At 72.1% G+C, this 54513-nt stretch carries 62 protein-coding genes and 1 tRNA gene (2 of these 63 only partly in view); 26 read left to right on the forward strand and 37 right to left on the reverse strand.

Annotated features, from left to right (window positions below):
- Both AC3EN4_RS00515 and AC3EN4_RS00520 read left to right on the forward strand, forming a co-directional pair.
- On the forward strand, nucleotides 1–229 hold the 3' portion of the coding sequence (locus AC3EN4_RS00515) for an acyl-CoA desaturase (protein ID WP_435203998.1). 737 nt of this gene lie to the left of the window's left edge; only the last 229 of its 966 coding nucleotides appear in the window; its start codon lies beyond the left edge, outside the window; it ends in the stop codon at nucleotides 227–229.
- 222 nt (nucleotides 230–451) lie between these two features.
- Nucleotides 452–1138 carry a TetR family transcriptional regulator gene (locus tag AC3EN4_RS00520; protein ID WP_435203999.1) on the forward strand — a complete coding sequence of 229 codons (687 nt, stop codon included), beginning with the start codon at nucleotides 452–454 and terminating at the stop codon, nucleotides 1136–1138.
- Nucleotides 1139–1145: 7 nt separating this feature from the next.
- On the opposite strand, the gene AC3EN4_RS00525 is transcribed toward AC3EN4_RS00520, so the two are convergent.
- From AC3EN4_RS00525 to AC3EN4_RS00555, 7 genes are all read right to left on the reverse strand, one after another.
- Nucleotides 1146–1622 (reverse strand): DUF4383 domain-containing protein, encoded by a 477-nt coding sequence (locus AC3EN4_RS00525; RefSeq protein WP_422738218.1) that lies wholly within the window; start codon nucleotides 1620–1622, stop codon nucleotides 1146–1148.
- 210 nt (nucleotides 1623–1832) lie between these two features.
- Complete coding sequence (locus AC3EN4_RS00530; protein WP_435204000.1) at nucleotides 1833–2288, reverse strand: DUF4383 domain-containing protein; 456 nt, start codon at nucleotides 2286–2288, stop codon at nucleotides 1833–1835.
- Nucleotides 2289–2390: 102 nt separating this feature from the next.
- Entirely contained in the window at nucleotides 2391–4196 is a 1806-nt protein-coding gene (locus AC3EN4_RS00535; protein WP_435204001.1) for an ABC-F family ATP-binding cassette domain-containing protein, read from the reverse strand.
- A gap of 106 nt (nucleotides 4197–4302) precedes the next feature.
- Complete coding sequence (locus tag AC3EN4_RS00540) at nucleotides 4303–5253, reverse strand: 4-(cytidine 5'-diphospho)-2-C-methyl-D-erythritol kinase (RefSeq protein WP_435204002.1); 951 nt, start codon at nucleotides 5251–5253, stop codon at nucleotides 4303–4305.
- A complete protein-coding gene (locus AC3EN4_RS00545; protein ID WP_435204003.1) occupies nucleotides 5250–5837 on the reverse strand; it encodes a Uma2 family endonuclease in 588 nt (195 codons plus the stop codon). The genes AC3EN4_RS00540 and AC3EN4_RS00545 overlap by 4 nt, the downstream gene beginning before the upstream one ends.
- 32 nt (nucleotides 5838–5869) lie before the next feature.
- A complete protein-coding gene (gene rsmA, locus AC3EN4_RS00550) occupies nucleotides 5870–6739 on the reverse strand; it encodes a 16S rRNA (adenine(1518)-N(6)/adenine(1519)-N(6))-dimethyltransferase RsmA (protein ID WP_435204004.1) in 870 nt (289 codons plus the stop codon).
- Nucleotides 6733–7632, reverse strand: a complete 900-nt coding sequence (locus AC3EN4_RS00555; protein ID WP_435204005.1) for a TatD family hydrolase — start codon at nucleotides 7630–7632, stop codon at nucleotides 6733–6735. The genes rsmA and AC3EN4_RS00555 overlap by 7 nt, the downstream gene beginning before the upstream one ends.
- A gap of 126 nt (nucleotides 7633–7758) precedes the next feature.
- Between AC3EN4_RS00555 and AC3EN4_RS00560 the strand changes: the two genes are divergently transcribed.
- Nucleotides 7759–9006 carry a hypothetical protein gene (locus tag AC3EN4_RS00560; RefSeq protein ID WP_435204006.1) on the forward strand — a complete coding sequence of 416 codons (1248 nt, stop codon included), beginning with the start codon at nucleotides 7759–7761 and terminating at the stop codon, nucleotides 9004–9006.
- A gap of 43 nt (nucleotides 9007–9049) precedes the next feature.
- Here the strand turns inward: AC3EN4_RS00560 and metG are convergent, their stop codons facing one another.
- Nucleotides 9050–10852, reverse strand: a complete 1803-nt coding sequence (metG, locus tag AC3EN4_RS00565; RefSeq protein WP_435204007.1) for a methionine--tRNA ligase — start codon at nucleotides 10850–10852, stop codon at nucleotides 9050–9052.
- Between the two features lie 149 nt (nucleotides 10853–11001).
- Here metG and AC3EN4_RS00570 point away from each other — a divergent pair, with 149 nt between their 5' ends.
- Nucleotides 11002–12009 carry a hypothetical protein gene (locus AC3EN4_RS00570; RefSeq protein ID WP_435204008.1) on the forward strand — a complete coding sequence of 336 codons (1008 nt, stop codon included), beginning with the start codon at nucleotides 11002–11004 and terminating at the stop codon, nucleotides 12007–12009.
- 12 nt (nucleotides 12010–12021) lie between these two features.
- Here AC3EN4_RS00570 and rsmI read toward each other — a convergent pair whose 3' ends face one another.
- The gene (rsmI, locus tag AC3EN4_RS00575; RefSeq protein ID WP_435204009.1) at nucleotides 12022–12861 is read right to left on the reverse strand and encodes a 16S rRNA (cytidine(1402)-2'-O)-methyltransferase; all 840 of its coding nucleotides are present in this window, start codon (nucleotides 12859–12861) and stop codon (nucleotides 12022–12024) included.
- 255 nt (nucleotides 12862–13116) lie between these two features.
- Between rsmI and AC3EN4_RS00580 the strand changes: the two genes are divergently transcribed.
- The 3 genes from AC3EN4_RS00580 (at nucleotide 13117) to AC3EN4_RS00590 (ending at nucleotide 17106) form a co-directional block, all read left to right on the forward strand.
- Complete coding sequence (locus AC3EN4_RS00580; RefSeq protein ID WP_435204378.1) at nucleotides 13117–14670, forward strand: dolichyl-phosphate-mannose--protein mannosyltransferase; 1554 nt, start codon at nucleotides 13117–13119, stop codon at nucleotides 14668–14670.
- Between the two features lie 358 nt (nucleotides 14671–15028).
- Nucleotides 15029–16324 (forward strand): VWA domain-containing protein, encoded by a 1296-nt coding sequence (locus AC3EN4_RS00585; RefSeq protein ID WP_435204010.1) that lies wholly within the window; start codon nucleotides 15029–15031, stop codon nucleotides 16322–16324.
- Nucleotides 16324–17106: a peptidase gene (locus AC3EN4_RS00590; RefSeq protein WP_435204011.1), complete on the forward strand. Its 783-nt coding sequence runs from the start codon at nucleotides 16324–16326 to the stop codon at nucleotides 17104–17106. Before AC3EN4_RS00585 ends, AC3EN4_RS00590 begins: the two co-directional genes overlap by 1 nt.
- A 56-nt stretch (nucleotides 17107–17162) precedes the next feature.
- Here the strand turns inward: AC3EN4_RS00590 and AC3EN4_RS00595 are convergent, their stop codons facing one another.
- Nucleotides 17163–17432 (reverse strand): hypothetical protein, encoded by a 270-nt coding sequence (locus AC3EN4_RS00595; protein ID WP_435204012.1) that lies wholly within the window; start codon nucleotides 17430–17432, stop codon nucleotides 17163–17165.
- A gap of 184 nt (nucleotides 17433–17616) precedes the next feature.
- Between AC3EN4_RS00595 and AC3EN4_RS00600 the strand changes: the two genes are divergently transcribed.
- Entirely contained in the window at nucleotides 17617–18273 is a 657-nt protein-coding gene (locus AC3EN4_RS00600; RefSeq protein WP_435204013.1) for a 4'-phosphopantetheinyl transferase family protein, read from the forward strand.
- 167 nt (nucleotides 18274–18440) lie between these two features.
- Here AC3EN4_RS00600 and AC3EN4_RS00605 read toward each other — a convergent pair whose 3' ends face one another.
- Nucleotides 18441–18686, reverse strand: a complete 246-nt coding sequence (locus tag AC3EN4_RS00605; RefSeq protein ID WP_435204014.1) for a hypothetical protein — start codon at nucleotides 18684–18686, stop codon at nucleotides 18441–18443.
- Between AC3EN4_RS00605 and AC3EN4_RS00610 the strand changes: the two genes are divergently transcribed.
- Nucleotides 18667–19257, forward strand: coding sequence for a DUF4352 domain-containing protein (locus AC3EN4_RS00610; RefSeq protein WP_435204015.1), 591 nt, complete (start codon nucleotides 18667–18669; stop codon nucleotides 19255–19257). The two genes, AC3EN4_RS00605 and AC3EN4_RS00610, sit on opposite strands and share 20 nt — an antisense overlap.
- Before the next feature lie 57 nt (nucleotides 19258–19314).
- On the opposite strand, the gene AC3EN4_RS00615 is transcribed toward AC3EN4_RS00610, so the two are convergent.
- The gene (locus AC3EN4_RS00615) at nucleotides 19315–20328 is read right to left on the reverse strand and encodes a hypothetical protein (protein WP_435204016.1); all 1014 of its coding nucleotides are present in this window, start codon (nucleotides 20326–20328) and stop codon (nucleotides 19315–19317) included.
- Between the two features lie 200 nt (nucleotides 20329–20528).
- On the opposite strand from AC3EN4_RS00615, the gene AC3EN4_RS00620 reads away from it, so the two are divergent.
- The 5 genes from AC3EN4_RS00620 (at nucleotide 20529) to AC3EN4_RS00640 (ending at nucleotide 24091) form a co-directional block, all read left to right on the forward strand.
- Nucleotides 20529–21227 (forward strand): hypothetical protein, encoded by a 699-nt coding sequence (locus AC3EN4_RS00620; protein WP_435204017.1) that lies wholly within the window; start codon nucleotides 20529–20531, stop codon nucleotides 21225–21227.
- 341 nt (nucleotides 21228–21568) lie between these two features.
- The gene (locus AC3EN4_RS00625; RefSeq protein WP_435204018.1) at nucleotides 21569–22147 is read left to right on the forward strand and encodes a hypothetical protein; all 579 of its coding nucleotides are present in this window, start codon (nucleotides 21569–21571) and stop codon (nucleotides 22145–22147) included.
- Between the two features lie 148 nt (nucleotides 22148–22295).
- Nucleotides 22296–22979 carry a lytic polysaccharide monooxygenase auxiliary activity family 9 protein gene (locus AC3EN4_RS00630; protein WP_435204019.1) on the forward strand — a complete coding sequence of 228 codons (684 nt, stop codon included), beginning with the start codon at nucleotides 22296–22298 and terminating at the stop codon, nucleotides 22977–22979.
- A gap of 163 nt (nucleotides 22980–23142) precedes the next feature.
- Nucleotides 23143–23502, forward strand: coding sequence for an Imm51 family immunity protein (locus tag AC3EN4_RS00635; RefSeq protein WP_435204020.1), 360 nt, complete (start codon nucleotides 23143–23145; stop codon nucleotides 23500–23502).
- Between the two features lie 181 nt (nucleotides 23503–23683).
- Nucleotides 23684–24091: a hypothetical protein gene (locus tag AC3EN4_RS00640; RefSeq protein ID WP_435204021.1), complete on the forward strand. Its 408-nt coding sequence runs from the start codon at nucleotides 23684–23686 to the stop codon at nucleotides 24089–24091.
- 37 nt (nucleotides 24092–24128) lie between these two features.
- Here AC3EN4_RS00640 and AC3EN4_RS00645 read toward each other — a convergent pair whose 3' ends face one another.
- The 8 genes from AC3EN4_RS00645 to AC3EN4_RS00680 all read right to left on the reverse strand — a co-directional run bounded on the left by AC3EN4_RS00645 (nucleotide 24129) and on the right by AC3EN4_RS00680 (nucleotide 32306).
- Nucleotides 24129–24623: a hypothetical protein gene (locus AC3EN4_RS00645; protein WP_435204022.1), complete on the reverse strand. Its 495-nt coding sequence runs from the start codon at nucleotides 24621–24623 to the stop codon at nucleotides 24129–24131.
- 216 nt (nucleotides 24624–24839) lie between these two features.
- The gene (locus AC3EN4_RS00650) at nucleotides 24840–25436 is read right to left on the reverse strand and encodes a DUF4304 domain-containing protein (protein ID WP_435204023.1); all 597 of its coding nucleotides are present in this window, start codon (nucleotides 25434–25436) and stop codon (nucleotides 24840–24842) included.
- A 107-nt stretch (nucleotides 25437–25543) separates the two neighbouring features.
- Nucleotides 25544–25617 (reverse strand) — tRNA-Ala (locus AC3EN4_RS00655).
- Nucleotides 25618–25983: 366 nt separating this feature from the next.
- The gene (gene sepX, locus AC3EN4_RS00660) at nucleotides 25984–26763 is read right to left on the reverse strand and encodes a divisome protein SepX/GlpR (RefSeq protein ID WP_435204024.1); all 780 of its coding nucleotides are present in this window, start codon (nucleotides 26761–26763) and stop codon (nucleotides 25984–25986) included.
- A 179-nt stretch (nucleotides 26764–26942) separates the two neighbouring features.
- Complete coding sequence (locus AC3EN4_RS00665; protein WP_435204025.1) at nucleotides 26943–27593, reverse strand: GNAT family N-acetyltransferase; 651 nt, start codon at nucleotides 27591–27593, stop codon at nucleotides 26943–26945.
- Nucleotides 27594–27648: 55 nt separating this feature from the next.
- Nucleotides 27649–28962, reverse strand: a complete 1314-nt coding sequence (locus tag AC3EN4_RS00670; protein ID WP_421474421.1) for a molybdopterin molybdotransferase MoeA — start codon at nucleotides 28960–28962, stop codon at nucleotides 27649–27651.
- Entirely contained in the window at nucleotides 28959–29921 is a 963-nt protein-coding gene (locus AC3EN4_RS00675; protein WP_422738196.1) for a UTP--glucose-1-phosphate uridylyltransferase, read from the reverse strand. The genes AC3EN4_RS00670 and AC3EN4_RS00675 overlap by 4 nt, the downstream gene beginning before the upstream one ends.
- Before the next feature lie 9 nt (nucleotides 29922–29930).
- A complete protein-coding gene (locus AC3EN4_RS00680; RefSeq protein WP_435204026.1) occupies nucleotides 29931–32306 on the reverse strand; it encodes a diguanylate cyclase in 2376 nt (791 codons plus the stop codon).
- A gap of 112 nt (nucleotides 32307–32418) precedes the next feature.
- Here AC3EN4_RS00680 and AC3EN4_RS00685 point away from each other — a divergent pair, with 112 nt between their 5' ends.
- Both AC3EN4_RS00685 and AC3EN4_RS00690 read left to right on the forward strand, forming a co-directional pair.
- Nucleotides 32419–33069 (forward strand): 5-formyltetrahydrofolate cyclo-ligase, encoded by a 651-nt coding sequence (locus tag AC3EN4_RS00685; RefSeq protein WP_435204027.1) that lies wholly within the window; start codon nucleotides 32419–32421, stop codon nucleotides 33067–33069.
- 63 nt (nucleotides 33070–33132) lie between these two features.
- A complete protein-coding gene (locus tag AC3EN4_RS00690; protein ID WP_422738194.1) occupies nucleotides 33133–33513 on the forward strand; it encodes an FmdB family zinc ribbon protein in 381 nt (126 codons plus the stop codon).
- Nucleotides 33514–33568: 55 nt separating this feature from the next.
- Here the strand turns inward: AC3EN4_RS00690 and AC3EN4_RS00695 are convergent, their stop codons facing one another.
- Nucleotides 33569–33751, reverse strand: a complete 183-nt coding sequence (locus tag AC3EN4_RS00695) for a hypothetical protein (protein WP_422738193.1) — start codon at nucleotides 33749–33751, stop codon at nucleotides 33569–33571.
- Nucleotides 33752–33857: 106 nt separating this feature from the next.
- Here AC3EN4_RS00695 and AC3EN4_RS00700 point away from each other — a divergent pair, with 106 nt between their 5' ends.
- A complete protein-coding gene (locus tag AC3EN4_RS00700) occupies nucleotides 33858–34184 on the forward strand; it encodes a hypothetical protein (protein WP_435204028.1) in 327 nt (108 codons plus the stop codon).
- A gap of 37 nt (nucleotides 34185–34221) precedes the next feature.
- On the opposite strand, the gene AC3EN4_RS00705 is transcribed toward AC3EN4_RS00700, so the two are convergent.
- Nucleotides 34222–34704, reverse strand: coding sequence for a DUF2231 domain-containing protein (locus AC3EN4_RS00705; RefSeq protein ID WP_435204029.1), 483 nt, complete (start codon nucleotides 34702–34704; stop codon nucleotides 34222–34224).
- A gap of 196 nt (nucleotides 34705–34900) precedes the next feature.
- Here AC3EN4_RS00705 and AC3EN4_RS00710 point away from each other — a divergent pair, with 196 nt between their 5' ends.
- Together AC3EN4_RS00710 and AC3EN4_RS00715 are read left to right on the forward strand one after the other, a co-directional pair.
- Nucleotides 34901–35329, forward strand: coding sequence for a Fur family transcriptional regulator (locus AC3EN4_RS00710; protein WP_435204030.1), 429 nt, complete (start codon nucleotides 34901–34903; stop codon nucleotides 35327–35329).
- A gap of 56 nt (nucleotides 35330–35385) precedes the next feature.
- Entirely contained in the window at nucleotides 35386–36246 is an 861-nt protein-coding gene (locus tag AC3EN4_RS00715) for an oxygenase MpaB family protein (protein ID WP_435204031.1), read from the forward strand.
- Between the two features lie 32 nt (nucleotides 36247–36278).
- On the opposite strand, the gene AC3EN4_RS00720 is transcribed toward AC3EN4_RS00715, so the two are convergent.
- The 11 genes from AC3EN4_RS00720 to AC3EN4_RS00770 form a co-directional block, all read right to left on the reverse strand.
- Complete coding sequence (locus AC3EN4_RS00720) at nucleotides 36279–37199, reverse strand: RecB family exonuclease (RefSeq protein ID WP_435204032.1); 921 nt, start codon at nucleotides 37197–37199, stop codon at nucleotides 36279–36281.
- A 44-nt stretch (nucleotides 37200–37243) separates the two neighbouring features.
- Complete coding sequence (locus AC3EN4_RS00725; protein WP_421474411.1) at nucleotides 37244–37858, reverse strand: MarC family protein; 615 nt, start codon at nucleotides 37856–37858, stop codon at nucleotides 37244–37246.
- Nucleotides 37859–37899: 41 nt separating this feature from the next.
- The gene (locus AC3EN4_RS00730) at nucleotides 37900–38772 is read right to left on the reverse strand and encodes a PHP domain-containing protein (RefSeq protein ID WP_435204033.1); all 873 of its coding nucleotides are present in this window, start codon (nucleotides 38770–38772) and stop codon (nucleotides 37900–37902) included.
- Between the two features lie 79 nt (nucleotides 38773–38851).
- The gene (locus tag AC3EN4_RS00735) at nucleotides 38852–40054 is read right to left on the reverse strand and encodes a hypothetical protein (protein ID WP_435204034.1); all 1203 of its coding nucleotides are present in this window, start codon (nucleotides 40052–40054) and stop codon (nucleotides 38852–38854) included.
- Between the two features lie 56 nt (nucleotides 40055–40110).
- Nucleotides 40111–40923, reverse strand: coding sequence for a SigE family RNA polymerase sigma factor (locus AC3EN4_RS00740; RefSeq protein ID WP_435204035.1), 813 nt, complete (start codon nucleotides 40921–40923; stop codon nucleotides 40111–40113).
- A gap of 103 nt (nucleotides 40924–41026) precedes the next feature.
- Nucleotides 41027–41902, reverse strand: coding sequence for a PH domain-containing protein (locus AC3EN4_RS00745; protein ID WP_422738184.1), 876 nt, complete (start codon nucleotides 41900–41902; stop codon nucleotides 41027–41029).
- Between the two features lie 6 nt (nucleotides 41903–41908).
- The gene (locus AC3EN4_RS00750; protein WP_007455302.1) at nucleotides 41909–42067 is read right to left on the reverse strand and encodes a hypothetical protein; all 159 of its coding nucleotides are present in this window, start codon (nucleotides 42065–42067) and stop codon (nucleotides 41909–41911) included.
- 116 nt (nucleotides 42068–42183) lie between these two features.
- Nucleotides 42184–42894, reverse strand: a complete 711-nt coding sequence (locus AC3EN4_RS00755; protein WP_435204036.1) for a DUF6758 family protein — start codon at nucleotides 42892–42894, stop codon at nucleotides 42184–42186.
- A gap of 47 nt (nucleotides 42895–42941) precedes the next feature.
- Nucleotides 42942–43565: a TrmH family RNA methyltransferase gene (locus AC3EN4_RS00760; RefSeq protein WP_435204037.1), complete on the reverse strand. Its 624-nt coding sequence runs from the start codon at nucleotides 43563–43565 to the stop codon at nucleotides 42942–42944.
- Nucleotides 43566–43604: 39 nt separating this feature from the next.
- Entirely contained in the window at nucleotides 43605–44108 is a 504-nt protein-coding gene (locus tag AC3EN4_RS00765; protein WP_435204038.1) for a hypothetical protein, read from the reverse strand.
- Nucleotides 44109–44277: 169 nt separating this feature from the next.
- Nucleotides 44278–44793 carry a MaoC family dehydratase gene (locus AC3EN4_RS00770; RefSeq protein ID WP_435204039.1) on the reverse strand — a complete coding sequence of 172 codons (516 nt, stop codon included), beginning with the start codon at nucleotides 44791–44793 and terminating at the stop codon, nucleotides 44278–44280.
- A gap of 548 nt (nucleotides 44794–45341) precedes the next feature.
- On the opposite strand from AC3EN4_RS00770, the gene trxA reads away from it, so the two are divergent.
- The 3 genes from trxA (at nucleotide 45342) to AC3EN4_RS00785 (ending at nucleotide 47227) form a co-directional block, all read left to right on the forward strand.
- Nucleotides 45342–45704 (forward strand): thioredoxin, encoded by a 363-nt coding sequence (gene trxA / locus AC3EN4_RS00775; RefSeq protein WP_387127714.1) that lies wholly within the window; start codon nucleotides 45342–45344, stop codon nucleotides 45702–45704.
- Nucleotides 45705–45857: 153 nt separating this feature from the next.
- The gene (locus AC3EN4_RS00780; protein WP_435204040.1) at nucleotides 45858–46298 is read left to right on the forward strand and encodes a hypothetical protein; all 441 of its coding nucleotides are present in this window, start codon (nucleotides 45858–45860) and stop codon (nucleotides 46296–46298) included.
- A complete protein-coding gene (locus AC3EN4_RS00785; protein WP_435204041.1) occupies nucleotides 46295–47227 on the forward strand; it encodes an HTTM domain-containing protein in 933 nt (310 codons plus the stop codon). The genes AC3EN4_RS00780 and AC3EN4_RS00785 overlap by 4 nt, the downstream gene beginning before the upstream one ends.
- Here the strand turns inward: AC3EN4_RS00785 and AC3EN4_RS00790 are convergent.
- Complete coding sequence (locus AC3EN4_RS00790; RefSeq protein ID WP_422738178.1) at nucleotides 47191–47610, reverse strand: thiol-disulfide oxidoreductase DCC family protein; 420 nt, start codon at nucleotides 47608–47610, stop codon at nucleotides 47191–47193. The genes AC3EN4_RS00785 and AC3EN4_RS00790 overlap by 37 nt on opposite strands.
- A gap of 92 nt (nucleotides 47611–47702) precedes the next feature.
- On the opposite strand from AC3EN4_RS00790, the gene AC3EN4_RS00795 reads away from it, so the two are divergent.
- Nucleotides 47703–49769 carry an intein-containing Rv2578c family radical SAM protein gene (locus tag AC3EN4_RS00795; RefSeq protein ID WP_435204042.1) on the forward strand — a complete coding sequence of 689 codons (2067 nt, stop codon included), beginning with the start codon at nucleotides 47703–47705 and terminating at the stop codon, nucleotides 49767–49769.
- Nucleotides 49770–49795: 26 nt separating this feature from the next.
- A complete protein-coding gene (locus AC3EN4_RS00800) occupies nucleotides 49796–50203 on the forward strand; it encodes a CoA-binding protein (protein ID WP_435204043.1) in 408 nt (135 codons plus the stop codon).
- Between the two features lie 106 nt (nucleotides 50204–50309).
- Here the strand turns inward: AC3EN4_RS00800 and AC3EN4_RS00805 are convergent, their stop codons facing one another.
- Complete coding sequence (locus AC3EN4_RS00805) at nucleotides 50310–51506, reverse strand: acyl-CoA dehydrogenase family protein (RefSeq protein WP_422738176.1); 1197 nt, start codon at nucleotides 51504–51506, stop codon at nucleotides 50310–50312.
- A gap of 175 nt (nucleotides 51507–51681) precedes the next feature.
- Here AC3EN4_RS00805 and AC3EN4_RS00810 point away from each other — a divergent pair, with 175 nt between their 5' ends.
- Nucleotides 51682–52218, forward strand: a complete 537-nt coding sequence (locus tag AC3EN4_RS00810; protein ID WP_435204044.1) for a DUF4190 domain-containing protein — start codon at nucleotides 51682–51684, stop codon at nucleotides 52216–52218.
- 12 nt (nucleotides 52219–52230) lie between these two features.
- Here AC3EN4_RS00810 and AC3EN4_RS00815 read toward each other — a convergent pair whose 3' ends face one another.
- Nucleotides 52231–53127, reverse strand: coding sequence for an SDR family NAD(P)-dependent oxidoreductase (locus AC3EN4_RS00815; protein WP_435204045.1), 897 nt, complete (start codon nucleotides 53125–53127; stop codon nucleotides 52231–52233).
- A gap of 117 nt (nucleotides 53128–53244) precedes the next feature.
- Between AC3EN4_RS00815 and AC3EN4_RS00820 the strand changes: the two genes are divergently transcribed.
- Nucleotides 53245–53790 carry a DUF4190 domain-containing protein gene (locus AC3EN4_RS00820; protein ID WP_435204046.1) on the forward strand — a complete coding sequence of 182 codons (546 nt, stop codon included), beginning with the start codon at nucleotides 53245–53247 and terminating at the stop codon, nucleotides 53788–53790.
- Nucleotides 53791–53864: 74 nt separating this feature from the next.
- Here AC3EN4_RS00820 and AC3EN4_RS00825 read toward each other — a convergent pair whose 3' ends face one another.
- On the reverse strand, nucleotides 53865–54513 hold the 3' portion of the coding sequence (locus AC3EN4_RS00825) for an HpcH/HpaI aldolase/citrate lyase family protein (protein WP_435204047.1). It continues 308 nt past the right edge of the window; only the last 649 of its 957 coding nucleotides appear in the window; its start codon lies off the right edge, out of view; its stop codon occupies nucleotides 53865–53867.

Consider the following 54513-nt stretch of genomic DNA (forward strand, 5'->3'; position numbering starts at 1 on the left):
CCGCGCGTCGAACTTCTGGCCGCTGGCCATCCTGTCGTTCGGCGAGAGCTGGCACAACCTGCACCACGCCGACCCGACCAGTGCGCGGCACGGTGTGCTGCGGGGCCAGGTGGACATCTCGGCGCGGGTAATCTGGTTGTTCGAGAAGGTCGGCGCGGCGTCGCAGGTGCGCTGGCCCAAGCCCGAACGCCTCGCCGCCAAGCTCGTGAAGCCGGTCGCACCCCGGTAAACCGGGCGGTGCCACGGGATGTCGCCTGGCAGGATGACCGGATGACCGAGCGACGCGGGGGGACCGGACGGCTCGGCGGACGAGGGCCGGGCCCGATCCGGGTTTGGTCGCACGGCACGGCAGGGCGGTCGGTCCGCCCGCCAGTGAGGCGACGACGTGAACGGGCACAGCGGAGACACCATTCCACGGCAGGGCGTGACGGAGCGCCAGCGAGGCGGCGACATGCCCGAGGTGAGTGACGAGCCGGCCGGCCGGCGGCCCGCGCCGGCCGCGGCGGCAAAACCCAAGTCCACCTCCCGGGTACGCATGTCGGCGGCCCAGCGCCGGGAGCAGTTGATCGCGATCGGTCGGCAACTGTTCGCCGAGCGGGGTTTCGACGCCACCTCCATCGAGGAGGTGGCGGCCCGGGCAAAGGTCTCCAAGCCGGTGGTGTACGAGCACTTCGGCGGCAAGGAAGGGCTCTACGCGGTCGTGGTCGACCGGGAGGTCCGGTCCCTGCTGGACCGGATCACCACGGCGCTGACGGCGGGGCATCCGCGGGAGCTGTTGGAGCAGGCGGCGATGGCCCTGCTGGGCTACATCGAGGAGGAGACGAGCGGGTTCCGGGTGCTCGTCCGCGAGTCGCCGCTGATGTCCGGCACGGCCACCTTCAGCAGCGTGATGAACGACGTCGCCCACCAGGTCGAGCACATCCTGGGCGCCGAGTTCAAGAGCCGGGGGTACGACCCGAAGCTCGCCGAACTCTACTCGCAGGCGCTGGTGGGCATGGTCGCGTTGACCGGCCGCTGGTGGCTGGAGGTGCGCAAGCCGCGCAAGGAGACGGTGGCGGCGCACCTGGTCAACATGGCCTGGAACGGGTTGTCGCATCTGGAGGCGAAGCCCACGCTGATCACCGCCCGCCGGCGCTGACCCCGGTTCAGCTCCGGTGCGCGTCGGCCACCGGATGTTTGCGGCGTTCCAGCTCCGCCTCGGCGTGCTCCGACGGGCCGACCTTGTCGTAGAGGCCGGTGCCCAGCAGCACCAGACCGAACAGCATCGACACGACCACGGTCGACATCGAGAAGTTCAGGAAGTTCGCGTCGGTCTGCAGCACGGACATCATGAGGATGCTGGTCACCAGGAACACCACGCCGGCGGTGAGGTTCATGTAGTGGCCGAGGTTGGTGCGTCGGGACGCCCCGACGATCAGGACGACTCCGAAGACCACGGAGGCGAGCGAGAAGGCCAGGTTCGTCCGGAGGCCGAGGGCCCAGGTGCTGCTGCGGGCGAAGAGCGGGTCACCGATCGTCTCGGCGACACCCCACACCCCGAACACCAGGATGTAGACGCCGATCAGCCCGGACAGAACCCGGTAGAGCGGCCGTGCCGGATGGTTGACCGGAAAGTGCGGCATACCCGAACCCCATCCACCTGAGTCTGACCGTTTCAGGAGGATTGTCACCCAGGGCAGGGCCAACTGTCCGAAGAACCACAAAGCCGGACGGGTCCGCCGGAGGCTGGACCAGGTCAGGTTTTCGCCGGAGCCCGAGCTGCGCAGGGATCAAGCCTGACCGCCCGGAGCAGCTCGGGCTCCGGCGAAAACCCACGGCCGAAACCCAGAAACCTAAAGGACCAGCCGAGCCTTCTGGAACGCCTCCGCCTCCTCGTCCGTGCCGACCTTGCCGTACATGCCGGCCATCAGCAGCACCAGGGAGGCCGACAGCAGCACGATCACCGTGATGACGTTGAAGTTGAAGATGTTGGCGTCGGTACGGATGAACGCGAGACCGCCGAGGCCGATCGCCATCAGCGCGTACGCCAGCCACTGGTTGACCGCCACGTCGATGTTGCGACCGAGCGCCGCGCCGGCCACGACGACGAGCCCGAGCAACACGCTGAGCAGCGAGAAGCCGAGGTTGGTGCCCTGGGCGAGGACCTTCGTGTCGTCCTGCGCGAGGACCTCGTTGCCGGCGCTCGCGATGATGCCGAGCACACCGAAGACCACCAGGTACAGACCGGTCAACGCGGCGATCACCCGGTAGATCGGCCGCGCGGGGTGGTTGATGGGGGTGTGGGCCATGTCTGGGTCTCCAACGCCGTGGGGTGAGGTGTCGCCGATGATTGTCCCGCATGTGCCGGTGTGACGCCGCACACGGCCCCCGGGCCGGCGTGCCCGGTGGGGTCAGCCCTCGGGCAGCTCCTCGGCGAGGGTCATCCAGCTCTCCTCGATCCGTTCCCGTTCGGCACGCAGATCCTTGAGCTGGGTGTCCAGCTCGGCGACGCGGGCGTAGTCGGTGGCGTCGGCGGCGAGTTGGTCGAGCAGGGTCGCCTCGCGCTGGTCGAGCTTGCCGAGCTGCCGTTCGAGGCGGGTCAGCTCCTTGCGGGCCTGGCGCACCTCGGCGGCGGACATGCCGCTCGTGGCCGGACCGGCCGGTGCGGTGGTCGCGGTGCCGCCGGTCCGGGTGGCGCCGGCCCGCTCGGCGGCCCGGGCCAGGTACTCGTCGACGCCACCGGGGAGGTGCACCAGCCGGCCGTCGCCGAACATCCCGTACGCGGTGTCGGTGACGCGTTCGATCAGGTAGCGGTCGTGGCTGGCCACGATGATCGTGCCCGGCCACGAGTCGAGCAGGTCCTCCAGCGCGGCCAGGGTGTCGGTGTCCAGGTCGTTGGTGGGCTCGTCGAAGAGCAGCACGTTGGGCTCGCCGGCGAGCAGCCGCAGCATCTGCAACCGGCGGCGCTCACCGCCGGAGAGGTCGCTGACGGGCGTCCAGAGCCGGCGGTCGTCGAAGCCGAAGACCTCGGCGAGCTGAGCGGCGGAGACCTCCCGGTCGCCGAGCTGGACGCGGCGGGCGACCTCCTCGACGGCTTCCAGCACTCGCAGGTGTCCGGGCAGCTCGGCGAGTTCCTGGGACAGGAACGCCGGCCGGACCGTGGAGCCGGTGGTGAGGCGGCCCCCCTCGGGTCGGGTGATGCCGGCGAGCATCCGCAGCAGGGTGGTCTTGCCGGCGCCGTTGGCGCCGAGGATGGCGATCCGGTCGCCGGGGCCGACCAGCCAGGTGACGTCGCGCAGGATCTCCTTCGGCCCGGCGTGCAGTTCGACGTCCGTGAGCTCGTACACCTGCTTGCCGAGTCGGGAGACGGCCATCCGCTGCAACGACATGGTGTCGCGGGCCGGCGGCACGTCGGCGATCAGCGCGTTGGCGGCGTCGATCCGGAACTGGGGCTTGGAGGTGCGGGCGGGCGGGCCACGCCGCAGCCAGGCGATCTCCTTGCGCAGCAGGTTCTGCCGGCGGGCCTCGGTGGCGGCGGCGACCCGCTCGCGCTCGGCGCGGGCCAGGGTCCAGGCGGCGAAGCCGCCCTCGTACGCCCGGACGGTCTGGTCGGCGACCTCCCAGGTGGTGGTGCAGACGGCGTCCAGGAACCACCGGTCGTGGGTGACCACGACGAGGGCGCCCTTGCGGCCGACGAGGTGCCGGGCCAGCCAGTCCACACCGCCGACGTCGAGGTGGTTGGTGGGCTCGTCGAGGATCAGCAGGTCCGCGTCGCGGACCAGCAGCGCGGCGAGCGCGACCCGTCGCCGTTCGCCGCCGGACATCGGCCCGACGGGCTGGTCGAGGCCGAGGTGCGGCATGCCGAGACCGTCGAGGATGTTGCGGACGCCGGCGTCGCCGGCCCACTCGTGCTCGGCGCCCATGCCCTCGACCAGCCAGGCGGTGCCGAGCACCACGTCCCGGACGGTGGCGTCGGGGGCGAGGGTGAGCTGCTGCGGCAGCCAGAGCACGCGCAGGTCGCGGCGGTGGGTGACCCGGCCGTCGTCGGGCTCCTCCTGCTTGGTGAGCAGGCGCAGCAGGGTGGACTTGCCGGCGCCGTTGAGGCCGACCACACCGATCCGGTCGGCGTCGTCCAAGCCGAGCGAGACGTCCGTGAGCAGCCGCCCGGCGGCGCCGTACCCCTTGGACACCCGGTCCAGATTGACGATGTTGGCCACGTTCCACCCTTCAAGATCAAGGCGTCCGGGTGCCGGCGGGCACCTCGGGACGCCTGACCCAAGGGTACGCGGACGACCGGACCCCCGCGCCGCGCGGCCGGCGACGTCAGACGACGCGCGCCCCCGCCACCGGACCGTGCGCGACCCGCGCCTCCCGACACACCCCGGCACTTGTCAGCTCGGCGGCGATCCGTTCGGCGGCGGCGGCGTCGGCAGCCAGGAACACGCAGGTGGGGCCGGAACCGGAGACGATGCCGGTGAGCGCGCCTGCGGCCTCGCCGGCCTTCAGGGTGTCGGCCAGGGCGGGGCGCATGGCCAGCGCCGCGTCCTGCAGGTCGTTGCCGAGCGTACGGGCGAGGACCCGGGGGTCGCGCTGACGCAGCGCACCGAGCAGGGCATCGGTGCTGCCCAGCGGGGCGCCGGCGGTGCCGGCGTCACGAAGCCGGTCCAGCTCGCGGTACGCGGCCGGCGTGGACAGGCCGACGTCGGCGATCGCCACCACCCAGTGCCAGGACGTGGGCCGGACCAGCACCGGGCTGACCGCCTCGCCGCGACCGGTGCCCAGCGCGGTACCGCCGTAGATCAGGAACGGCACGTCCGAGCCGAGGTCGGCGGCGATCCCGGCCAGTTCGTCGCGGGACAGGCCGGTGCCCCAGAGCGCGTCGCAGGCCACCAGCGCGGCGGCCGCGTCGGCGCTGCCGCCGGCCAGCCCACCGGCGAGGGGGATCTGCTTGCGCAGGTGCAGCCGGGCGTGCGGCAGGACACCCGCGTAGCCGGCCAGGGCGTGCGCCGCGCGGATCACCAGGTTGGAGTCGTCGAGCGCCAGCTCGCCGGTGCCCTCGCCCTCCATCGTGAGGGCGAGGGTGTCGCCCCGGCGGGCGGTCAGCTCGTCGTGGATGGAGATCGCGTGGTAGACGGTGTTCAACTCGTGGTAGCCGTCCCGGCGCAGCGGGCCGACCCCGAGGTGCAGGTTGACCTTAGCGGGCACGCGTACCCGTACCGGGCCGATGGCCCCGCGTCGCTCGTCCTCGTCGTCCGGTCGCCAGGCCTCGGTCACGGGGTGATGTCCCGCAGGCGAAGGCGGATGTCGAACGGCTTGGCCACGATCAGCTCCTCGGCGGAGTCGGCGACCAGCTCGTATCGGCCGTCGACCAGGTCGTACGCGTACACGTGCACCGGATTCTGCTCGATCCGCCAGTAGTGCGGAATCCCGGCATCGGCGTAGTCGGCCGGCTTCTCCAGCCGGTCCCGACGTCGGGTGCTGCGGGAGACGACCTCGACAACCAGAATCACGGGCTCAGCAGTCGAGTAGTGACTGTCATAGTTGATCGTTTCCGCTGCGAGAAGCATGACGTCAGGCTCAAAGGTCTGGTCGACGCCGACCATGACGCCTGTGGCGAAGCTGGCCTCCATCCCCTGCGGCGAATGTTGTCTCAGCCAATTCCAGAGCAGGCCGCTGATCTTCTGATGACCGAACGTCGGGGAGGGAACCACGATCATGACTCCGTCGCGTAGCTCCACCCGGGGAGCGTCGTCGGGCAGGGAGAGCACGTCTTCGACTGTGTAGTTGCCGAGCTTCTGGCGCCAGAGGTCCGGACCGGACCACCGGTTGCGCGGCGGCGGCAGAGCATCCGCGGTCACTCGTACACCTCCTCGGCGGGCACGGCGTCAGCCTACTTCGCGGTCGGCGTGGGGGCCGGAGCCGACGCGGCGATGGCCGCGAACTGCTCCACGGTCAGCGACTCGCCGCGAGCGCCGGGGTCGACGCCGGCGGCGGTGAGGGCGGCCTCGGCCCGGTCCGGACCGCCGGCCCAGCCGGCGAGCGCCGCGCGCAGGGTCTTGCGGCGTTGCGCGAACGCCGCGTCCACCACGGCAAAGACCCGCTCCCGGGGTACGTCGGGTCGGGGCGGCTCGTGACAGGTGAAGGCGACCAGACCGGAGTCGACGTTGGGGACCGGCCAGAACACGTTCGGCGGCACCCGTCCGGCGCTCCGGGCGTCGGCGTACCAGGCGAGCTTGACCGACGGGATGCCGTACACCTTGGAGCCGGGACCGGCGACGAGCCGGTCGGCGACCTCTTTCTGCACCATGACCAGGCCGTGCCGCAGGGTCGGCAGCTCGGCCAGCAGATGCAGCACCACGGGCACCGCGACGTTGTAGGGCAGGTTCGCGACCAGCGCGGTCGGCGGCGGGTCGCCCAGCTCGGCGGCCCTGACGCGCAGCGCGTCGGCGCGGTGCACGGTGAGCCGGCCGGCGTCCGCCCCGGCGTGCCGGGCGGCGGTCTCCGGTAGCGCGCCGGCGAGCGTGGGGTCGATCTCCACGGCGTGTACGTGCCCGGCGACCGGCAGCAGTCCCAGGGTGAGCGAGCCGAGGCCGGGGCCGACCTCCAGGGCCACGTCGTCGGGCGTCAGGCCGGCCGCGGTGACGATCCGCCGGACGGTGTTCGGGTCGTGCACGAAGTTCTGGCCCAGCTTCTTGGTGGGCGCGACGCCGAGGCGGGTGGCGAGTTCCCGGATCTCCGCCGGGCCGAGGAGACTCACCACGGGCCGAAGGTCCGGTCGCCGGTGGCCGAGATGGCCGCGCACAGCTCGTCCAGGTCACTGCCGGTGGTCTCGGCGAGGAAGCGGACGGTCAGCGGGATCAGGTACGACGCGTTCGGCCGTCCCCGGTGCGGCGTCGGGGTGAGGTAGGGAGCGTCGGTCTCCACCAGGATCTGGTCCGGCGGGGTCAGCGCGGCGGCCTCGCGCAGGGCGGTGGCGCTGCCGAAGGTGACCGTGCCGGCGAAGCTGAGCAGGTACCCCCGGCGCACGCACTCCCGGGCGAACTCGGCGTCACCGGAGAAGCAGTGCAGCACCACCGTGTCCGGGGCGCCCTCGTCGTCGAGGATCCGCAGCACGTCCGCGTGGGCGTCCCGGTCGTGGATGACCAGCGCCTTGCCGTACCGCTTGGCGATGGCGATGTGCGCCCGGAAGCTCTCCTCCTGCGCGGCGCGCCCCTCGTCGCCGGTCCGGAAGAAGTCCATCCCGGTCTCGCCGATCCCCCGGACCCGGTCCCGGGCGGCCAACGACTCGATCTCCCGCAGCGCCTCGTCGAGGTCCGTCAGCCGGGGCGCCTCGTTGGGGTGCAGCGCCACGGTGGCCAGCACGGACCGATGCCGGTCGGCGATGTCCGCGCCCCAGCGTGAGGAGGCGACATCGACCCCCACCTGCACCAACCGGTCCACCCCGACCGACGTGGCCAGGTCGACCACCGCGGCGACCGGGTCGTCGACCGGCCCGCCACCCGGTACGCCGGCCTCGCTGACCGTGATGTCCAGGTGGGTGTGGCTGTCCAGCACCGGCCGGGGCAACGGCTCGGGGGCAGGCGGGAACTCTCCGGCCCGCCGGGCGGCACGCTCGCGGCGGGTTTCAGTCGGCTCGCTCATCAGCGACAGCATCACACACCGACGTCGTCCACCCGCCCGCCACCCGGCGTTCACCTCGACTACGCCGCGCGACTCTACCGTCGCTCGCGTGAGCGAGCGGAGCGAGTCAGTGGCGGCCGAGCCATCGGGTACGGCGGCGTGAGCGTCACACCGCACACGAGCGACGCGGCCGGCGAACGGACCGGGTTGCGGGTGGCGTTCGGCGGCGGCGTGTACCCGGCCGAGGAGATCGCCCGGGGCGCCGCGTACGAGCTGTTCAGCGCCGAGGAGGTGGCCGGCTTCGAACGGGCGCCCCGCTCGGGCAGCGCTCTGCCGTGGCGTCGGTTCGTGCACGTCACCGAGGTGAGCGCGGTGCACGGGGCGGTCGAGGCCGCCGAGGAGCCGGAGACGCCGCTGATGCTGCCGGCGCACCGGGAGCACGGCTGGTCGCACGTACACCAGCTCAGCCAGCAGCCGTCGGCGGCGGGCGACCCGGTGTTGGCCGCGGTGCGCGCCTCGGCGGTGGTGCGGCGCGGGACCCGGATGGTGAAGGTGCTCTCCGCGCGGCAGCTCGCCGGGTACGTGCGGGGCTGGCTGCCGCACGGCTTCTGCTACCGGGAGCACGATGTGGCGCACCTGCGCACACCGGCCGCGACCACGGTGCTGCGCACCGACGGCGACGTCGGGCGGGACGGATCGGACGTGGCGTACGCGCTGCGCTGGCGGGCGGCCGACCCGGGTGACTACGACGTGCCGGTGGGCGAGGCGCACCGGGGGTTGACCGCGCTGCGGCCCCGGGACCGGGTGGGCCCCGCGGTGCTGGGCACCGGGTTCGTGCCGAGCAACGGGCAGCTCATCCCGGAGTTCGTCACCCGGGACTTCGCCGACCTGCCGATGCCGGCGAACGCGACGCTGCTCGCGTACACCGCCGAGGGGGTGGAGGTGGTGCTCTACAGCTACCAGGCTGAGCAGCGCGCGTGGCTGCGGATGGTGGGACCGCAGTGGCGGCACCTGCTGGCCGCGGTGCCGGGCCTCTCCCCCGACCAGGAGTTCGTGCCGACCGGCGACGCCCCGCGCTCCACCCAGTTGGTCGGCCGCTACGGCGACACCGAGTACGAGGCGCTGGCCGACCTGCCCGGGGGGTTCCGGGTGCTGGCGATGACCCGGGCGGCCCGCTACCCGGTGGAGTCGGTGGCCCGCCGGCTCCGGTTCGCCACCTGGCGGGGCGTGCCGTGCCTGGTGCTGCGCGAGGAGGCCGGCTGGCTGCGGTTGCGGTTGCGGCACCCCGACCCGGAAGCGGTGGTCGACACCGGCGCGCAGTGCCACGACCGGGGCGTCTTCGAGACCTGGGCGCCGGCCGCCGAGGTCGCCGACGACCGGGTCATGGACACCCGGTACGCGCTCTGACGGCACGCGGCGGCAGGATGTGCCGCCGCGCGCCGCCCGACGCTCAGCCGGCCAGCCGCGCCAGCTCCTCGTCGACGATCGACGGGTCGAGCTTGCGGAACACCGGCGTCGGCGCGGCCAGCGGCCGGCCGGTCTCGATCGGCACCGACTCCCAGCGCGCGCCCACCGTGTAGTCCCCGGTGAGCACCGGGTACGCCGGGCCGCCGTCCAGGTCGTCGACCTGCTCGATGACGGGCATCGGCGCGTGTACGCCGGTGCCGCCGAGCAGCTCGAACACCTTCTGGGCGGAGTGCGGCAGGAACGGGGTGAGCAGCGTGTTGGCGTCGCTGACCACCTGGAGGGCGACGTGCAGGATGGTGCCCTGGCGCGGCTTGTCGGCCTCGGCCTTGAGCTTCCACGGCGCCTGCTCGGAGAGGTACTTGTTGGCCTCGGCGACCACCCGCATCGCCTCGCCGATGGCCTGCTTCTGCCGGTGCCGGCCGATCAGGTCACCGACCGTCTCGAAGCCGGCCCGGGCCACGGCGAGCAGCGCCTCGTCGGCCTCGGTGAGCCCGGCCGGGTCGACCGGCGGGATGGCCCCGAAGTTCTTCGCGGCCATCGAGACGCACCGGTTGACCAGGTTGCCCCAGCCGGCGACCAGCTCGTCGTTGTTGCGGCGCAGGAACTCGGCCCAGGTGAAGTCGGTGTCGTTGCTCTCCGGGCCGGCGGCGGCGATGAAGTAGCGCAGCGCGTCGGCGTCGTAGCGCTCCAGGAAGTCCCGGACGTAGATGACCACCTTGCGGGACGACGAGAACTTGCGCCCCTCCATGGTCAGGTACTCGCTGGAAACGACCTCGGTGGGCAGCTTGAGCCGGCCCAGCTCGCCCGGCTCACCGTCGCGGGAGCCCTCGCCGGAGTAGCCGGAGAGCAGCGCCGGCCAGATCACCGAGTGGAAGACGATGTTGTCCTTGCCCATGAAGTAGTAGGACCGGGCGTCCTTGCCCTCGCCGTCGGCCGACCACCACTTCCGCCACGCCTCCGGGTCGCCGGAGCGGCGGGCCCACTCGATCGACGCGGACAGGTAGCCGATCACCGCGTCGAACCACACGTAGATCCGCTTGTCGGGGCGGTCGCGCCAGTCGTCGAGCGGGATCGGCACACCCCACTCCAGGTCACGGGTGATCGCCCGGGGCTGGAGGTCGTCGAGCAGGTTCCGGGAGAACCGCAGCACGTTGGGCCGCCACCCCTCGCGGGTGTCCAGCCACTGCCGCAACACGTCGGCCAAGGCGGGCAGGTCGAGGAAGAAGTGCTCGGTCTCGACGAACTTCGGGGTCTCGCCGTTGATCCGCGACTTCGGGTCGATCAGGTCGATCGGGTCGAGCTGGTTGCCGCAGTTGTCGCACTGGTCGCCCCGGGCGCTGTCGTACCCGCAGATCGGGCAGGTGCCCTCGATGTACCGGTCGGGCAGGGTGCGCCCGGTGGACGGCGAGATCGCGCCCATGGTGGTCTTCGGCACGATGTAGCCGTTGCGGTACATCCCCTCGAACAACTCCTGCACCACCGCGTAGTGGTTGCGGGTGGTGGTGCGGGTGAACAGGTCGTAGGAGAGGCCGAGACCGTGCAGGTCCTCCACGATCACCCTGTTGTACCGGTCGGCCAGCTCGCGCGGGGTGACCCCGTCGGCGTCGGCCTGCACCTGGATGGGGGTGCCGTGCTCGTCGGTGCCGGAGACCATGAGCACGTCGTGGCCGGCCATCCGCATGTACCGGGCGAAGACGTCGGAGGGAACGCCGAAACCGGAGACGTGGCCGATGTGGCGGGGGCCGTTGGCGTACGGCCAGGCCACTGCCGCGAGAACGTGACTCATGAGCAGCAAGCCTAGTGACCCGTCCGGCGGGCCCGCGAACCAATAGGGGGTGCCGGGTCGACGGACCGGGCCGACCCCCTCGGCCTTTGGTCCGATTTGTCGCCGACACGCGGTCCAGCTGCCCGTTCAGCCCCTGCTGCCGGTGTGCAATGAACGTCGTGACTGGCAGACGAGCGGCCCGGGACCATGACGAGCGTCCCATCGTGCCGGGCCCGGCGCCACGGCCGGACGCCGCGTCCCGGCCGAGCCCGACGCCACGGCCGCCGACGCCGACCCCGGCGCGGCCCAGCCCGGCGGCGCCCACGCCCAGCCCGGCCCGCCCGCACCCGCCGGGCCCGTCCGCCGAGACGCCACCACCCGGTTCGTACGCCGGGACGGCGGCCGGGAGCGCGGCGCGCGCCGATGGTGAACCGGGTGGGGCGGCGACGGTCGAGGTGGAACCGACCACCGGGGCGCCGGTGGACGCGGTGCCGCGCCGGGTGCCGGTCCGTCAGCAGGGCCGTGGCCGGGACGCGTACCGGTCGGACGGGACGGATCTGCCGGACGGCGACAGCGCCTTCTGGGCGCCGATCGAGGAGGTGCACTGGGACGGCACCCCGGTCCGGGAGGATTCCGCGCCCCGCGCCTCGGCGACGTCCCGCCGCGCGACCGCCCGGACGACAGCCCTGCCCGACCCGGTGTCCGGGCTGGCCGCGCTGGTGCTGTTGAGCCTGGTCACCGCCTTCTTCGCCTGGGTCAGCGCGGGACCGTTCTGGCTCGCCGTCGGGCACGGGCGCGATGGCACGGTGGTGATCGACACCTGTACCGGGGCAGGACTCACCCAGCGCTGCCGAGGGATCTTCACGGCGGACGACGGCCGGTTCCTGGCCCACGGGGTACGGGTCAGCGGCGTACCCGCCGGAGGCGGCGCACCGGGGACCGCGCACCGGGCCCGGATGACCGGCCCGGACGGCGGCACCGCGTACGCCGACACCGGCGCGAGTCGGCACCTGCGCTGGCTGCCCGGGCTGCTGGTGGTGCTCGGCTGCGCCGCCGGCATCGTCCGGTGGACCGGGTCGGCCCGGCTGCCCGGCCGGCGGCACCGCCGGTGGGCGGTGACCGCCGCGCTCGCCGGCCCGTCGCTGATCACCCTGGGCTTCCTGGCCGCCGCCTGGTGAGCGCGGGGCGGGTCAGCTGTGCACGATCGTGTAGACCTCGCGGCGGCGTAGGGCGTACTCGGTGGCAACGTCGGTGATGGCGTCCCGGCGGGACCGGCCGGCGGCCTCCCGCTCGGCGACCGCCGCGCGCAGGGTCTCGTCGTCGGGGCGTTCCGCAGGGGTCACCGGCGCGCCGGCCACCACCAGGGTGATCTCCCCACGCGGCTCGGTCTCCGTGGCCCAGCGGGCCAGCTCACCGAGGGGACGGCGGAGGACCTCCTCGTAGGTCTTGGTCAGCTCCCGGCAGAGCGCGGCCGGCCGGTCCGCGCCGAACGCCTCGGCCAGGTCGGTGAGCGCCGCGCCGATCCGGTGCGGCGCCTCGAAGAAGACGAGGGTGCGCTCCTCGGCGGCGAGCGCCCGCAGTCGGGACCGGCGGGCGCCTCCGGAGCGGGGCAGGAACCCCTCGAAGCAGAACCGGTCGCAGGGCAGCCCGGAGACGGCGAGGGCGGTAGTCACCGCGCTGGGCCCGGGCGCGACGGTGACCGGCGCGCCGACGTCGAGCGCGGCCCGGACCAGCCGGTATCCCGGATCGGAGACGCTCGGCATACCGCCGTCGGTCACCAGCGCCACGGTGTACCCGCCGAGGATGACCTCGACGAGTTCGGGCGTACGCCGTTCCTCGTTGCCCTCGAAGTAGGAGACGATCCGACCGCCGACGGTGATGTCGAGATCGCGGGCCAGCCGGGTGAGCCGGCGGGTGTCCTCGGCGGCCACCACGTCGGCGCTCGCCAGCACCTCGCGGAACCGGGCCGAGGCGTCGGCGGGGTTGCCGAGCGGGGCACCGAGCAGGATCAGGCGCCCAGCTTCGGACATTTCACCCACGTCATCGTCTCCTTCATCGACAGCGGATACCGGTATCAGGGACGACGGGCGCCACAGGACACCCTGGCAGCCTACGATCGCCGGGTGACGAGTGCGTCGACAGCGCAGAGCCCGAGCGCCGACCCGGCAGACACGGTCGAGGTGTCCGGCGAGCCCAGCCCCCCTTCGGAAGCGGCGGCGCCGCCAACCGACGGCGGGGGCGTGTCCGCCGTGGTCCGTCGCCGGTTCGCGACCGTCGACACCCGGATGGACCCGTACTCGTGGCTCGCCACCGCCGTGGTGGTGGCGATCGCGGCGATCCTGCGCTTCGTCGGGCTGTCCAGCCCCAAGGGCAAGATCTTCGACGAGACGTACTACGCCAAGGACGCGTACGGGCTGATCAGCCGGGGCGTCGAGTGGAACTACAAGGACAACGTCCCCTCGTACGTGGTGCACCCGCCGCTGGGCAAGTGGCTCATCGGCATCGGCGAGTGGGCCTTCGGGTACCAGGACGCGGAGTCGAAGGTCTCCGTCGGCGGGCACCTGTTCACCACCGCGCCGGAGTTCGGCTGGCGGTTCTCGGCGGCCCTGATCGGCACGCTCTCGGTGCTGCTGCTGGTCCGCATCGGCCGCCGGCTGTTCCGCTCGACGGTGCTCGGCTGCGCGGCCGGCCTGCTGCTCGCGCTTGACGGTTTTCACCTGGTGCTGTCGCGCGCGGCGCTGCTCGACATCTTCCTGATGTTCTTCGTGCTGGCCGCCTTCGGCGCGCTGGTGCTCGACCGGGACGCGCGGCGTCGGCGCTGGGCACGCGCGCTGGACGACGGGCTCGACCCGAGCCGGCCCGGGCCCGCGGGCCGGCCGTCGACCGGTTGGCGGACGTGGCCGTGGTGGCGGCTGGCCGCCGGGGTGCTGATCGGGTGCGCCTGCGCGGTCAAGTGGAGCGCGCTCTACTTCGTGCCGGTGTTCGCCCTCTTCGTGGTCCTCTGGGAGGTCGGGCTCCGCCGGTCGGCGGGTGTCCGCCGGCCCTGGCGGGACACCCTGCTGGACGAGGTGCCCTGGCTGGTGCTGGCGGGGCTGCTGATGGTCGGCACCTACCTGGCGACCTGGTCGGGGTGGCTGCTCAGCGATGACGGCTACTACCGGCTGGCGTCCTCGACGGCGTACCCCACGGGGTCGCTCAGCGACACCCCGGTGATCGGGCCACTGGTCAACCTCTACGAGTACCACCGCATCGCGTACGGCTTCCACGCCCAGCTCGACGATCCGCACAAGTACCAGTCGTGGCCGTGGCAGTGGCTGCTGCTCGGCCGCCCGGTCGCCTTCCACTGGTCGGGGGACGGCGCCTGCGGCGCGCCGACCTGCGCCTCGGAGATCCTGCTGCTGGGCACCCCGCTGCTGTGGTGGTCGTTCCTGCCCGCTCTGGTGGCGCTCGTCTGGTTGGGCGTCGCCCGACGGGACTGGCGGGCCGGCGCGATCCTGCTCACCGTGGCCGCCGGCCTGCTGCCCTGGTTCTGGTTCGCCCTCGACGGCCGGACGATGTTCTCGTTCTACGCGGCCCCGGCGCTGCCCTTCCTGGTGCTCGCCGTGGTGTACGTGCTGGGTGCGCTGATCGCCCCGGCAGGGGGCGACGTGGGCGAGACGACGGCGTTGACGCCCGGGACCGCCGGCTACGAACGACGGTTGGTGGGCAGCATCGCGGCCGGCGCGTACGTGCTGCTCGTGGGGCTGTGCTTCGCCTACTTCTATCCGATTTTCGTGGGCAAGCTGATCCCGTACTCGGACTGGCTGGCCCGGATGTGGCTCGACGGTCGCTGGATATAAGCACCGGCAGGCGACGCGCCGCACAGCGCGAAGGACATCGGGCCCGCACGCGTGAAGCGTGCGGGCCCGACGTTTGCGCACCAAGCTGGACACAAAGACGCGCGCCCCGATCGCCTGCCACGGGGGAAGCGGGCGATTGGGGCGCGCATGAAGAGCTTAACCACCGCGCGCCACCGGCACAACGGGTCAACTTGGGTCGGATTTCCGACCGATTCCGGCCGGGCCGAGGACTATCCTCCGGCCGTTGACCGAGGGTGACCTGACGTGGACCCAGCGCCCGCAACGGGGCGCTCCGACCGTCCGGGACGACCAACCACCCCGCCGGCCCTCCAAAGTGGATCTCACTACACTGCGGGCCGTGATCAACTTCAGACGATCGGCGGCCGTCCTTATCGGACTGCTGGCGACCACCGCGCTGACCGGGCCCCTCCCGGCGGCGGCCGACGAGGAGCAGGTGGCCGAGCCACCCCGGGTCGAGCTGGTGCTCGACGTCAGCGGCTCGATGCGGGCAGCGGACATCGACGGACGCAGCCGGATCTCGGTGGCCCAGCAGGCGTTCAACGACGTGGTCGACGCGCTGCCGGAGGAGACCCAGCTCGGCATCCGGGTGCTCGGCGCGACGTACAAGGGCAAGGACAAGAAGGTCGGCTGCCAGGACACCCAACAGATCGTGCCGGTCGGCCCGGTCGACCGGACCGCCGCCAAGGCAGCCGTGGCGACCCTCCGGCCGACCGGGTTCACCCCGGTCGGGCTGGCGCTGCGCTCCGCAGCCCAGGACCTGGGCACCGGGGCCACCACCCGGCGGATCGTGCTGATCACCGACGGGGAGGACACCTGCGCCCCGCCGGACCCGTGCCAGGTGGCCCGGGAACTGGCCGCGCAGGGCACCAGCCTGGTCGTCGACACGCTCGGTCTGGCACCCGACGAGAAGGTACGCCGGCAACTGCTCTGCATCGCCGGGGCGACCGGCGGCACGTACACCGCCGCGCAGAGCGCCGACGAGCTGACCGGCCGGATCAAGCAACTCGTCGAGCGAGCCGGCGACACCCACACCCGGGCGCCGACCGTGGTCGGCGGCACGGACGCCTGCGGCTCCGCGCCGCTGCTCGCCCCCGGGGTGTACGCCGACCGGGAGTCGTTCTCCGAGCACCGCTACTACCGGGTGCCCGTCCGCCCCGGGCAGGAGCTGCGCGCGTCGGTGAGCATGGCGCTGGACCGGCCGGTGAACCGGGACTACGGGGTGCTGCTGCGGGCCACCGCCGCCGACGGGCGGGAACTGGTCCGGGGCGCGGATGCCGGCAGCGGCCGGGCCGACGTGCTCTCCGCCGGTCTGCGCTGGTCGGCCACCGCCGACGACGAGGCCACCACCGACGACGAGGACGCCACCGAGGCGAGCCCGACGCCCGCCGCCGAGCCCACCACCGTCTGCCTGGTGGTCAGCAACTCGTTCGCCGCGCGCCCGGGCACCGCGGCGACGCCCGGCATGCCGGTGGAGCTGACCATCGACGTGGTCGCCGCCGCCGGCGCCCCGGACGGTCCCGATCTCGGCCGGGGCTGGGTGCTGCTCGTCCTGCTCACCGTGGCAGGTCTGCTCACCGGCCTGATCGCCGGCCTGCTCACCCGCTGGTGGGTCGCCACCTGGAGGGAGAACTGATGCGTACCGCACTGTTCCGGTCGCTGGCGGCGCTGCTCGCCGCCGGCGGGGTCGCGCTGCTGCCCGCGATGGCCGTGGCCGCCCCCACCCCTTCTCCGGGCGCCACGCCGGTGACCCGGGCCGGCACCTCGTTCCTCACCGCCACGCCGATCACCGCCGGCCAACCGGTACGCGTGGACGCCTCGGTGGGCGACCACCTGTACTGGTCGTTCACCGCGACCGCCGGGCAGGTCCACGAGATCAACGCCACCGTCACCTTCCCGAAAGCCCGCAGCGGCCCGTCGACCTGGACCATCGACGTGTTCGACGGGCTGCGCCGGCGGCAGGCATGCACCGCCGGGGCACAGACGCCGACGGTGGACGGCAAGGCGTCGAGCGTGACGCTGGGCTGCACCCTGCGCGAGGTCCGGCCCTGGGCGGAACCGTGGTCGGCCGACCCGCTGCCCGGCACGTACGTCGTCCGGCTCTCGGTCACCGACCTGCCCGAGCCGGACCTGGGCGCACCCGTCGACGTCGACCTGCTGGTCGGCGTCCTGACCGACCGGGGCGCCTCGGCCGACGACGGTGAGCTGGCCGCCCCGCTGGTGCCGAACACCAAGGCGGGCACGGTGCTCAACGCCGTACCGACGCCGGAGCCGGAGGCCGACGACGAGGGCGGCTCGCTGACGGACTGGCTGCCGGACCTCGGCTCGCGCTGGATCTGGACCGGCATCGGCGGCGTGCTCGCCGCGGTGGCCGGGGTGGTCGGTTTCGCGCTGACCCGGCGGCCCCGGCGGCCCTGAGCCGACCGCGCCCGTGGGTGGCCCCGCCCGGTTCGCCGGCGGGGCCACCGGCGGTCTCAGCCTCGTCGCGTGCCCCGGGGCAGCCAGCCGATGAACCGGTCCTGCAACGACATCACCGGCGCGGCCCGCAGATCCTCGGCGGCGGCGGCGAGACAGGAGCCCAGGTAGACGCTGAGCATCGCCCGGTCACCCCCGTACTCCGCCAGCAGCCGCCCGCGCTTGGTCGCGCACGGCCACTCGTCGCCGCAGGAGCCGCAGTTCCAGCCCGGGGTCGTCGGTGCGTGGTCGTCGGCCCGACCTTTCGGCCGTTCGGCGCCATCGCTCATCGCAGCTCCTCTTAGATGTTCACGGGACATGCCAGCTCTTGATGGTGGTCCCCCCGGAGCCATCATGGAGAGCGCGACGCGTCCCTCCGGTGTTACATCTTTGCGGTACGTTCTCCGGTCGTGGGAGTCGGAAATATGACCGTGGAGCGAGCACCCGCTCACTACCCGACGGTAGGTTTCGGCCGTGCGTGACCTCCTGCCACCAACGGTCGCCGTGGCCGTCGCCGGGCCCGGCGACTGGACCGGCGACCTCCTCGACGCCGAGCAGGCATGTCTCAGCGACCAGGCGGTACAGACCCGTCGACGGGACTTCACCGCCGGCCGGGTCTGCGCCCGCCGGGCCATGGCCGACCTCGGCCTGCCGACGGTGGCGGTGCCCAGCGCCGCGAACCGCGCGCCGGTCTGGCCCGCGGGCGTGGTGGGCGCCATCACCCACACCGCCGGCTACTGCGCCGCCGCGGCGGCCCGCACCACCGACGTGCGGTCCGTCGGGATGGACGCCGAACAGCACCGCGAGATCAATGCAGGGGTACGCCGGCTCGTGCTGCTGCCCGAGGAGGAGCAGAGCTGCGCGCGGCTACCCTCCGGCATCCGGTGGCCGATCGTCCTGTTCAGCGCCAAGGAGACCGTCTACAAGGTCTGGCACCCGGTCGTCGGAACCTGGCTGGACTTCCACGACGCCCGGCTGGAGATCGACCCGGACACCGGCACGTTCACCGCCCGGATCGCACCGAAGCGGGTGGACGCGGCGGAGGTGGCCGACCCGCCGACCACGATCGACGGCCGGTTCGTTGTCGCCGACGGCCTGGTCCGCACCGCCGCCGTCCTCGCCCCGCGCTGACCGCCACCGTCCATGCTGGCCACTGCGGCGGCCATGGGACACCGCCCGGGCGCGACGATCGGGTGCCCGGCGGCGCACGGTAGCGTCGGCGGGTTCCCGAACCGCACGTACGAGGCGTCAAGGAGTACGGTGACCCACCCCCAGCCCCCCGTCGGACCGCAGGACCCTCAGCAGCCGAGCCCGGAGCCGCCGACGACGCAGCCGCTCCCGGCGACACCGCAGCAGTCCGCGACAGACCCGACGGTCCCGCCCGCGACGCCCAGCCCCTGGTCGGCTGCGGGCAGCGGGCCGGTTCCGCCGCCGTACTCCGGTGCCGCGTACCCGCAGGCCGCCGGGCCGGGCCAGCCGATCACGATGCCGCCGCCCACACCGACGGCGACGTCGCAGCGGACCGTGGTCGCCGTCGCGGTCACGACGGCCGTGCTCGCCCTGATGTTCTGCGCCGGCGGTATCGTGGCCGTCGTCATCGGCGCCAAGCACGCCGCCAACGAGGTGACCGAGGCGCTGCCCACCCCCGGCGTCACCGGCGGCGTCGGGCAACCGGCGGTCGGGGCCACGCCCTCGCCCGTACCATCGGTCGCCGGCGTGGCGCGGACCATGTCCGTCGGGGACACCCTCGTCATCGACGACAACGGCGGCACCGTCGAGATCACCGTGACGAAGTTCCGCACCGCCACCAAGCCCTGCAAGTCGTACGGCCTGAAGCCCGACGAGGGCCTGTTCGTGATCGCCGACGTGACGGTGGCGGTGACCAAGGGCACCGGCTCGGCGAACCCGCTCTTCTTCCAGTGGGTGGCCGCCGACGGCACCGAGACCAACGCGGTCACGGGCGCCTTCTCCGGCTGCGGCAAGCCCATCCCGGCCGGCAACGACCTGGCCGCCGGCAGCAGACGTACCGGCAGCGTGGTGTTCGACGTGCACGACACGTCCGGGATGCTGGAGTACCAGCACCGGTTCGCGACCGCCGGCTTCTGGCGGCCCTGACGTGCCGGGGCCGGCCCGATGATCGGACCGGCCCCACGCACCGTCACCTTCGGAAGGTCAGCAGCCGGTCCAACGGACCGGGGTCACCCGGTCGGCGTTGCGGAAGCCGACGATCGTGCCCGTGTCGGCGATGGACCGGGCGCCGATGTTGATCCGGGTACCACCGCCCGGCAGGACCCGGGAGGTGGCGCCGCGGGTGACCAGGGCACCGCCGACCACGACGCCCTTGGCGTTCACGTCGTCGAGCCCGGCCTCCGGGTCGAGGATCGAGTGCGATCCGTCGCGGAGGTCCCACCGCACCTTCGCCGGGCTGTTGCCGCCGAGCCAGACCTGGCCGATCGCCCAGCGGCCCCCGGCGGCGTTGACCACCGTCGACCCGCCACCGGCGACCGCGAGCGGCTTGACCTTGCCGTTCGGCCGGCGGACCCAGCCGGTCCAATCACCGAACGGGCCTGCGGTACCCACGATGGTCCCGTTCGGCGTGATCCCGGTCGGCTGCGCGTTGACCGGGGCGTCGAGCACCTCGACCGTGCCCGGCCGGGCGGCCGGCCAGCGCAGCCCGACGTACTCGCCGGGCACGATGTCCGAGCCGTAACCGACGATGTCACCGGCGGCGTTGATGGCGGAGACGACGATGCCGGTGGACGGCAGCACCGGCAACTTCTCGAACGTGCCGTCGCGGTACGTCCACGGCTGACTGATGCCGTCCTCCGCCCAACCGTTGCCGATCACGGTGCCGCTCTCGTTGACGTCGACCGGGACAACCCCGTTGCGGCCGGGCATCTCGGTCTCGGTGAGCTGCTGCCCGTCCCAGAACAGCAGCACGGACTGGTTGCCGGTGTCGAGGACCCGCAGGGCGGACCCCACGACGAAGCGGCCCGACGGGTCGATGGCGTCCGCTTCGGCCCGGTAGGTGTCCGCCGGGTAGGGCAGGGTGCTGATCGTGCAGGCACCGGCGGTGGTCCTGGCGGGTGCGGCGGTCGCCGTCGCGGACACGGCGACGCCGAGCGAGGCGGCCAGTAGTCCGGCGGCGGTGCCGGCGAGCATCCTGCGTCGAGCGGTGTCGTTCATTTCTGTCTCCCCGTGTGTATCCCGGACCGTCCCGGGCGTCGACTGATGCCAGATGCACTCCTGAAGGCGTCCTTCGGTTGCGGTCTGTCCGATGAGTGACTGACTGATCCACACGGCCGTCCGTCTGCTACGGACGACCGCTGCCGGGCACCTGTGGACGGCTCTTGCCCGGCGTCGGCGGTGGCCGCAGGATCTGACGGGTGATCGTCGATCGGCCGCGTTCGAGCCGCACTTTGGACTACCACCTGCTCCTGCCCGACCCGGGCGGACAGGTCGGGGCGGGCATCCTCGTTGAGGAGTTCACCCGCCAGGACGACTTCTGCGCCACCGGCCTGCACAGCACGAGCTGGAGACCGGACGGCGGCTGGTGGAGTTCCGCCACGCTGAGCCGTGGTCTGCGTACCGACCCCGCCGTACTCGCCCGGGTCGTGCCCACCGGCCGGCCCGAGGCGGCGGACGCCTACCGCCGCCTCGGCGGGGGCGAGCTGCCGCCCGAGGACGTGCTGCGGACGTACTTCCGCGACCACCAACCGATCGCGGCGACCGCGCCCCTGCGGCTCGGCCCGAGCCAGCCGCCGGACGGCTTCTCCGAACGACGGCTGTACCGCCTCCTGTTCGCCAAGGACCTGCGGGCGGAGCAGGTGGCCGCACTACGGAGCCGCTGGCGTACGACGGGTGGCGGCACCGCCGGATCGGTCGCCGACGGTCGGCGCGAGAGCGGTGGTGCCCGGTTCACCTGGGACCTGCGACGCGTCGGCCGTTCCCTCGCCTGGGCCCTCGACGTGACGGTCCTGCTGGGCACCGACGGGGTCGAGGAGGTGCCCGCGACCCTGGCCGACCTGACGAACCTGCTGCGGCAGCACGGCCTGGTCACCGTGACGACCGAACGGTTCGCCTGACGGCGGTGCCGATTTTGCAATGATGTACGTCGATGTTGCCACAGTGGTGCCAGACGTGTTGGAATGGCTCGTATCGCCGCAGCGCGGGGGCAACCGCGTTGGGAACGGCCAGCGCGGGAGCAGCGCAGTGCCGGCAGCGCGCCACCTGGGCAGCCGCTCGCCTGCCACACAGCCGGGCCATCTCCGTGACGACGGACAACCCGCCGGGTAGGCCGCCGCGTCCGTCGTACGCATCCCCCGACACGTGTCCCCGACGGCCGACGCGTTCGACGTCGCATCCGCCGGGACGTCCGGTTCGGTCTGCCAGGACGCCGGAACCGGCGACGAGGTGAGAGGCAATCATGACTTCCCCAGAGAATGCCGCCAGGTGGTACCGGAACCGGCTGGTGTGGGTGGCGGTGATCCTGCTGGTGGTGTCGGCCGGCGCGGTCGTCCTGGTCAGGCAGGGGGACCAGGAGGCGAAGCCGGCGGACCTGCAGGCACAGATCACGGCCCGGATGCGGACCACGCTCGAACAGGCGGACCCGGGGCAGCACAACCACGCCGGCCACGGCGCCCAGCAGGCGGCCACCGAGGGTAAGCCGCCGGTAATCTGCGGGGTCCGCGTCTACGGGTACGAGCCGACCGACGCCGCCGCGCTGGCCGACGTGCGTACGGTCTACGGCTTCCACCTGTGCGGGATCGCCGAGAAGAAGCGTCCCTGGGACGTGGCGGTCAAGCTGGCCGGCCCGTTGATCATGGACATGTCCACCAACCCGCCGGGCATCCAGGTGGTCGAGGCGACCGCCGACGTGATGTTCGTCGACCGGCTGCGGGAGATGTTCCCGGACAAGTACGAGGAGTTGGCGCTCAAGGAGGCGTTGACCCAGTCGGAGATGGCCGACCAGCGTCGCCGGTACGACGCCGCAGCCGGTCTCTGACCCCGTTCCCCCTGTCGATGGCGACCACCCTGGCCACCTCATATCCCATTTTAGATAGATCAGCATTGATATTTGGACACATGGATGTAACAGTGGGTTTGGGAGCGTTCCCACCCCCCGATTCATCCCGAAGAACGGAGGCTGAACCGTGCGTTCAACCAAGTCCGATCAGTCCGGCGGACGACCCCGGTCCACCGTCCGTCGGTCCCTCCAGGCGCTGGTCCTGCTGTTCGCCATGGTGGCCGGCGCCCTGCCCTCGGTCGGCGCGGCCCAGGCACACGGCACCGTCATCAACCCGGCGACCCGCGCGTACCAGTGCTGGAAGACCTGGGGCAACCAGCACACCAACCCGGCCATGCAGCAGCAGGACCCGATGTGTTACCGGGCGTTCCAGGCCAATCCCGACACCATGTGGAACTGGATGAGCCAGCTGCGCGACGGTCTCGGTGGCCAGTTCCAGGCCCGCACCCCGGACGGGCAGCTGTGCAGCAACGCCCTCGCCCGGAACGACTCGCTCAACCAGCCGGGAGCGTGGAAGTCGACCCCCGTCAGCCGCAACCTGACGGTCCAGATGTACGACCAGGCCAGCCACGGTGCTGACTTCTTCCAGGTTTACGTTTCGAAGCAGGGGTTCAACCCGGCCACCCAGAAACTCGGGTGGGGCAACCTGGACCTGATCGCGACGACCGGTCGCTACGCGCCGGCACAGAACATTTCGTTCAACGTCACGATCCCGTCCACGCGCAGCGGGAACCACATCCTGTTCGTGCTGTGGAAGGCGTCGCACATGGACCAGACCTACATGTGGTGCAGCGACATCACCGTCAGCTGACGCTCGACAGCCACGGCATGCAGCAAGGGCGGGTTCTCGGTTTCCCGAGAACCCGCCCTTGTCCTGCCGATGGAGCTGAGGGGATGTGCACCTTTGACCCCCGCGCCCTCGTCACGGAGTGATCCGGCGAACCAGGGTCGTACCAAGCGCCTAGGCTCCGGCCGTGCTCGATGACAAGACCACGTACGCCCCACTGACTCTGTTCGAGTACGACCACGCCCCCGGCAGGTACTGCCTGATGATGGCCGACGCTGACTGGGATGACGCCGTAGATGTGTTCGACGAGTGCGGCGCATACGGCAACGGCTACGGCTGGGAAGGCGTGGCGAGGCAGGCGATGCGTGCTCATCTCGCGGACGTCGCCAACACGGTCGACTTCGACTCCGAAGGTGGAACGTTCGTCGCTCACAGCTTCGACGTGGACGCGCTTCGCCAGCTGGGCGCAGTCCTGCAGAAGGCGACGCTCGATCATCGTCTGTTGGCGGAACTGATCCGTGGTGCCGAACCGGGTTGGCTGGACTGAGACAGGCGACTCGCCTGTAAATCTCGTCTTACAAGCTCTGTGCACGGCGTCCGCGCCGGTTCGCGTGTGTCTCTGGCCTGGGGCGGCTATCCGCCACTGTCTGGCTGAGTGCCCTCTCGTCCGATCCGGTTGCTGTCGACAGCAACACGGCAGCCGCTTCTGCGGTCGGTAGCCTCCGAGCGTGCGATACCTCAGCCGGTCCTTCCTCCTCGGCACGCTGCAGCGCAGGAAGGAGGTCGAGCAGTTTCTCGGACCCATCACGCTGAAGGGCATCGAAGGCATCCGATGGGTCTCGATCTGGCCATGGCAAGACGGCTACAACCTGTCGATCCACGACGTGCAGGACCTGCACGACGCGAACTCCCGTGACCTGACGGGGTTCCCGCCGCTTGATCCGGACGGCGAGGACGACTCCGGGCCCGGCCGCATCACCGGGCACGTGCAAGACCCGGCCGAGGCGCTGGAACTGGCAGAGCGCACGACCGGGGCGTCGCCGCACCGTTGGGTCAACCACGGGGTTGCCGGAGAGGACTACGCCGACTTCGTTCGAGCTAGGGACTCCCGGCTCAGGCGCTTAAGCGGAACGTAGAGGACGGTCGCGTGGACCTGCGGCGGCCAGCACCGCTTTAGTTCCGCTTGGGTAGACGTGGATCGGCCAGGAGAACGACCCGGTCAGCCTCGACGTCGAAGCCGAGGACCGGGTGCTGGTAGTCGCCCTCGGGAGCCATCAAGACCGGCTTACCCAGGCTGCGCCCGATGACCGCAAAGAACCCACACAGCATGTCCAGCCGCTCCTGGCCTTGCAACTCCCGCAGGTCGATGTCGAAGTCGATCTCGACCACAGAGTATGGCCAGAAGTTGACCAAGACGCCAGGGACCGGCCACACCCGCAAGATCGGCAGCTCGGCGTCAGCAGGTCGCGCCAGCACATCGACTGCTGAAGGAAGCGGCACGACAACATCACCCACTGAGTACTCCCACTTCCAGCCCCGTGTCTGAACCAGGTCGAACACCGCCTGCCAGTCCTCCACCGAAGCATCTTCGACACGCACGTCTGGCAACGCACCCATCAGGTTCGGGTCGAAGAAGTTCCTGACGTCATCCCACACAAGCTCAGGCACCCCGTCATGCTGGCTGACCGGCGGTGATGAGGCAGCCCCTATTACCACCCGCTGTTGCCACCCGTTCTGCCGCTGACCTGCCCTCATCCACCTCGGGCCATGATGCGGATCCTGCGGACAGCGAAATCACCGGGACCATGAACATCTACCGCGAGGTCGCCGGCGAGGCGACCGAGAAGGCGCTCAAGCGCCTCGGTGAGACCCCGTCCGAATCAGCTATTCGATCGCTGCGGGCCGCCTCGACAGCATCCACGCCTTGTAGGGGTGGTCAAGCCGATGGAAGTGGTCAATGCCGTTGAGCGGACCCGGCGGGCGGGCGTCAAAGGCCGCAGGTAGCTCATCCAGTCGCCCATCGACAAGGATCTCGTCAAGTCGCAGGTAGTGCGCAAGCAAGGCATCGAAGGTGGGGACTACGCGGTCCGACAGTTCCTGGCCGATCACGCTCCCGCACGCCTCGGCTTCCTCGACCGACCGGATCGCCCACCGGTCGAAACCGTCGGAGTGCCCCGGAGCAGCGGTGAGCCGCGTCCACCACTGAGCGACCGACGCCGTGGGCCGGTCGCGTCGGTTTCCGCCCAGGCGCTCCTGGAACCAGTCAAGCCACGAGACGGTGGCGACACCGAGGTTGACGTAGAAGAGGGAGGTGTCGCCCCAGCTGCCCGTAGAACCCTGGAACTCGATGATCGCGGCATGACCGGCATCGGAGATCCGGCGGAAGGTCCCGTGCGACCGTCTGAACCCGTGTCCTCGCAGCACCGGCCCGACCTGCTTCGCGATCATGTGCAGGTATGCCTGCCGTACCGGACGCTCCATGCACAAGATCGTATTGGCGGGTACGACAACAAAGCCGAACTGCAAGCGACTGCCGTAAAGATCGAAAAAGGCCGTCCCCCACTGCGGGGAACGGCCTTTGAACGGGGTGGAGCTGAGGGGATTTGAACCCCTGACCCCCTCGATGCGAACGAGGTGCGCTACCAGTCTGCGCCACAGCCCCCCACCGGCGAACCGGCTTCGGTCCCACCCGGCTTGCACCGGGCGGGCCGGCAGCAAGGCTAACAGGTCGCCCGCCTCCACCGCGAATCCACCCCCGGTGCGCCGCCCCACCGCCCCCGAGATCCACTCGACATCCCGGAAGGCGGGGCATCCCGGACACCCGGACAGCGCGCCTTCCCGGAAACCGAGTCGATCAAGCGCCGCAGACCCCCGCACCCGCCTTGATCGACTCGACATCGCCGATATCGGGGCATCACCTCGCTGGGACACCCCGACTTCGGCGAACTCGAGTCGATCAAGCGCACCGACGAGGGCCGAGCGAGCGCCACGGGGCCGGCGCAAGCGCGGCGGGGCCACCCGAGCCCGGTCAGGCGCCGCGGCCGGCCTCGTAGGGGCGGCCGCGCAGGCCACCGGAGCGCCGGTACGAGACCGAGCCGCCGTTGACCGCCGCCGGAAGGTCCGCGGGGCGGTCGAGGCCCATGGCGGCTCGGCGTACCCCCTCGCGTTGGGCCGCCAGGCGGCGCTGCGCCTCCCGGCGGGCCGCTGCCCGACGGGCCTGCTCGCGGCGGACCTCGGCCTGGCGGGCGGCCAGCCACGCGGCCTCCCGGGCCCGGGCCCGACGCCGCCGGCGTGCGGCGAGTGCCCGCCTGCGCAGGTGTACGACGTACAGGGCCAGCAGCATGAAGGTGACCGAGAAGCCGATCCAGAAGCCGGGGCTGACGAACAGCACACCGATCAACTCGACGACGTTGAGCAGGAGCAGCGCGGCGAGCACGCGGCGTCGCCGGTACACGGCGGGGGTGTGCTGCCGACGCGGTGGACGGCGGCGGGGACGCTTCGGGGCCGACGGTACGGCGCGCAGCCGGCCGGAGCGGCGGGCGGCCGGCGGCCCGGAGACCGGCACGGCCAGCTTCCCTGTAGTCGCATCTTCACTGAGGGTGACGACGAGGGAGCGGGGTGGGTGCAGGGGCTGCCGTCCCGGCACAGTGCGACGCCGCCGACGGCGCTGGAGCACCCGCGCCGTCGACTGCGCCCGCTCCGCCACCAGCCGCTCGGTGGCGTCGTACCGGCGAACCAGCGCCGGAGCCAGGGCGAGCAGGCCGGCGGCGGCGAGGACGGCGAGGAGCACCGAGGTCGGCACCCTCACCCCTCCCGTCACCGAATTCGGAGCAACCGCTCCCCGACCGCAGGATCTTCCACCGATCACGCCTGAGCGCGTGGATCATCCGGGCGGTGAGCGCTTGCCGCAGCTTGCAGTTACTTGAGGTTACGGTGCACCGACCGGGATACCGCCGCGCCGCGCCGATCCCGTCCGTGGGACAGCCGCTACCGGGCGGTGGCGCGGATCCGGTGCCAACGGGCCAGCAGACCGCCCTCGGCGGCGATCTCCTCGCTCGTCATCGCGTATCCGATGTGGTCGCGCCACGCGCCGTCGATGTGCATGTAGCGCACGTGGTACGACTCCTCGCGGAAGCCCAACTTCTCCACCACCCGCCGCGACGGGCGGTTCTCCGGCCGGATGTTGACCTCGATCCGGTGCAGTCCACCCGGGCCGAACGCGTGGTCGACGGCGAGCGCGAGCGCGGTCGGGATCACCCCCTGCCCGGCGACCCGGGCGTCGACCCAGTAGCCCACGTAACCGGAGCAGAAGGCCCGGCGCACGATGCTGCCGACGTTCAGGTGCCCGACCAGCCGCTCCCGATCGGCCTCCCGCAGGCAGACCGCGAAGGGCATCCCCTCGCCCTCGCGGGCCGAGCGTCGCTGGTCACGGTGCACCCAGCGGAACGCGGCCGGCGAGTTCAGCTCGTCCCAACCGCCCGGCAGTGACGACTCCCAGGGGGCCAACCAGGCCTGGTTGGCCCGGCGTACCTCCGACCATGCCGCCGCGTCGGAGCGCCGATACGGGCGCAGCAGCACCGGGCCGTCGACCAGCACCGCCGGCCATCCGGGCGCACGGACTGCTCCGAAGAGACTCACCCGCACAGTCTCCCGCGCGGGACCGGTTCGCGCGCAAGTGGACCTCCGGAGGATCTCACCGACGGCGGTCCAGCAGCAGGACGTCCACGGTGGAGCCCGCGGCGGCGGTGGTGACCCGCTCCCCTAGCACCAGCAGGCCGTTCGCCTCGGCGAGGCCGGAGAGGGTGAACGGGCCGCCCCGCAACGGCTGCACGGTGTAACCGCCGCCGCGTCGCTCGGCGACGTGCGCGGGCCGGAACTCACGCAGCCCGCCCGGGGACGACACGGTCTCCAACAGGTGCGCCCGGACGCTGGGCCGGAACACCGGCTCGGCGCCGGCGAGCAGTTGGATCGCCGGTCGGGCCAGCACCTCGAAGCCGATCAGCGCGGCGCCCGGGTCGCCGGGCAGGCAGACCACCGGCACCTCCTCGGCGCCGACGGTGCCGAACCCGAGCGCGGTGCCGGGATAGAGCGCCACGTCGGTGAAGGCCACCGGTCCGGCCCGGCCGCCCTCACGGCGGGACAGGATCCGCCGGACCATGTCCCCGGGGCCGGTGCCGGTACCGCCGGTGGTGATGATCAGGTCGGCCCGCAGGGTCTGGTCCTCCAGCAGACCGCGCAGCCCCTCCGGGTCGTCGTCGCAGATGCCGACCCGGTACGCCAGCGCGCCCACCTCGGCGGCGGCGGCGGTCAGCGCGTGCGAGTTGGCGTCCACCACCTGACCGGGCTGGCTGCCACGGCCCACGTCGACCAGCTCGTCCCCGGTGGCCACGATGACCACCCGAGGGCTGGGCCGCACCACCACATGCCCGATGCCGGTGGCGGCGAAGACCGCGACGAGGGCCGGCGAGACGTACGTGCCGGCGCGGGCGAGCAGGGTGCCGGCGGGCAGTTCCTCACCGGCGCGGCGGACGCCGTACCCCCGCTTGGGGGTGCGGAAGATCTCGACGGCGGCCATGCCCTGGTCGGTCCACTCCACCGGGACCACCACGTCTGCGGCGACCGGCAGCGGCGCCCCGGCGGCCACCGAGAAGCACGAGCCCGGGGTGAGTCGCACCGGACGCCAGCTCGCCGCGCCCAGGTCGCCGACGACGTTGAGCCGGATGCTCCGCCCGCCGGGCGTGCCGGAGGGGGCCGGGACGTAACTCGGGCCCCGACCCCCTCCGGAGATGTCCTCCCAGCGGGCCGCGTACCCGTCCACGGCCGCCTGGTCGAAGGCCGGGAAGGCGTGCGGCGCGACGACGTCCTCGGCGAGGACGTTGCCGTGCGCCTGGGTGAGGTCGAGGTCGAGTGGCGGCAGCGCTCGTAACCTGCGCAGCACGCTGCCCAGGTAGTCGGCGAGCGGCGTCAACTCGTTCGCGGCCGCCTCGGCGTCGGCCGTCGCGGTCATGTACCAGATCCGCCTGCCGCGTCGGCCTTGACGAACTCGGCCAGCCAGGCCCGGAACTCGGTGCCGAAGTCCTCGCGTTCGGCGGCGATCTGCACCACCGTCTGGAGGTAGCCCAGCGGCATGCCGGTGTCGTAGCGGGTGCCCCGGTAGACGATCGCGTGCACCGGCGTGCCCTCGCTGCGCAGCAGCTCCATCGCGTCGGTCAGCTGGATCTCGCCCCCACTGCCCGGCTTGGTCCGCCGGATGGCGTCGAAGATCGTGCCGGGCAGCACGTACCGGCCCAGCACGGCGAGGTTGCTCGGCGCGTCCTCCGGCTGCGGCTTCTCCACCATGCCGGTCACCTTGACGACCTCGCCGATGTCGGTCAGGTCCGCCTCGGCGGGCTCGACCGAGGCGATGCCGTACCGCTTGGTGTCGGCCGGGTCGACCTCGAAGAAGGCGAGCACCACGCCGCCGGTGCGGGCCTGCAACTCCAGCATGGCCGGCAGCAGCGGCTCGGACGGCTTCACGAACTCGTCGCCCAGCAGCACCGCGAACGGCTGGTCGCCGACGTGCGACTCGGCGTACCCGACGGCGTGCCCGAGCCCGAGCTGCTCCGGCTGCCGGACGGTGTAGATCTCGGCCAGCTCACCGGGGCGACGCACGGCCGCCAGCCGCTCGGCGTCGCCCTTCTCCTCCAGCCTGGTCTCCAGGTCCGGGCGACGGTCGAAGTGGTCCACCATCGACGTCTTACCCCGACCGGTGATCAGCAACACGTCGTCGATGCCGGCCTGGGCGGCCTCCTCGACGATGTACTGCAACACCGGCCGGTCGACGACCGGCAGCAGCTCCTTGGGAACCGCCTTGGTGGCCGGCAGGAAGCGGGTGGCCAGTCCGGCGGCCGGGATGACGGCCTTGACCGCCAGGGGACGGCCGGTTGCGGCGACCGTCGCTGAGGGGTTCGCTGAGTGCTCCGACATGCCGCGAGACTATCGGCCACGGCTCTGCCGCGGCGGGTGTGGCCCAGAAGACGCGCCGCCGCCCGGCCCCGGCCGGGCCGCGTCCGGGCCGGCTCGCGCGGCATCCGCCGGGCCGTCCGCCGGTTCCGGCCGGGCGTGCGCGGGCCCCGACCGGTTCGCATCGGGTACGCCCGCAGCCGACTCCGACCGGGCGTGGCCGCCCGGCTCCCGCGGCACCGGCCCGTGCCGGCCGGCTCTCGGCAGTCCGTCGGGTGGGCTGACCGCGCCGGCCGGCACGGGTATCTCCCTCCTCGGCACGTCGGGGCGGGCCACGGCCACGCGATAGGTGTCCCGGCCGGCGGCCTTGGCCACGTAGAGGGCGTCGTCGGCGGCCTCCAGCACCTCCCGCCCGGTACTGCCGTGGTCCGGGTAGACGGCGATACCCACCGACACGGTCACCACGACCGGCCCCGGGTACGCCTCGACGGCGATCGGGGTCTCGCGTACCGCCGCGCCCAGCCGCTCCGCGACGATCGCCGCGCCCCGAGCGTCGGTCTCCGGCAGGAGCAGCACGAACTCCTCCCCACCCTGCCGGAACGCCAGGTCCACCTCGCGGATCTCCCCGCGTACCCGCCGGGCGAACTCGGCCAGCACGGTGTCTCCCGCCGCGTGCCCGTACGTGTCGTTGACGTCCTTGAAGCGGTCCAGGTCGAGGGCGAGGACGCTGAGCATCCGGCCGAACCGGCTGGCCCGCTCGACCTCCCGGCGGATCGACTCGCGCAGGTAGCGGTAGTTCCACAGCCCGGTGAGCGGGTCGGTGAGGGAGAGCCGCTGGGCCTCCTCGTGCACCCGCACGTTCTCCACCGCCACGGCCGCGTGCCCGGCGAAGGTGCGCAGGGTGACCAGGTCGTCGTCGTCGAACTCGTCCGCGCCCACCCGGTCGTAGAGCGCCAGCACGCCGAGGGCCACCGCCGGCGCGCCCGCCTCGTCGGCGGTCGTCGTGCCACCCGGCCCGGTCGTCGTGCCGGCGGCGAGCCCGGTCGTGCCACCCGGCCCGGTCGTCGTGCCGGCGGCGAGCCCGGTCGTGCCCGGGGCGGCGAAGGGGACGGCCACGTAGGTGCGGCAGTGCGGCTCGCCGGTCGGCGTGTCGGTCGGTTCCACCCGTCCCCGCTGCGGCTCGCCGGTCGCGGCCACCGCGCCGACCACGCCGACGCCCACCGGCACCCGCAGCGACTCCGGCCCGTCCGGGTCCGCTGCCGGCCAGCGCCCGTCCAGACCCTCGCTGCACTGTGCGACAAGCACCCCGCCGGCCTCCACCAGCAGCACCGCGCCGGCCCGGGCGCCGGTGGCGGCGATCGCGCTGTGCAGGATCACCCGCAGGATGCGTTGCAGATCGTGAGTGCTGGCCAGGGTGTCGCCGAGCACCGCGAGGTGCCCACGCAGCTGGTCACGGCTGCTGGTCAGCGCCGCGACGTACGAACCGGTCTCGCGGGTCATCCGGTTGAACGCCTCGGCGAGCCGACCCAGCTCGTCCCGGCCGCGCACCGGCACCCGGGCGGTCAGGTCGCCGTGCGCCACCCGATCGACCGCGCCAGCCAGCTCCACCAGGGGCCGGGTGGTCACCCGGGCCAGCCGCCACGCGGTCAGCACGGCGAGCAGCCCGGCCAGGACGACCACGCCGGCCAGCGTGACGTGCAGCCCCGGCGGCCTGCTGCTGGGCACCGACAGCACCAGCGGCAGCGGCTGGCCCACGGACGGCCCGATCCGCCGCACGTACCGGCCCTTGGCGGTCTCGGTGACCCGCTCGCCGGTGCTGTGGCCGGCGGCGGCCAGCACTCCGTCGCGTACCTCGCGGGACTCGGTGGTGTGGGTGAACCGGGCGGCGCTCGCGCCGCCGTCGAGCAACGTGACCGCGACTCCGCTGACCGCCGCCAGCCGGCCCACGAAGGCCGGGTCGACGAGCTGCGCGGCCGCCACGCTGCCCAGCAGGGTGCCGGCCGTGTCCCGGCGGTCGACGCGGGCCGCCAGCGCGCGGACCGGGCCGGACGTCGCGGCGGCCGGCTCCGCGCAGTCCCGCCAGGGCGTCGACGGCGCGCCCGGCGAGAGGTACGTGACCCGCCCACTGACGTCGCTGATCAGTACTGCGGCGGCCAGGCCACGGCCGACGAGCTGGCCCGCGACGACGGCCGGGTCACCGGTGAGGGCGACCGCGTCGGCGGCGGCGCGGAGCTGCTGGCAGAGCGCGTCGACCGAGGTACGCACCGTGGACGCCGCCACGGAGAGCCGTTCGGTGGACCGGGTGCGGTCCACGGCCGTGACGGTGGAGGCGACGAAGAACGCCCCGAGCAGGACCGGGCCGAGCACCACCACGAGGAAGGCTGCCGTCAACCGCCCGCGTAGCGTCACTCGGTCCCCCCGGAAGTTCCGCCTCCGTTGCTTGCGATGCTGACACAGAGCAACCGTGGGAGTGGCGTTGCGTCAGGAGTGTTGCGTGTCAGATTTTTCTCATGAAGCGGAAGTGACCCGAGTGACCAAGCGGGACACCCGGGTCCGGCTGCTCGCCCACCGGCGGACGCTTGACGACACGACGCGGGCCGCGGCCGCCGGGCGCGTCCAGGCCGAGCTGGTCGCCCTGGTACGCCGGCTGCGCCCGGCCCGGATGACGGCGTACGTGCCGGTCGGCACCGAGCCGGGCGGGGCCGACCTCGCGGAGGTGTTGCGCGGCGCGTTACCGGCCGGCGCCGAGTTGCTGCTCCCGGTGCTCCGCGCGGATCTCGACCTGGACTGGGCGGCGTACACCGGTCCGCACGCGCTGGTCGCCGCCGGCCGGGGCATCCGGGAGCCGGTCGGTCCCCGCCTCGGCCTGGCCGCAATCGCCAGCGCGGAACTGGTGGTCGTGCCGGCGCTCGCCGTCGACCACGACGGCCGGCGGCTGGGCCGGGGTGGCGGCTCCTACGACCGGGCGCTGGCCCGGGTGCCCACGACGAGCCTGACCGTGGTGCCGTTGCACGACGGCGAGCTGGTCGAGGCGCTGCCCGCCGAGCCGCACGACCGTCCGGTCCGCGCGGTGGTCACCCCCTCCGGGGGAATGCGTACGCTTGACGGCGGCCTGGGTACGGCGCGGGGTGTCGCGCCCCACACGTCCGCTGGACGAACCCGGCCCGCATGACGCACCATTGGCACTCGAATACGTCGAGTGCCAACTGGCCGAGCCCAGATACCGGAGGAGAACGTGCCTACGTACCAGTACGCCTGCACCGCGTGCGGTCACCAGCTCGAGGCGGTCCAGTCCTTCTCTGACGAGCCGCTGACCGAGTGCCCGGCGTGTGCGGGACGGCTGCGCAAGGTCTTCAACTCCGTCGGCATCGTCTTCAAGGGCTCGGGCTTCTACCGTACCGACTCCCGCGCGTCCGGCTCGGAGACGTCGGCCGGCGGCACCGCGAGCAAGCCGGCCAAGTCCGAGTCGTCCGCGTCCTCGGGCGGGGATTCCGCCGGTTCGTCCTCGTCGGCGGGCTCAACCTCGTCCGGGACGTCGTCGTCCGGGTCGTCCTCGTCGTCGTCCGGCGGGTCGAGCGGCGGCGGCAAGGCGCCGGCGGCCAGCTCGGCGTCCTGATTCCGGTCCGCCGGTACGCCACTGATCCCCGGGTGAGGTCGACCGCGCCCGGGGCTCAGTCCCAGTGCGGGGGGCGTTGGGCGAGCAGCCAGTCGTCGTTCCCGCCGCCGCGCTCGCCCCAGCCGTAGTCGGTGTCGTCCGAGGTCTGTTCGGGCAGCACCACGAAGTCGTCGCTGAGGTCGACGGTGCGGTCGTCATCGCCGCGCACGCCCGCGGCGCCAGGGTCCTGGGTGCTCACGACCGGCAAGGGTAGCGCAGGCCGCACCCGGCGGACCGCTCGGCGACCGTCGGCACACCGGTCAGAACCGACCGGACGGCCGACTCCGTTGGTAGCGTCGGACGGCGTGACGACCCCCAGCGGTGGCAGCACCCCGGACGACTACTGGCGTCGGCCGGGGACCGGTGACGGCCCGACGGCGGACGACCCACCGTCCGCCACACCACCCACCGGCGGGTACCCGGGACCGCCTCCGAGCGTGCCGCCGCCGGCGGGCTGGCGTCCCCCCGTACACCTGGAGCCGGCACCACCACGACGCCTGCCCCCGCAGGACATGGCCGCCCTCGACGCGGCGGAGCAGCGGTCGCAGCGGGTCACCTACGGCTTCGGGGCCGCGGCCGCCGTGGTGGTCGTGGCCCTCGTCTGCCTGCTCTGCTCGCGGCTCGTCTTCTGACCCCCGCGCACCGGCCTCCTCCACCCGGCCGGCGGCGTCAGAGGGTGGTGCCCCAGACGGCCGACGCGCCGGAGTGACCGGTCAGGTAGACGTAGACCAGGGCGGCGAGCGACAGTGCGACGACCGCCACCGCGAGCACCGGCGTCACCAGGGCCGGCAGCCGCGGCACCCGCGGGTGACCGCTGGTCACCACGAGCAGCGCGATGGCCACGATCCCCAGCGGCACCACGATCCGGAACAGGATGTCGCCGTAGCGCGAGTGCTCGAAGATCTGGTCGAGGATCTGTCCCTGGTAACCGCGGGCGATCAGGGCGTCGGTGAACGCCTCACCGGACTCGATGGCCACGAACGCGGTCACCGGCGTCACCAGGGCGAGGATGCCCAGCGCCCAGTCCAGCCGGTGCCGCCAGCGCGGCAGCCCCACGTACGCGATGGCCAGAACCGCCAGCAGCGGGACGAACACGACCATCGCGTGCACGACGAAGACGTGTGTCGGTAGACCCAGGATCTCCTCGAACATCGACACCTCCAGGCGGATCACGGTCGGTGGAAGCGCCAGCGTACGAACTGCTGGTCGTCCCCGGGCTCTCCCTCGAAGGACACGCACACGGCGGCGATGAGGTTCAGCACCCGGATCGATCTTCACGAGTTGTGTTCGTGACCACGGCCCCCGGGCGACGGTTGTCGTCGCTGGGCGTCCGTGCTGTCATTGGCGCGTGTCCGGAGGTGAGGAACTACTGCGATCGAGGGGCCTGCGCGTCACCCGACCGCGCCTCGCGGTGCTGGACGTCCTCGCCGACGGCGGGCACCTGGAGGTCGACGAGATAACCCGTCGGGTCCGCGAACGCCTCGACTCGGTCTCCACCCAGGCGGTGTACGACGTGCTGGGGGCGCTGAGCAGAGCCGGGTTGTCCCGCCGGATCGAGCCGGCCGGAAGCCCGGCGCGGTACGAGGCACGCGTCGGCGACAACCACCACCACGTGGTCTGCCGGGGTTGCGGCGAGATCGCCGACATCGACTGCGCGGTCGGCAGCGCGCCCTGCCTGGACCCGGGCGTCGCGCACGGGTTCGAGGTGGACGAGGCGGAGGTGACCTTCTGGGGTCTCTGCCCGAACTGCCAGTCGCGCCGCGCCGCCGACGGGTGACCCCGGGCCGCCCGCGCTGACCGGCACCGGCACGCCGGCCGTGGCACGCTTGGTCGGTGGACTCCGATGACCTCGGCCTCTTCGGTCCGGGTTCGGCGACGTGGAAGGTGCACGAGGAGCCGATCCTGATCGTCGCCGGCCTGCGCTCGCTCTACCTCCAGGCGTTGCACCCCCGCGCGATGGCCGGCGTCGCACAGAACAGCAACTACCGCACGGACGCGTGGGGAAGGCTGGTCCGCACCGCCACCTACGTGGCGACGACCGTCTACGGCACCACCGCGGAGGCGGAGCAGGCCGGGGCGCGGCTGCGCCGCCTGCACGCCCGGCTCCGGGCCACCGACCCCGCCACCGGCGAGGAGTTCCGGATCGACGACCCGGACCTGCTGCGCTGGGTGCACGTCACCGAGGTCGAATCGTTCCTCAGCACGGCCCGACGGGCCGGTCTGCCGCTCACCGACGACGAGGTGGACGGCTACTACACCGAGCAACGCCGCTCGGCCGCCCTCGTCGGGCTGGACCCGGCCACGGTGCCGAGCACCGCCGCCGAGGTCGAGCGGTACTACCGTGCCGTCCGGCCGGAGCTGCGGATGACCCGGGAAGCCGCCGAGACGGCGGTCTTCCTCACCGCCCCACCGCTGCCGTGGAAGCTCAGTCTGCCGGCCCGGCTGGGCCTCAACCTGGGCCCGCCGCGCTGGGCGTACCTCGGGATCGCGGGCACCGCGTTCGCGCTGCTCCCGCCGTGGGCCCGCCGGATGTACGGCGGGTTGGGGCTGCCGACCACCGAGCTGTCGGCGGATCTCACCGTCCGCGCGCTACGGCTGGCGCTCGCCGCGGTGCCCCGCCGGTATCTGGAGGGGCCGTTGATCCAGGCCGCCAAGCAACGCGCGGCCCGTCGAGCGACCGCGCTGGCCGGCTGACCGAGCGGCGGCGCGCGGGCTTCCGAGAGCGGTCAGCCGTCGGTGGACCGTTCCACGGCCGCCCACGGTTCCTTGCCCGGCGTCTGCGCCCCGGTGGGACAGTGCCGCCGGTAGTCGCACCAACCGCAGCGCGGCCCGGGTGCCACCGGGAACGCCTCGTCGGCGTCACCGCCGTCGGCGACGACCCGCTCGGCGGCCATGATGTCGCGGGCGGTGTCCTCCGCGCGGGTCAACTGGCGGGCCAGCGACTCGACGGTGTGGTCGTGAGCGGCGACCGTGCCGGTCGGCAGGTGGTGCAGCTCAACCCGGCGGCACGGCTTGCGGAACACCCGCTCGGCCGCGTACGCGTAGAGGGCCAGCGCCTGCGAGCCCCGGGCGTCATCGGCGTCCAGCCCGGTACGGCCCGTCTTGTAGTCGACGATGACCAGCTCCGGCCCCTCGGGCCCGGGGCGGGAGTCGATCCGGTCGGCGCGGCCGTTGAAGGCCAGGACAGCGGTCTTCACCGCCACCACCCGCTCGACGCCCAGCGGGTCGGTCTCCGGATCCAGCGTCTCGACGTACGCCTCGAGCCAGCTCAGCGCCCGCCGGTAGGCGGCCCGCTCCTGCTCGTCGTCGCGGTAGCCCTCCCGGACCCAGGTGCCCTTGAGCAGGGTGGCCAGCGCCTCGGGGCGGCGTCGGTGGGCGGGCAACGCGTACCAGTTCTTCAGGGCGGTGTGCACGCTCGCGCCGAGCGAGTTGTGAGCCCAGGGCGGACCCTTCTGCGGTGCGGGCCGGTCGACGTAGGAGTAGCGGTAGCGGCGCGGACAGTCGGCGTACGTCCCGAGCTTGCTCGGGGTGCAGACGAACAGCCGTTCCGGCATCCCCTCGAAGCCGAGCTGCTCGCCGCCGCCGGGGCGTTGCTGAGGCGCCCGACCGCCGGCGGCGGGGCGTGGGGATGAGGAGGCTCGTCGCACGCCTGCGATCCTGCCATCCACCCCCGACATCCGGAGTGTGCCGGTCAGGTCATGTTCACGTAGTGCGTGACGAAGGCGGCCACCGCGTCGGCGATGAGCTGGACGGCGATCGCGGCCAGGAGCAGGCCGGCGATCCGGGTCAACACCTCGATGCCTCCGGGGCGCAGGATCTTGACGATGCCGCCGGAGAAGCGCAGCACGATCCACACGGCGACCATGACGGCGAGGATCGCGGCGGCGATGGCGGTGAAGTCGCCCAGCCCGTCGGCCTGCTGGACGAAGAGCATGGTCGCCACGATGGCGCCCGGTCCGGCCAGCAGCGGGGTGCCCAGCGGCACCAGCGCGATGTTCGAGGTGACCTGCTGGCTGGGGTCGTCGGCCTTGCCGGTCAGCAGTTCCAGGGCGACAAGTACGAGCAGCAGTCCACCGGCGGCCTGCAACGCGGGCAGGTCCACGTGCAGGTAGTCGAGCAGCGTCTGCCCGGCCACCGCGAAGATCACGATCACCCCGAGGGCCAGCGCGACGGCCTGCCACGCCGCCCGGTTACGGTCGCGCGCCGGCAGCGGCCCGGTCAGCGCCAGGAAGATCGGCATCATGCCCGGCGGGTCGGTGATCACCAGCAGGGTCACGAAAACTTCGCCGAACAGCTTCAGATCCACGCGATCAACCTAGCCGCGCCGTGATGGGCGAAATACGCGGATCACCCCGAAGCGACCTCGGTCACCCCGGCGTCGACGATCCGCTCGTACGCCTCGACGCTCGTGCTGAACGCGCCGAGTTGGACGGTCTTGTGGGTGCCGTGGAAGTCGGAGGAACCGGTCACCAGGAGGCCCAGTTCGGCGGCGAGCGCCCGTACGTGCTCTCGCTCGGCGGGGCTGTGGTCCTCGTGGTCGGCCTCGAGCCCGGCCAGCCCGGCGGCGGCCAGCTCGGCGATCAACTCGTCCGGCACCACCCGGCCGCGTCGGGTGGCCCGGGGATGGGCGAACACCGGTACGCCCCCGGCGGCCCGGACCAGCCGGACGGCCCGGAAGACGTCGATGTCCTCCTTCGGCAGGCGATACCGCTCGCCCAGCCAGTCCGGCCCGAACGCCGCACGGGTGTCGGCGACCAGGCCGGCGCGGATCAGCGCCTGCGCGATGTGCGGGCGACCCACCGTCCCGCCGGCCGCGCCGGCCAGGATGTCCGGCCAGCTCACGTCGATGCCGTCGGCCCGCAGCAGCGCCACGATCCGCTCACCGCGCTCCTCGCGGGCGGTACGCACCCGGGCCAGCTCTGCGACCAGCTCCGGGTGCGCCGGGTCGAACAGGTAGGCCAGCAGGTGCAGTGGTATTGCCGGCTCCACGCCCGCCCAGCGGCAGGACAGTTCGGCGCCCCGAATCAGGAGCAGGCCGGGCGGCAACGCCCGTACGGCCGGCGCCCAGCCCGCGGTGGTGTCGTGGTCGGTGACGGCCAGCACGTCCAGACCCGCCTCGGCACCGGCGTGGACCAGTTCGGCCGGCGTCAGCGTGCCGTCGCTGGCGGTCGAGTGGGCGTGCAGGTCGATCCGGGGCGCGGAGCCGGTACGCGAGGTCACCTCCCGACGCTACCGAGCGGACCCGAAGCAGACTCGCGTAGGTCGGAGCGACTCCGGCACCCACCCGGGCCCGCACGGGTCAGGAGCCGCTGACCAGGACCGGCCGGTCGCCGGGTTCGAGGCCGGCCACGGGGATCGGCTCGGCCTGTTCGCCGGCGCGGACCCGCCGGACGTCGACCCGGACCAGCTGGCCCGAGTTGTCGACGTAGGAGACGTCCGAGCCGCTGGTCCAAGCGATCGCGCCGCTCACCGCCGGTCCGGCCGGTACGGCGTCCAGCGTCGTACCGAGCCGCGCCAGGTCGACCAGCAGGGAGCGTTCGGCCGCCCCGACCCTGCCGTTCACCAGGAGCCACCGCCCGTCGTCGGACATCCCGCCGAGGCCGTCCGGGCTCAACTGGGTGCCACAGGCGGTACGCGCCGCCTTCGTGGCCCGCTTCGGGTCGAGCAACGCCAGACAGGTCCCGGCCACGGAGTTCGCCGGCACCTGGCCGACCAGCCGCCCGTCGGGCAGCGAACCGTAGACGTTCAGCGTGTCCTGCTCGGGCACCGCCGTCAGCTCGTCCGCGCCGGGCCGCCACAGCGCGTGACCCGGCCGGTTCGGGTCGAGCCGGACCAGCACGCTGTTGCCGACGAACCGGACGGGTTGCGCGCTGTCCGGCACCGCGATACGCACCGAACCGATGAGCTGGGTGCCGACGACTCCGGCCACGAGCAGGTCGCCGCCGTCCCGCCAGGCGACCTGGGTGGCGTCGGGCGCGAGGACGATCTGACCCGCGCCGGCCAGCAGCACCTGCACCAGGCCGTCGTCCTGGGCCACCCAGAGGGAGCGCCCGGCGGTGGTCGGCGCCCCGACCACCAGCAGACCTTGGTCGTTGGGCAGCCGGTGCGCGCGTTCGGCGGGGCCGACACCGGGCAGCGACAGGCGCTTGCCGTCGGCGTCGATCAACGCCCCGGCGAGGAGCAGGCCGTTGGGCGCATCCGGAGTGGGCGAGGGTGCGCCGACGCTGGCCGTGGGGAGCGGTCGGGCCGACAGGTCCGGGTCGCCGATCACGACGATGGGCGGCCCCTGCTGGTCGGTGCCACCGGAGAGGTGGGTCATGCCGGCGCCGATCAGCACGGTGGCGACCACTCCGAGCGCGACACCGGTTCCGGCCCGCCGCCGGCGGATCCGGTTGGCACGTCGGATGGCCTGACCCGCCGGGTCGGCGGCCAGCGGACGGGTGACGGCGACCTGGTGCGAGAGGGCCTCCCGCACCGCACCTTCGAGCTGGTCACGTCGCACCTGAGAAGGACGCTGCGGACCGCCCGTCAGGTTGTCGGGGAGCCGCGGAAATCCGCTCACTGTTGCTCTCCGGGGCCGGTGCCGACCGGCACGGCCACCGGAGCGGTGGGCAGCTCGACCACCGGGGCGATCGGCTGGGGCGCGGACGGACGCGGCGCGACCGGCCCGGCCTCGGCCTGACCGGTGTCGGGCGGCGGCGTCACCGCGGGAAGGGCTCCGGTCATCCCGCCGACCGGACCGGACGGGGTCGCCGCGACACTCCCACCGGACCGGGCAACCTCGGCGCCCTCGCGGCCCCGGGCGGCAGCAGCGCCCCGGCCGGACCGAGGGGCGGTGCCGTTCCCGGCAGACCGGGGTGCGGCGGCCAGATCCGGCGTGTCGGTGCCCATCCGGCGGCGCAACGTGGCCAGCGCCCTGGACGCCTGGCTCTTCACCGTGCCGGGGGAGATCTCCAGCAGGGCCGCCGTCTGCGCCTCCGACAGGTCCTCGTAGTAGCGCAGGACGAGCACGGCGCGCTGCCGGCTGGGCAACTCCCTGAGGTGCCGCCAGAGCAGGTCGCGGTCGAGCTGCTGCTCGATCTCGTCGAGTCCTGGGCGCTCGGGCAGCACCTCGGTGGGACGTTCACCGTGCCAGCGCCGCCGCCACCAGCTCGTCGACGTGTTGACCATCACCCGCCGGGCGTACGCCTCGACCGCCTCGATCCCGCCCAGCCGCTTCCACGCGAGGTAGGTCTTCGTCAGCGCCGTCTGGAGCAGGTCCTCGGCCGTCGCCCAGTCGCCGGCGAGGAGATAGGCGGTACGGAGCAGGGCGGCGGAGCGAGCCGCGACGAACTCGCGGAACTCCTCCTCCAGGGGATCCCTGCTCGCCACCACACACCTCCGCACCCGAACCGTCCTGGAAGAGTGCCACGTCAGCGGCGTTCCGGTCCATGACGAAAGGTGCGCACTTACTCCGATGTTCGGACGAAAACTTTCACGCCCCGTCGTCGGCCTTGGCCTCGTCGGCCTCCTTGCCCAACCGGGCCTCGACCGCCTGCGGCTCGTACATCTCTTCGACGACGCGTAGGTAGAGCTCGTTCGGGTTGGGCAGATTCTTGATTTCCCGCAGCGCCTGCTCCTGGCCCGCGGACTCCAGCACGAAGGTGCCGTAGTTGAGCGCCCGGCCGGTCGGGGTCTGCTCGTACTTCATGTCGGTGACCCGGACCAGCGGCATCATGGCGACCTTGCGGGTGACGATGCCGTTGACCACCATGACCCGCTTGTTGGTCAGGATGAACCGGTCGTACCACCAGTCGGCGACCTTCCACGCCACCCAGCCCATGACGGCGAACCAGAGCAGCACCGCGATGGTCGTCAACGCGCCCACGTTCTGCCCCGCGAGGAAGCCGGACAGGTAGCCGAGCACGAAGGTCGCCGCGATGCCGATCAGCAGCGGGTTGGTGAGGTGGATCCAGTGCCGCTTCCACTCACCCCGGTAGCGCTCGGTGGGGAAGAGGTAGCGGGCCACCAGCGAGCTGGGCTCGTCCTCCAGCGGCAGGACCCGGCGGGGTGTCGACCCCATGGCGTCGGCGCGCAGCCCCGCCAGCTCCTCCTCGGAGATCTGGGGCGGCTGGTTGGCGGCGTCGGGATCACGGATCCAGGCCCGACCGGACCGCCCCTCGCCGGCATAGCCGGGCCCGTCGCCGTAGCCGACGTCGTCCGAGAGGGAGGGCCCGTCGGACAGGCCGGGACCGGCTCCGTAGCCCGGGCCGTCATCGGGCCCGATCCGCGGGATCGGCTCGGTGTCGCGCTCGCGGCGTTCCCGGTCGGGGTCGTCCGGGTCGAAGGGTGGACCGGAGGGGCTGCCCATCGGCGGCTAGGCGACGAGGCTGGTGAAGAAGTCGCCGAACCCCTGGGCGATGTCCATGATCCCGCCGCCCAGCGACTTGAACACATCAGCCGCAGAGTTTGGCCGATAGGCGACGAAGAAGATCAAGAATGCGATTCCGGCCCAGGTGAGGACCTTCTTGACCATGGCGGGCCATCCTCTCGCGCGGCGCCGGGTCCCATTACCGCAGCGGCACCCAGAGTATCAGTGTGGTGTCGTACAGTGAATATCTGCGTCCGTTCTCCGTCAACCCGGAAAAGTTGTCAAGCTCTCCCGGACAGGTACGGGGACGGTGCGCCGTACACGAGTTCGGGCGGAGTCCACTCGGTCAGGTCGTGCAACACGACATCCTCCGCGAGCAGATGACCCGCACTCGCCGGCCAGGCTATCGCATGCAGCCACATTCCCCGAGCCTCGCCGGCGTACGCGCTTCGATCCGTCGGAGAATTCACCAACCACAGTGGAGTCGGATGACCACCGACCCTGATCCTGGCCTGCCCGACGTGCTCGGGGTGCCCCGGCCCGGGGTCGGTCAGCGCGTCGGCGAGCTCCGGTCCCGGATCGGGCCCGGCCAGGCCGGCGAGTCGCGTACCCAGGCCCACGCCCGGTTCCTCGGCGACGAACACCAGATCCGCCGGGCCGTCGTCGAGCGGCGCGGGCCCCGCGCAGGCCACCGCAGTGGCCCGTACGCCGGTGCGGTCGTCCCCCGCGTACGCCACGCCGGTGAGGGTCCAGCCGGGCGGCAGCGGCCACGGACACCACAGTGGCGTCCCGGATGGACCGGGTGCCGCGGCGATCCGTTCCACCACGCTCGCGACGATCTCCGCACCGATGTGTTCGGGTACGTGCAGCGGCGGCACGGGTCCGCAGCGCAGGCACCTCGACTCGGTGTGCATCAGATCCGGCGCCCGCACCGGGCCCCCGCATCTCGGACAACTCACCGCGACACTCACATCCCCACCGTCACCCCGCATCGCCGACACGTCAAGCCGGAGCGCCGATCGCGCCGGTGGGACGCGGATCAGTCCGGCGGTGGGCCGGCGTGCGTCCGGATCCACGCGTGCATGGCGATGCCGCTGGCCACGCCCGCGTTGATGGACCTCGTGGAGCCGTACTGCGCGATGGAGTGGAGTTGGACGCAGGCGGCCCGGGCGGGCGCGGACAGCCCCGGACCCTCCTGACCGAACAGCAGCACGCAGTCACGCGGCAGGACGGCGGTCTCGATCGGCCGGGAGCCGGGCAGGTTGTCGATGCCGAGCACGGGCAGCCGTCGCCCCGCCGCCCAGGCGACGAACTCCTCGATCGTCTCGTGGTGCCGGACGTGCTGGTAGCGATCGGTCACCATCGCGCCGCGTCGGTTCCACCGACGCCGACCGACGATGTGCACCTCGGCGGCGTTGAACGCGTTGGCGTTGCGCACCACCGTGCCGATGTTGAAGTCGTGCTGCCAGTTCTCGATGGCGACGTGGAAGCCGTGCCGCCGCCGGTCCAGGTCGGCGACGATCGCCTCGTGCCGCCAGTAGCGGTAGCGGTCGACGACGTTGCGCCGGTCGCCCTCGGCCAGCAGTCGCGGGTCGTAGCGCGGGTCCTCGGGCAGGTCCCCCGGCCAGGGGCCCACACCCACCTCAGGCTGGTCGTCGGTCACGGTCATGAGAGAGTACGGCCACCCCGGCGCCCCGCGATCTCAGCCCAGGCCGAGCGCGTCGCCGAGCCGGTCCAGGAAGCGTCGGTCCGCCGGGCTGGCCGGATGCCCGTCGAGGCCGGGCACCGCCCGGCAGACGCGGGCCGCGACCGACTGCACCCACTGGCGGTACGCCGCCGAATCGGCCGGATCCGCGCGCCGACGCAGCACCCGGGTCGCCGCCCGACAGGCGGCCAGCAGGTCCACCAGATCGGTGAGTCGCTCGGCGGAGGTCGGCGCGCCGTCGTGGCGGGCGTAGATCGCGGCGACCACGGCACGGACCAGGTCGCTGTCGAACCCACGGCCGGCGGCCACCGCGTCCAGGCCGGCCAGTCCGGCGCGCACCCCGCGTTCGGGGCGGCCGGCGCCGGGCGCGGCGGCGGCCACGAGGACCCGAGCGGGCAGGCTGGTGAGCAGATCCCACTCGGCGGCGGAGTAGACGGCGGTGGTCAAGGGTGCGGCACGGCGACCGGCAGAGGGCGGCTCTCCGGCGACGGAGTGGCTCATCGGAACCTCCGGCGACGGAGTGGCTCATCGGAACCTCCGGCGACGGAGTGGCTCATCGGAACCTCCGGCGTCAGCATAAGCCCCCGTAACGGCAACAGGGCCGCCACCGGCGGAACATGCCGTCCGCTGACCGCGCCCGGCGATGTTCGCCCCCCCCCCCCGGGCGCGGTCAGCGCGGCGTGGGGAAGCTGGGCCGCTCCGGGTCCACCCCGTCCGGCACGGCACTGGCCGCGTAATCCTTCTTGGGGACCATCACCCGGCGGCGGAAGACGCAGACCATCGTGCCGTCCTGGTTGTAGCCCCGGGTCTCCACCGAGACCACCCCCCGGTCGGGCTTGGAGCCGGACTCCCGCTTGTCCAGCACCGTCGTCTCGCCGTAGATGGTGTCGCCGTGGAAGGTGGGCGCGACGTGGCGCAGCGACTCCACCTCCAGGTTGGCGATGGCCTTGCCGCTGACGTCGGGCACCGACATGCCGAGCAGCAGCGAGTAGATGTAGTTGCCGACCACCACGTTGCGCTGGAACTGGCTGGATGTTTCGGCGTAGTGCGCGTCCAGGTGCAGCGGGTGGTGGTTCATGGTGAGCAGGCAGAAGAGGTGGTCGTCGTACTCGGTGACGGTCTTGCCCGGCCAGTGCCGGTACACCGCGCCGACCTCGAACTCCTCGTAGTAGCGGCCGAACTGCATCCTGGTCCCCTTCGACGGGCGGCGATGGAGTTCGGCACAGCATGCCTTACCGGTGGTTAAGGCGACGGTCGGGGCGGGACCTCGGCGGAAATGTCACACCGGTCACTCACCCGGGGGGAGACGCAATGAGCGGCGGGGCCCTCCCCGGCACCCGCCGCCCACGCTCTGATGTGAAGAAGTCTGCCCTACGGTGCCGTAGCTTCAACAGAGATCGCGGTCACATTTATCTTTTTGTAACACTACTCTCGGTGACGAGGGCGAGGTTGATCAGCGATCTCCGCAGGCCGGATACCTCCTTGTCAGGGCTCAAGTTACCGATTCGTAGCGCTCAATCGGGTGGATCTCCCTGGAAACGCTCCCATTACCGCAGGTCACGCAAGTGCGTCGTGCACTTGCGTTCCGCAGGAGGAGATGAACTGATGTCGCTCGATGGTCGTCGGCGCCCCCGAGCAGCCCCGCGCACGTTTCGCCCGCACCGGCCCGGGAATTCGTTACGGTCAGCCCTGGTTCTACGGGACGCAGACAACCCGCGGTGATCGGAGAGTGCAATGGCAACCGTTGAGCTGACCTCGGCGAACTTCGACGAGGTGACCGGCAGCGACGGCATCGTCCTGGTCGACTTCTGGGCCGACTGGTGTGGTCCGTGCAAGCGGTTCGCCCCGGTCTACGAGCGCTCCTCGGAGAAGCACCAGAACATCGTCTTCGGCAAGGTCGACACCGAGGCGCAGCAGGAGCTGGGCGCGAAGTTCGACATCCGGTCGATCCCGACGATCATGGCGATCCGCGACGGCGTCATCGTCTTCGCGCAGCCGGGCGCCCTTCCCGAGTCCGCGCTGGAGAACCTGATCGAGCAGGTCGAGGCGCTGGACATGGACGACGTCCGCAAGCAGCTGGCCGAGCACAACCACTGAGCCGCCCCGCGGCGGCACGCGGAGGCCGGACCCGGTTCGGGTCCGGCCTTTCGTCGTACCCCGACACCCGCTCATGATCACCGACCCGGCTATCCGGAACTGACCATCGGTGGGACCCGAGACGGCCGGTACATCCCGTATCGTCACCACCCGATGGAGACCCTGACCACCCGTGGGCGCGTGACCCGGCTGGGCGTGACCGCACTCGGTCTCGTCCTGCTGCTGCTGGGCACGTTCTGGGGTAGCGACGACGACTTCCCGTTCGGCCCGTTCCGGATGTACGCCACCTCGAACCCGCCCAACGCGCCCGCCCCGGACACCCGGGTGGAGGGCGTGAACAGCACCGGAGCGGTGGTCGACCTCGACCAGAACGCGACCGGCATCCGCCGCGCCGAGATCGAGGGCCAGCAGAGCCGGTACGCCGCCGACCCGGCGCTTCTCGCCGAGGTCGCCGACGCGTACGCCGAACGTCACCCGGACGCCCCCGATCTGGTCGAGGTCCGCATCGTCATCCGCTGGCACGGCATCCGCGCCGGCCGACCCACCGGACAGCACACCGACGAGACGGTCGTCAGCTGGCAGGTCCCCCGATGACCGGCTGGCTGACCGAGGCGGTGCCGCGCGGACGGATCGCCGCCTTCCGGACCCTGATCTACCTCTTCGTCGCCGCCGACCTGGTGGTCTTCACCCCCTGGGTACGCACCAGGGCCAGCGTGCCCGGCGAGCTGTACCAGCCGCTGCTGGTCGGCCGGCTGCTCCCGCTGCCGACACCGACCCCGACGGTGGTGGCGGTGATCTTCTGGGGGCTCCTGCTCGCCGCCCTGCTCGCCGCGACCGGCCGGGCGCCCCGGCTGCTCGGCTGGACGGTCTGCGCGCTGTACCTCGAGTGGATGATCATCGCGATGAGCTACGGGAAGGTCGACCACGACCGGTTCGGCCTGCTCGTCGCGCTGGCCGTGCTGCCGACCGCCGGACGGGCCCGGCACGGCGACACCACCCGCACGGAGGCCGGCGGCTGGGCCCTGCGCGTCACCCAGATCGCGGTGATCTGCACGTACTTCCTGGCCGCCTTCGCCAAGCTGCGCTTCGGCGGACTGGACTGGCTGACCGGCTCGGTGCTCGCCCGGGCCATCATCCGACGCGGCACCGACCTGGCCGACCTCATCGCCCAGGTGCCGTACCTGCTGATCATCGCCCAGTTCGGCATCGTGGCCTTCGAGCTGCTCAGCCCCGTGGTCTTCCTGCTACCGGCGCGCTGGCGACTGGCCATGGTCGGCTTCTTCTACTCGTTCCACGTGGTCACCATCGCGACCATCACGATCTCGTTCGCGCCGCACCTGGCCGCGATGACCAGCTTCCTGCCCCTGGAACGGGTACGCCCGCTGGTCTGGGCACGCCGGCTCGCGGGCCGTGAGCCTCGGACGCCGACGACCGAACCCGCCGTACCTGCGCCGGACGTCGACGCGGGGCCGCCGCCCAGCGAGGCTCAGGCGCCGGTGGTCGGCCGGCCGGCCGGGCCGTAGAGCCGTTCCCTGGCCTCCTGGGGCAGGGAACACGCCGCCGTACCGCCCGGGAGGCGGTGCCTGTTACGGGCCACCCAGCGGTACACGGGCCAGGCCGCCGCCCGTACCGGCGGGAACTTCAGGCCGGCCCCGGCGACCCGCCAGAGCGGGCCACTCGCGGCGAGCAGCTTCGCGATGGCGTCCGGACCGGCGGCGCGGGCGCCGTCCGCCCCCACCCACTGCACGGCCTCCTCGCACTCCGCCACGGTGAGACCGAGCGCGTCCAGGTCGCTGAACTGCCAGGGCACCACCCGTGCGCTGGTGGGGATCCGACGTTCGATGAACTCTGCACAGGTCGTGCAGAACGCGCAGTCACCGTCGTAGACGAAGGTCGACGTGTCCATGCCGTCCATCCTCCCCCGTGGCAACGCCGATCACTCACGGGTGTCCGGCGGGTCACTTGCGCAGACCTCGTACACATGTTCGAATAGTGCCCATGCGCTGGGACAACCTCACCGCTCCCCCGGTCGAGGGAGACCCCGAGAGGGCAGCGCCAGCGACGCCACCCCTGCCGCTGGCGCTGCCCGGCGCCGTCGTCCGCACCTTCGACACCCCCGAGTTCGCCGGGATGACGTTCCACGAGGTGCAGGCCAGATCCATCCTCAACCGGGTGCCGGGCCAGTCCCGCGTCCCCTTCGAGTGGACCATCAACCCGTACCGAGGATGCAGCCATGCGTGTGTTTACTGCGTCTCGGGCGACACCCTCATCCTGATGGCAGACGGACGCACGAAGCCGATCAGTGAGCTCGAGCCCGGCGACCGCATCTACGGGACCGAGCGACGCGGTGCTTACCGCCGATACGTCGTCACCACCGTCCTTGACAAGTGGTCCACCGTGAAACCCGCATACCGGGTCACGCTGACGGACGGCACCACGCTCATCGCCAGCGGAGACCACCGATTCCTCTCCGATCGTGGCTGGAAGTACGTCACCGGGGCGATGCAGGGCGTCGGCCAGCGCCCCTACCTGACCACCAACAACCGCCTCATCGGCACAGGCCGGTTCGCATCCGGGCCAAAGGAGTCACCTGACTATCGTCGTGGTTACCTCTGCGGAATGATCCGGGGCGACGCCCACCTCGGCACCTACTCGTACCCAAACGGGGTCGTGCATCGCTTCCGTCTGGCGCTGATCGACGACGAGGCGTTGAGTCGGAGCGAGCGCTACCTCGCCCAGGAGGGCATCGAGACACGACGCTTCTCATTCGCACCGGCCAGCGCCACCCGGCAAGCCCTGTCGGCCATCCGCACCTCCAAGCAGCGGGACATTGAGAAGATCACCGAGCTGATCCAGTGGCCGGCTGCCCCCACCGACGAATGGCGTCTCGGCTTCCTGGCAGGGGTCTTCGACGCCGAGGGAAGCTGCAGTAGAGGCGTCCTGCGCATCTGCAACAGCGACGGCGCGATCCTCGACCAGACGACCGCAGCGCTGCGCCGGTTCGGCTTCACCTGCGTGCTCGAAGACCCCGGCAAACCCAACCGGGTGCGGCAGATCAGAGTGACCGGAGGTCTTCCCGCTCGGCTTCGGTTCTTCCACCTCACCGATCCGGCCATCACCAGAAAGCGCTCGATCGAGGGCGCCGCACTGAAATGCAAAGCCGACCTCAGGGTTGTCGACATTCAGGCTCTCGGGCTGGAGTTGCCGCTCTGGGACATCACCACCGGCACCGGCGACTTCATCGCCGACGGCGTGGTGAGTCACAACTGCTTCGCCCGAAACACTCACACCTACCTCGACCTCGATGCGGGTGCGGACTTCGACCGGCAGGTGATCGTCAAGGTCAACGCCGGTGAGTTGGCACGGCGCGAGCTGGCCGCGCCGAAGTGGCGGGGCGCGCACGTCGCGATGGGCACCAACGTGGACTGTTACCAGCGCGCCGAGGGTCGTTACCGGCTCATGCCGCAGATCATCGCCGCCCTGCGGGACTTCGCCAACCCGTTCTCCATCCTCACCAAGGGCACGCTGATCCTGCGTGACCTGCCCCTGCTGCGGCAGGCGGCCGAGGTGACGAGCGTCGGCATCTCGTTCTCGGTGGGCTTCGTCGACGACCAGCTCTGGCGCGGCGTCGAGCCGGGCACGCCGCACCCGAGCCGTCGGCTGGACGCGGTCCGCCGGCTCACCGACGCCGGCTTCTCCGTCGGGGTGCTGATGGCGCCGATCCTGCCCGGCCTCAGCGACGGCGAGGAGTCGATCGACGCCACGGTCTCGGCGGTCGCCGCCGCCGGTGCGACGAGCGTGACCCCACTGGCGCTGCACCTGCGCCCCGGTGCCCGCGAGTGGTACGCGCAGTGGCTCGCGCGGGAACACCCGCACCTCGTCCCGCGCTACCGCGAGCTGTACCGCGCCGGCGCATACGCCCCGCAGGCGTACCAGCGGGAGCTGACCGCGCGAGTGCGGATCGCCGCCCGTCGCCACGGGCTGCTCCGGGGTGAGGTGGGCGACAACCGCCGCCTGCCCGAGCCGCCACCACCACCGGTCGCCGAGCAGCTCGCCCTGCTGTAGCCATCGGGCGGCGCTACAGTCGGCGGGTGCGTACCGCTCAGCAGATCCTCGCCGACTCCGCCGTGATCGCCGTCGTGGGAGCGTCCCGCGACCCGTTGAAGGCCGCGCACAGCGTTCCGTTGCAGATGCAGCGGTACGGCTGGCGGATCATCCCGGTCAACCCGACCGTGGACGAACTCTTCGGCGAGCGGGCGTACGCCTCGCTGGCGGACATCCCGCACCCGGTCGATCTGGTGGACGTGTTCCGGCCGGCCGCGGACGCCGTGCAGGTGGTCCGGGACGCGGCGGCGATCGGCGCGCCGGCGGTCTGGCTGCAACTGGGCATCGTGTCGGCCGAGGCGCGGCGGATCGCCGAGGAGTCCGGCATGGAGTACGTCGAGGACCGCTGCCTCATCATCGAACGCGCCGCCGGAAACCTGACCCGCCTCCCCTGACCCCGCCGTCCTTTCCCCGCGATCTTGCACTTTCTGTCGACTTTCTGCCCCGCGATGCACCTTATGTCGCCACACAAACTGCAAGATCGCGGGATGCAGCAGGGGGTTAGAGCTTGTATTCCTTGAGCAGGCCTCGACTGATGATGGTCTTTTGGATCTCCGAGGTGCCTTCGCCGATCAGCAGGAACGGGGCCTCGCGCATCAGCCGCTCGATCTCGTACTCCTTGGAGTAGCCGTAGCCGCCGTGGATGCGGAACGCCTCCTGGACGACCTCGGCGCAGTACTCGGAGGCGAGCAGCTTGGCCATGCCCGCCTCGACGTCGTTGCGCTGGCCGGCGTCCTTGAGGCGGGCCGCGTTGACCATGAGAGCGTGTGCGGCCTCGATCTTCGTACCCATCTCGGCGAGCTTGAAGGCGATCGCCTGGTGCTTGGCGAGGGGCTGCCCGAAGGTCTTGCGCTGCTGGGCGTAGCTGACGGCCAACTCGAAGGCGCGCAGCGAGATGCCGCAGGCGCGGGCGGCCACGTTGACCCGGCCGACCTCGATCCCGTCCATCATCTGGTAGAAGCCGCGGCCGACCTGGTCGGCGCCGCCGAGGATCGCGGAATCCGGCACGGTCACGCCGTCGAGCACCATCTCGGTGGTCTCGACGCCCTTGTAGCCCATCTTCTCGATCCGGCCGGGGATGGTCAGGCCGGGCGCGGTCTCGCCGAAGCCCGGCTCCTTCTCCAGCAGGAACGTGCTCATGTTGCCGTACACCGAGTCGGCGCCGGTGTCGGTCTTGACCAGGGTGGCGACCACCGAGGAGTACGCCCCGTTGGTCAGCCACATCTTCTGCCCGTTGAGGACGTAGGTGTCGCCGTCCCGGACCGCCCTGGACTTGATCGCCGAGACGTCGGAGCCGGTCTCCGGCTCGGACATCGAGAACGCGCCGCGCACCTCGCCCGTCGCCATCCTCGGCAGCAGGCGGGCCTTCTGCTCGGCGGAGCCGTGCTGGGAGATCAGGTACGCCACGATGAAGTGGGTGTTGACGATCCCGGAGATCGACATCCAGCCCCGGGAGAGCTGCTCCACCACGAGGGCGTACGTGAGCAGCGATTCGCCGAGCCCGCCGTACTCCTCGTCGATGGTGAGGCCGAACAGCCCCATCTCGCGCATCCCGTCGAGGATGTCGGTGGGGTACTCGTCGGCGTGCTCGAGCCGTTGGGCGTGCGGGATGATCTCCTTGTCGGCGAACTCCCGGACGGTCTCCAGGATCGACTGCTGCACGTCGGTGAGGCCGGGCGTCTGGGCGAGTCGGGCCATCTCAGCCTCCGGGGATCAGCGCACTACTCGTGGGTAACTGAACGCTCGGTCAGTATCGGTCTCCCGGCCGAACAGGCCAAGGTGACCAGTCCACACAACCGCTGTGAAAAGGTTCACCGCTCCGGGTAGCGTCCGGCAAGAAGGACTTTTCCGGCACGGCAGGAGGAGGACAGCCGTGAGCCACCCGCCGCCGTCGGGACCGCCCGGGGACGAGCCGCCGCCGTCGCCGTACGAGCCACCCCGGGACCAGTCGCCGTACGCGCCACCGCCGCCCGGCCAGTCGCCGTACGCGCCGCCGCCGGACCAGTCGTCGTTCGGGCCACCGGAACGCTCTCCGTACGGGCCGCCGGCCGACGAGCCGTCACCGTACGAGCGGCAGGGGCCGCACCAGCCGGCGCACTGGAGCCAGCAGCCGCCGTACCCCCCACAGGGCCCCTACGGTCAGTACGGCCCGCCGCCGTCCGGGCCCGGTCGCGGCACCAACATCCTGGCGATCCTGTCGCTGGTGTTCGCCTTCGTGTTCCCGCCGGCCGGCGTCGTCCTCGGCCACCTCGCCAAGCGGCAACTCCGCACCAGCGGCGAGGAGGGTGACCAGCTCGCCACCTGGGGCCTGATCCTCGGCTACGTGTTCACCGCGCTGACCCTGCTGGCCTGCTGCGGCTGGCTGGCGCTCGTCATCCTGGGCAACACCGGCGACAGCCGCGGCTACTGACCCGCCGCGACGTCAGCGGAACCGAGCCTCCCGGACGCTGTTACCGCCGTCCACCACGAGCATCTGACCGGTGATGTACGACGCTGCCGGCGAGCAGAGGAAGCTGATCGCGGCGGCGACCTCGTCCGGCGTGCCCGGTCGGCCGACCGGGGTGCCCAGACCCTGCTTGATCTCGGCCATCGTGGACGCCGCCGTGTAGATGGTGCCCGGCGCGACCGCGTTGACGGTCACCCCGTCGGCGATCATCTCCATGGCCAGCGCGCGGGTCAGCCCGACGACACCGGCCTTCGCGGCGGCGTACGCGGCCTCGGTGGGCAGGGCGTTGACCGGCCCGGCGGTGGCCGCCAGGTTGACGATCCGTCCCCAGCCCCGCTCGGCCATCCCGCCGATGAACGCCCGGCTGCACAGGAACGCGGTGGACAGGTTGCGGTCGATCTCGCCGCGCCACTCGTCGTAGGTCAACTGCGCGACCGGGCGCAGCACCCCCTGACTGGCCCGGCTGGCCAGGCCGGCGTTGTTGACCAGCACCTCGACGTCGCCCAACTGCTCGGCCACCGCGTCGGCCAGCGCGCCGACCTCGGACTCGTCGGTGAGGTCCGCGACGAACCCGGTCACGCCCAGCTCACCGGCCCGCTCGTGGATGCGCCGGGTGGTCGACACGATGGCCACCCGCGCGCCCAGGTCGACGAGCCGGCGTGCGGTGGCGTACCCGATGCCGTCCGCGCTGCCCGCGCCCGTCACCAGGGCGACCCGACCGTCGAGCCGCATGGTCACCGGATCGGCGAGCGCCACCGGCTCATCGGCGCCGGTCGACGGGGCCACCCGAGCGCGCCGGGTCGCACCCGGGCGGCTCACGTCCCGTCGCGGTCGGCTGCCGGAACGGTCCGCGGCACGCGCGTCGATTGCCATGCCCGCGATCCTGCCCGTTACGACCGGCCCGGGCAACGCGGCACCCGGGAGCGGGGGCGTCGGGTTTGGTCACTCCTGGCTACTCTGACGGCGCAACCGAGCCGACGGAGATCACGCATGACCAATCCCCCGCCTCCCGGCGACTGGAACGACCCCACCTGGTCGACTCAGCCGTCGAGCACACCGCCGGACCCCACCCTGGTGGCCGGTCAGCCGGTGCCCGCCCAACCCGGGCCCGTGGACCCGTACGCGCCGGTCGACCCGTACGCGGGCGCGAAGCTGGCGCCCGGCGCGCCGGTGCCCGGTTACGCGCCGCCCGGTTACCCCGCGCCCGGATACGCCCCGGCGGGTTACCCGCCGCAGTACCCCGGCTACGGCTACCCGGCCCCGCGCAAGACGAACGGGCTGGCCATCGCGTCGCTGGTGCTGGCCCTGGTCGGCCTCACCTCGTGCGGTATCACCGCGCCGATCGGGGCGATCCTCGGGCACGTCGCGCAGAAGCAGATCCGGGCCAGCGGCGAGGACGGCGAGGGGATGGCGAAGGCCGGCATCATCGTCGGCTGGATCATCACCGCGCTGATGGTGCTGGGGATCGCCGCGTACGTCGCGATCATCATCTTCGCGGTCGCCAACGGCAGTTCCAGCAGCAGCAGTAGCTACTGAGGTGGGGCCGGTGGGCGTACCGCCGGATGCCGGACCGGGTCGCCGGCCGGCGGCGGTCGACCCGGCCCGGCCACTCACTCGGCCGGCGGGGTGAACGACGAGGTACGGCTCATGCCCGCGGCGCGGCCCTTGGCGGCGATCACCAGCGCCATCTTGCGGGACGCCTCGTCGATCATCTCGTCGCCGAGCATCACCGCGCCGAGCTTGCCGCCGGCCTCCGACGTGTAGTGCTCGTACGCGTCGAGGATCAACTCGGCGTGGTCGTAGTCGGCCTGCGCCGGCTGGTAGACCTCGTTGGCGGCGTCGATCTGGCCCGGGTGCAGCACCCACTTGCCGTCGAAGCCCAGCGCGGCCGACCGCTTCGCCACCTCACGGAACGCGTCGACGTCCCGGATCTGCAGGAACGGCCCGTCGATGGCCTGCTTGTCGTGCATCCGGGCGGCCATCAGGATGCGCATCAGGATGTAGTGGTACGGGTCGCCCGGATAGTCCGGGATCAGCCCGCCGACCACCAGCGACCGCATGTTGATCGAGGCCATGAAGTCGGCCGGGCCGAAGATGATGGTCTCCACCCGGGGCGAGGCGGCCGCGATGGCGTCCACGTTGACCAGACCGGCGGCGTTCTCGATCTGCGCCTCGATGCCGATCCGGCCAACCTCGAGGCCGAGCGTCTTCTCGATCTGGGTGAGCGTCAGGTCCAGCCACTGCACCTGGCCGGCGTCC

It is taken from the genome of Micromonospora sp. bgisy143 (assembly GCF_057708145.1).

What these genes read in the sequence shown, in the direction of transcription:
- AC3EN4_RS00525 (WP_422738218.1), bottom strand. Translation starts at nt 1,622, where the DNA reads ATGCCGCACTTTCCGGTCAACCATCCGGCACGGCCGCTCTACCGGGTT.
- AC3EN4_RS00520 (WP_435203999.1), top strand. Translation starts at nt 452, where the DNA reads ATGCCCGAGGTGAGTGACGAGCCGGCCGGCCGGCGGCCCGCGCCGGCC.
- AC3EN4_RS00625 (WP_435204018.1), top strand. Translation starts at nt 21,569, where the DNA reads ATGACTTCCCCAGAGAATGCCGCCAGGTGGTACCGGAACCGGCTGGTG.
- AC3EN4_RS00750 (WP_007455302.1), bottom strand. Translation starts at nt 42,067, where the DNA reads ATGGTCAAGAAGGTCCTCACCTGGGCCGGAATCGCATTCTTGATCTTC.
- AC3EN4_RS00555 (WP_435204005.1), bottom strand. Translation starts at nt 7,632, where the DNA reads ATGCTGTCGCTGATGAGCGAGCCGACTGAAACCCGCCGCGAGCGTGCC.
- AC3EN4_RS00755 (WP_435204036.1), bottom strand. Translation starts at nt 42,894, where the DNA reads ATGCGGGGTGACGGTGGGGATGTGAGTGTCGCGGTGAGTTGTCCGAGA.
- AC3EN4_RS00820 (WP_435204046.1), top strand. Translation starts at nt 53,245, where the DNA reads ATGACCAATCCCCCGCCTCCCGGCGACTGGAACGACCCCACCTGGTCG.
- AC3EN4_RS00745 (WP_422738184.1), bottom strand. Translation starts at nt 41,902, where the DNA reads ATGGGCAGCCCCTCCGGTCCACCCTTCGACCCGGACGACCCCGACCGG.
- AC3EN4_RS00765 (WP_435204038.1), bottom strand. Translation starts at nt 44,108, where the DNA reads ATGAGCCACTCCGTCGCCGGAGAGCCGCCCTCTGCCGGTCGCCGTGCC.
- AC3EN4_RS00670 (WP_421474421.1), bottom strand. Translation starts at nt 28,962, where the DNA reads ATGACCGCGACGGCCGACGCCGAGGCGGCCGCGAACGAGTTGACGCCG.
- AC3EN4_RS00815 (WP_435204045.1), bottom strand. Translation starts at nt 53,127, where the DNA reads ATGGCAATCGACGCGCGTGCCGCGGACCGTTCCGGCAGCCGACCGCGA.
- AC3EN4_RS00785 (WP_435204041.1), top strand. Translation starts at nt 46,295, where the DNA reads ATGACCGGCTGGCTGACCGAGGCGGTGCCGCGCGGACGGATCGCCGCC.
- AC3EN4_RS00805 (WP_422738176.1), bottom strand. Translation starts at nt 51,506, where the DNA reads ATGGCCCGACTCGCCCAGACGCCCGGCCTCACCGACGTGCAGCAGTCG.
- AC3EN4_RS00650 (WP_435204023.1), bottom strand. Translation starts at nt 25,436, where the DNA reads ATGGAGCGTCCGGTACGGCAGGCATACCTGCACATGATCGCGAAGCAG.
- AC3EN4_RS00570 (WP_435204008.1), top strand. Translation starts at nt 11,002, where the DNA reads ATGAACGTCGTGACTGGCAGACGAGCGGCCCGGGACCATGACGAGCGT.
- AC3EN4_RS00790 (WP_422738178.1), bottom strand. Translation starts at nt 47,610, where the DNA reads ATGGACACGTCGACCTTCGTCTACGACGGTGACTGCGCGTTCTGCACG.
- AC3EN4_RS00590 (WP_435204011.1), top strand. Translation starts at nt 16,324, where the DNA reads ATGCGTACCGCACTGTTCCGGTCGCTGGCGGCGCTGCTCGCCGCCGGC.
- trxA (WP_387127714.1), top strand. Translation starts at nt 45,342, where the DNA reads ATGGCAACCGTTGAGCTGACCTCGGCGAACTTCGACGAGGTGACCGGC.
- AC3EN4_RS00615 (WP_435204016.1), bottom strand. Translation starts at nt 20,328, where the DNA reads ATGAACGACACCGCTCGACGCAGGATGCTCGCCGGCACCGCCGCCGGA.
- AC3EN4_RS00530 (WP_435204000.1), bottom strand. Translation starts at nt 2,288, where the DNA reads ATGGCCCACACCCCCATCAACCACCCCGCGCGGCCGATCTACCGGGTG.
- AC3EN4_RS00675 (WP_422738196.1), bottom strand. Translation starts at nt 29,921, where the DNA reads ATGTCGGAGCACTCAGCGAACCCCTCAGCGACGGTCGCCGCAACCGGC.
- AC3EN4_RS00595 (WP_435204012.1), bottom strand. Translation starts at nt 17,432, where the DNA reads ATGAGCGATGGCGCCGAACGGCCGAAAGGTCGGGCCGACGACCACGCA.
- AC3EN4_RS00705 (WP_435204029.1), bottom strand. Translation starts at nt 34,704, where the DNA reads ATGTTCGAGGAGATCCTGGGTCTACCGACACACGTCTTCGTCGTGCAC.
- AC3EN4_RS00795 (WP_435204042.1), top strand. Translation starts at nt 47,703, where the DNA reads ATGCGCTGGGACAACCTCACCGCTCCCCCGGTCGAGGGAGACCCCGAG.
- AC3EN4_RS00780 (WP_435204040.1), top strand. Translation starts at nt 45,858, where the DNA reads ATGGAGACCCTGACCACCCGTGGGCGCGTGACCCGGCTGGGCGTGACC.
- AC3EN4_RS00580 (WP_435204378.1), top strand. Translation starts at nt 13,117, where the DNA reads ATGGACCCGTACTCGTGGCTCGCCACCGCCGTGGTGGTGGCGATCGCG.
- rsmI (WP_435204009.1), bottom strand. Translation starts at nt 12,861, where the DNA reads ATGTCCGAAGCTGGGCGCCTGATCCTGCTCGGTGCCCCGCTCGGCAAC.
- AC3EN4_RS00770 (WP_435204039.1), bottom strand. Translation starts at nt 44,793, where the DNA reads ATGCAGTTCGGCCGCTACTACGAGGAGTTCGAGGTCGGCGCGGTGTAC.
- metG (WP_435204007.1), bottom strand. Translation starts at nt 10,852, where the DNA reads ATGAGTCACGTTCTCGCGGCAGTGGCCTGGCCGTACGCCAACGGCCCC.